Annotated in this window: 41 protein-coding genes and 1 riboswitch (1 of these 42 running past the window's edge); of the genes, 13 read left to right on the top strand and 28 right to left on the bottom strand. The window is 60.5% G+C overall.

Annotated features, from left to right (window positions below; all coding sequences use genetic code 11):
* The 6 genes from DFR34_RS09890 to DFR34_RS09865 all read left to right on the top strand — a co-directional run.
* A partial coding sequence (locus DFR34_RS09890; RefSeq protein ID WP_110390982.1) for a sigma-70 family RNA polymerase sigma factor occupies nucleotides 1-1477 on the top strand: 1477 nt, incomplete at its 5' end.
* Nucleotides 1478-1501: 24 nt separating this feature from the next.
* A complete protein-coding gene (locus DFR34_RS09885) occupies nucleotides 1502-3034 on the top strand; it encodes an ATP-binding protein (RefSeq protein WP_308418009.1) in 1533 nt (510 codons plus the stop codon).
* Entirely contained in the window at nucleotides 3031-5916 is a 2886-nt protein-coding gene (locus DFR34_RS09880; protein ID WP_110390981.1) for a Z1 domain-containing protein, read from the top strand. The genes DFR34_RS09885 and DFR34_RS09880 overlap by 4 nt, the downstream gene beginning before the upstream one ends.
* Entirely contained in the window at nucleotides 5900-6907 is a 1008-nt protein-coding gene (locus DFR34_RS09875) for a PD-(D/E)XK motif protein (protein WP_110390980.1), read from the top strand. The genes DFR34_RS09880 and DFR34_RS09875 overlap by 17 nt, the downstream gene beginning before the upstream one ends.
* Complete coding sequence (locus DFR34_RS09870; protein ID WP_110390979.1) at nucleotides 6904-8682, top strand: AIPR family protein; 1779 nt, start codon at nucleotides 6904-6906, stop codon at nucleotides 8680-8682. Before DFR34_RS09875 ends, DFR34_RS09870 begins: the two co-directional genes overlap by 4 nt.
* A gap of 4 nt (nucleotides 8683-8686) precedes the next feature.
* Nucleotides 8687-9148, top strand: a complete 462-nt coding sequence (locus DFR34_RS09865; protein WP_110390978.1) for a very short patch repair endonuclease — start codon at nucleotides 8687-8689, stop codon at nucleotides 9146-9148.
* Here DFR34_RS09865 and DFR34_RS09860 read toward each other — a convergent pair.
* The 3 genes from DFR34_RS09860 to DFR34_RS09850 all read right to left on the bottom strand — a co-directional run bounded on the left by DFR34_RS09860 (nucleotide 9111) and on the right by DFR34_RS09850 (nucleotide 12883).
* On the bottom strand, nucleotides 9111-10682 hold the full coding sequence (locus tag DFR34_RS09860) for a DNA cytosine methyltransferase (protein WP_110390977.1): 1572 nt from the start codon (nucleotides 10680-10682) through the stop codon (nucleotides 9111-9113). The genes DFR34_RS09865 and DFR34_RS09860 overlap by 38 nt on opposite strands.
* Nucleotides 10683-11229: 547 nt before the next feature.
* Complete coding sequence (locus DFR34_RS09855; RefSeq protein WP_110390976.1) at nucleotides 11230-12060, bottom strand: amino acid kinase family protein; 831 nt, start codon at nucleotides 12058-12060, stop codon at nucleotides 11230-11232.
* A 10-nt stretch (nucleotides 12061-12070) separates the two neighbouring features.
* Nucleotides 12071-12883, bottom strand: a complete 813-nt coding sequence (locus tag DFR34_RS09850; protein WP_110390975.1) for an amino acid kinase family protein — start codon at nucleotides 12881-12883, stop codon at nucleotides 12071-12073.
* 269 nt (nucleotides 12884-13152) lie between these two features.
* Between DFR34_RS09850 and DFR34_RS09845 the strand changes: the two genes are divergently transcribed.
* Entirely contained in the window at nucleotides 13153-14559 is a 1407-nt protein-coding gene (locus DFR34_RS09845; protein WP_110390974.1) for a cryptochrome/photolyase family protein, read from the top strand.
* Nucleotides 14560-14670: 111 nt separating this feature from the next.
* Here the strand turns inward: DFR34_RS09845 and DFR34_RS09840 are convergent, their stop codons facing one another.
* Nucleotides 14671-15810 (bottom strand): CaiB/BaiF CoA transferase family protein, encoded by a 1140-nt coding sequence (locus DFR34_RS09840; protein WP_110390973.1) that lies wholly within the window; start codon nucleotides 15808-15810, stop codon nucleotides 14671-14673.
* Between the two features lie 211 nt (nucleotides 15811-16021).
* Between DFR34_RS09840 and DFR34_RS09835 the strand changes: the two genes are divergently transcribed.
* The gene (locus DFR34_RS09835) at nucleotides 16022-17077 is read left to right on the top strand and encodes an AraC family transcriptional regulator (RefSeq protein WP_110390972.1); all 1056 of its coding nucleotides are present in this window, start codon (nucleotides 16022-16024) and stop codon (nucleotides 17075-17077) included.
* 171 nt (nucleotides 17078-17248) lie between these two features.
* Here DFR34_RS09835 and DFR34_RS09830 read toward each other — a convergent pair whose 3' ends face one another.
* Together DFR34_RS09830 and DFR34_RS09825 are read right to left on the bottom strand one after the other, a co-directional pair.
* Nucleotides 17249-17623, bottom strand: a complete 375-nt coding sequence (locus DFR34_RS09830) for a ComEA family DNA-binding protein (RefSeq protein ID WP_110390971.1) — start codon at nucleotides 17621-17623, stop codon at nucleotides 17249-17251.
* 128 nt (nucleotides 17624-17751) lie between these two features.
* Nucleotides 17752-18576: a cytochrome C assembly family protein gene (locus tag DFR34_RS09825; protein ID WP_110390970.1), complete on the bottom strand. Its 825-nt coding sequence runs from the start codon at nucleotides 18574-18576 to the stop codon at nucleotides 17752-17754.
* 157 nt (nucleotides 18577-18733) lie between these two features.
* On the opposite strand from DFR34_RS09825, the gene ffh reads away from it, so the two are divergent.
* From ffh to purB, 3 genes are all read left to right on the top strand, one after another.
* A complete protein-coding gene (ffh, locus tag DFR34_RS09820) occupies nucleotides 18734-20092 on the top strand; it encodes a signal recognition particle protein (protein WP_110390969.1) in 1359 nt (452 codons plus the stop codon).
* 156 nt (nucleotides 20093-20248) lie between these two features.
* Complete coding sequence (locus tag DFR34_RS09815) at nucleotides 20249-21145, top strand: ATP-grasp domain-containing protein (protein WP_110390968.1); 897 nt, start codon at nucleotides 20249-20251, stop codon at nucleotides 21143-21145.
* A 64-nt stretch (nucleotides 21146-21209) separates the two neighbouring features.
* Nucleotides 21210-22580 carry an adenylosuccinate lyase gene (gene purB, locus DFR34_RS09810; RefSeq protein ID WP_110390967.1) on the top strand — a complete coding sequence of 457 codons (1371 nt, stop codon included), beginning with the start codon at nucleotides 21210-21212 and terminating at the stop codon, nucleotides 22578-22580.
* A 70-nt stretch (nucleotides 22581-22650) separates the two neighbouring features.
* Here the strand turns inward: purB and DFR34_RS09805 are convergent, their stop codons facing one another.
* The 19 genes from DFR34_RS09805 to metK form a co-directional block, all read right to left on the bottom strand.
* On the bottom strand, nucleotides 22651-23748 hold the full coding sequence (locus DFR34_RS09805; protein WP_110390966.1) for an MraY family glycosyltransferase: 1098 nt from the start codon (nucleotides 23746-23748) through the stop codon (nucleotides 22651-22653).
* 117 nt (nucleotides 23749-23865) lie between these two features.
* Nucleotides 23866-24963 (bottom strand): glycosyltransferase family 4 protein, encoded by a 1098-nt coding sequence (locus DFR34_RS09800; RefSeq protein WP_211309357.1) that lies wholly within the window; start codon nucleotides 24961-24963, stop codon nucleotides 23866-23868.
* Nucleotides 24964-24974: 11 nt separating this feature from the next.
* Complete coding sequence (locus DFR34_RS09795) at nucleotides 24975-26102, bottom strand: hypothetical protein (protein WP_146215115.1); 1128 nt, start codon at nucleotides 26100-26102, stop codon at nucleotides 24975-24977.
* Entirely contained in the window at nucleotides 26089-28011 is a 1923-nt protein-coding gene (asnB, locus tag DFR34_RS09790) for an asparagine synthase (glutamine-hydrolyzing) (protein ID WP_110390963.1), read from the bottom strand. Before asnB ends, DFR34_RS09795 begins: the two co-directional genes overlap by 14 nt.
* Before the next feature lies 1 nt (nucleotide 28012).
* Nucleotides 28013-29134: a glycosyltransferase gene (locus DFR34_RS09785; RefSeq protein WP_110390962.1), complete on the bottom strand. Its 1122-nt coding sequence runs from the start codon at nucleotides 29132-29134 to the stop codon at nucleotides 28013-28015.
* 35 nt (nucleotides 29135-29169) lie between these two features.
* Nucleotides 29170-30120 (bottom strand): GNAT family N-acetyltransferase, encoded by a 951-nt coding sequence (locus tag DFR34_RS09780; RefSeq protein WP_158281789.1) that lies wholly within the window; start codon nucleotides 30118-30120, stop codon nucleotides 29170-29172.
* Nucleotides 30107-30946, bottom strand: coding sequence for a carbohydrate deacetylase (locus tag DFR34_RS09775; RefSeq protein ID WP_110390960.1), 840 nt, complete (start codon nucleotides 30944-30946; stop codon nucleotides 30107-30109). The genes DFR34_RS09780 and DFR34_RS09775 overlap by 14 nt, the downstream gene beginning before the upstream one ends.
* 6 nt (nucleotides 30947-30952) lie before the next feature.
* On the bottom strand, nucleotides 30953-32080 hold the full coding sequence (locus DFR34_RS09770; RefSeq protein ID WP_110390959.1) for a glycosyltransferase: 1128 nt from the start codon (nucleotides 32078-32080) through the stop codon (nucleotides 30953-30955).
* Nucleotides 32080-33360, bottom strand: a complete 1281-nt coding sequence (locus tag DFR34_RS09765) for a lipopolysaccharide biosynthesis protein (protein WP_146215114.1) — start codon at nucleotides 33358-33360, stop codon at nucleotides 32080-32082. Before DFR34_RS09765 ends, DFR34_RS09770 begins: the two co-directional genes overlap by 1 nt.
* The gene (locus DFR34_RS09760) at nucleotides 33357-34304 is read right to left on the bottom strand and encodes a glycosyltransferase family 2 protein (protein ID WP_110390957.1); all 948 of its coding nucleotides are present in this window, start codon (nucleotides 34302-34304) and stop codon (nucleotides 33357-33359) included. Before DFR34_RS09760 ends, DFR34_RS09765 begins: the two co-directional genes overlap by 4 nt.
* Nucleotides 34305-34307: 3 nt before the next feature.
* A complete protein-coding gene (locus DFR34_RS09755; protein WP_110390956.1) occupies nucleotides 34308-35420 on the bottom strand; it encodes a DegT/DnrJ/EryC1/StrS family aminotransferase in 1113 nt (370 codons plus the stop codon).
* On the bottom strand, nucleotides 35417-36301 hold the full coding sequence (gene rfbA / locus DFR34_RS09750) for a glucose-1-phosphate thymidylyltransferase RfbA (RefSeq protein ID WP_110390955.1): 885 nt from the start codon (nucleotides 36299-36301) through the stop codon (nucleotides 35417-35419). Before rfbA ends, DFR34_RS09755 begins: the two co-directional genes overlap by 4 nt.
* A gap of 16 nt (nucleotides 36302-36317) precedes the next feature.
* Entirely contained in the window at nucleotides 36318-37385 is a 1068-nt protein-coding gene (rfbB, locus tag DFR34_RS09745) for a dTDP-glucose 4,6-dehydratase (RefSeq protein WP_211309355.1), read from the bottom strand.
* Entirely contained in the window at nucleotides 37382-38689 is a 1308-nt protein-coding gene (locus DFR34_RS09740) for a GumC family protein (RefSeq protein ID WP_110390954.1), read from the bottom strand. The genes rfbB and DFR34_RS09740 overlap by 4 nt, the downstream gene beginning before the upstream one ends.
* 8 nt (nucleotides 38690-38697) lie before the next feature.
* Nucleotides 38698-40887, bottom strand: coding sequence for a polysaccharide biosynthesis/export family protein (locus DFR34_RS09735; RefSeq protein WP_110390953.1), 2190 nt, complete (start codon nucleotides 40885-40887; stop codon nucleotides 38698-38700).
* 137 nt (nucleotides 40888-41024) lie between these two features.
* Complete coding sequence (locus DFR34_RS09730) at nucleotides 41025-41558, bottom strand: TIGR00645 family protein (protein ID WP_110390952.1); 534 nt, start codon at nucleotides 41556-41558, stop codon at nucleotides 41025-41027.
* A gap of 60 nt (nucleotides 41559-41618) precedes the next feature.
* Nucleotides 41619-42461 (bottom strand): methylenetetrahydrofolate reductase [NAD(P)H], encoded by an 843-nt coding sequence (gene metF, locus DFR34_RS09725; RefSeq protein ID WP_110390989.1) that lies wholly within the window; start codon nucleotides 42459-42461, stop codon nucleotides 41619-41621.
* Nucleotides 42462-42678: 217 nt separating this feature from the next.
* Nucleotides 42679-43992: an adenosylhomocysteinase gene (gene ahcY / locus DFR34_RS09720; RefSeq protein WP_110390951.1), complete on the bottom strand. Its 1314-nt coding sequence runs from the start codon at nucleotides 43990-43992 to the stop codon at nucleotides 42679-42681.
* A gap of 66 nt (nucleotides 43993-44058) precedes the next feature.
* Nucleotides 44059-44130, bottom strand: a riboswitch (S-adenosyl-L-homocysteine riboswitch).
* Nucleotides 44131-44240: 110 nt separating this feature from the next.
* Entirely contained in the window at nucleotides 44241-45410 is a 1170-nt protein-coding gene (gene metK / locus DFR34_RS09715) for a methionine adenosyltransferase (RefSeq protein WP_110390950.1), read from the bottom strand.
* A 68-nt stretch (nucleotides 45411-45478) separates the two neighbouring features.
* Here metK and DFR34_RS09710 point away from each other — a divergent pair, with 68 nt between their 5' ends.
* Both DFR34_RS09710 and DFR34_RS09705 read left to right on the top strand, forming a co-directional pair.
* Nucleotides 45479-46381, top strand: coding sequence for a lysophospholipid acyltransferase family protein (locus DFR34_RS09710; RefSeq protein WP_110390949.1), 903 nt, complete (start codon nucleotides 45479-45481; stop codon nucleotides 46379-46381).
* The gene (locus DFR34_RS09705; protein WP_110390948.1) at nucleotides 46381-47241 is read left to right on the top strand and encodes a lipid A biosynthesis lauroyl acyltransferase; all 861 of its coding nucleotides are present in this window, start codon (nucleotides 46381-46383) and stop codon (nucleotides 47239-47241) included. Before DFR34_RS09710 ends, DFR34_RS09705 begins: the two co-directional genes overlap by 1 nt.
* Nucleotides 47242-47334: 93 nt before the next feature.
* Here DFR34_RS09705 and DFR34_RS09700 read toward each other — a convergent pair whose 3' ends face one another.
* The 3 genes from DFR34_RS09700 to DFR34_RS09690 all read right to left on the bottom strand — a co-directional run.
* On the bottom strand, nucleotides 47335-47628 hold the full coding sequence (locus DFR34_RS09700; protein WP_110390947.1) for a DUF2818 family protein: 294 nt from the start codon (nucleotides 47626-47628) through the stop codon (nucleotides 47335-47337).
* A gap of 146 nt (nucleotides 47629-47774) precedes the next feature.
* Complete coding sequence (gene nuoN / locus DFR34_RS09695; protein ID WP_110390946.1) at nucleotides 47775-49232, bottom strand: NADH-quinone oxidoreductase subunit NuoN; 1458 nt, start codon at nucleotides 49230-49232, stop codon at nucleotides 47775-47777.
* 14 nt (nucleotides 49233-49246) lie between these two features.
* On the bottom strand, nucleotides 49247-50305 hold the 3' portion of the coding sequence (locus DFR34_RS09690) for an NADH-quinone oxidoreductase subunit M (RefSeq protein ID WP_110390945.1). 438 nt of this gene lie beyond the right edge of the window; the window shows 1059 of its 1497 coding nt (coding positions 439-1497); its start codon lies beyond the right edge, outside the window; the stop codon is at nucleotides 49247-49249.

The following is a 50305-nucleotide window of genomic DNA, read 5'->3' as shown; positions in this document are numbered from 1 at the left end:
GATGAAGAAACGTTGCGACGCGAGGTTGAGGCCAATGTGCGTGAACGCAACGCCAAAGCCATCCCCATCAAGTGGAAGTTCTCCACTCAGGATGCCCGACGTAAGCTTGCTCGTCTTTATCCTCGCGTTTCAACGTGACTGGCTACTAGGGCGAGAGATGGAGGAGGGCGGTAAGGCGGCTCTTTCCGCCCTCGCCTTATGGCCCGATGGCCTGTCTGCCGTATTTGACGCCGCTGCTCGTGTCGCTGCAGGAAAAGCCGACGCCGAGTCCTTCAGCAATGGCCCCGAGCCTTCCACAGACGAGGAGCTCATCTCGCACTCGCTTGGAGCAGGCGACAACGAGGACGATGAATCCGAACTCAGTGAGGAAGCCACTTTTTTCGTGAATGCCGTCGCTGCCGTGGAGGCTGCCCGAGGTGATGCTCAACGCGTAACAGCGGCCTTGGAGGAGGCTCGACTGACACGCGGCTTCCTTATGGAGCTGGCCGGCAAGGCTGATGAAAACCATGTCGGAAGCCACTTTGCCGCGGCTCTTGGCCGCCAGGAGAAGGCACGCGAGCACATGATCCTTTGCAACCTCCGGCTCGCTCTATCTATTGCCAAGAGACATCTCTGGTCAGGTATTCCGTTCGACGATCTTGTTCAGGAAGCTAATATCGGTCTAATGAAAGCAGTGGAGCGCTACGATTGGCGTAGGGGTTTTCGGTTCTCCACCTACGCGACTTGGTGGATTCGTCAGCAAGTTTCAAGATCAATCGCCGACTCCGGCCGGGTCGTCAGGGCTCCAGTCCACATACAGGAGACTGCGCGAAAGGTCCTGCGCGAGCGGGAGTCTGTAGAAGCCAGTATTGGCCGTCCCGAAACGGAATTCGAAACTGCTAGACGCATTCGGATACCACTCGCCAAAACCCGAATGCTTCTCTCCATATTTGAGGACGTAGTTTCCTTGGACGAAGTAGATCCTGACTCCGGCCAGCCGAGAATGGACGGTCTCCTCGACGAAATGGCTTTGGATCCGGCCAACGTCGTCGAGAATGCGTCGCTGCGTAGGGCTCTTCTCGGAATGCTGGCTGACCTAGACGAGCGTAGTCGAGAGGTTATTCTTCTGCGCTTCGGTCTTATGGACAACGACGCGATGACTCTTGAGGAGATCGGTCAGCATTACGGCGTTACGCGCGAGCGCATCCGTCAAATTGAGTCGAAAACGATCCGAAGGCTCTCACATCGAAACAAGCGGGAAATTCTTTGGCACTTCATGGGTGACAGATACGCCCCAGCCCACGAACCTGTGCCTGATCTGGTGAAGATAAGGGCAACCTCCTGCATGGACGATGAAGTCTTTCTTGAAGAGGGAGAACGAGACCCTCCTGAGCCAACCATCGAGCGAGAAGGACAAGTTGAGAACCGTGGCGCTGTTCGCCTTTACCCCGAACATCAAGGCATTCGGGCGCAGGCTTCTCGCCTCGGGCCTCCATAAAATTCAGAGGGACGTACTCGCAAAATGACTCATATAACAAGGCTCGCCCCACCGAAAGCCAGTGCGATGATGGAGGCTCTCAGAGGCCTTGGATATTCGACCGCGACTGCTTTGGCCGATATTGTGGATAACTCCATATCCGCCGGAGCTTCCGAGGTTCGTCTGCACTTCGACTGGGACGGATACGACAGTCGAATTTCGATTCTGGACAATGGCCGTGGCATGAGCGACTCGGAACTCGAAGCGGCAATGACACTGGGGACGATCAATCCGCTCGACAAGCGGGCTCATACCGACTTGGGGCGCTTCGGGCTCGGTTTGAAAACGGCCTCCTTCTCGCAGTGTCGCAGCCTCACTGTCGCTTCGAAGCGCTTGGAAGGAGCACTCGTCTGCCTACGCTGGGATCTTGACGCCATAGCCTCGGACCCGGAGGGTGGATGGCGCATGTTTGAGGGAGCCGCCGAGGGTTCTGTACGCTTTCTTGAACCTCTTTCGGCTCTGCGCTCGGGGACGCTCGTTCTCTGGGAGAGGATGGATCGGGTAGTCACCGCCGGCTCCAATTTCGAGCACTTCGCCGAGCTCGCCATCGACGTCGAGTCGCGGCTCGCGATGATTTTTCACCGCCTCATTGAGGGGCACAGGCCCGACTTCCAGCTCTTCGTGAACGACAAGGCGGTTGTTCCGTGGGACCCCTTCATGACTGGGCATCCGGCCAAGCCTTGGGAATCCCCCGTCGCCCGTATTTCGACCCCTTCCGCTCCCGTCGAGGCACAGTGCCACGTGCTTCCTCACAAGGACAAGCTATCCGACGACGACTTCGCGAAGGCCGGAGGCCCTGAGGGATGGACATCCCAGCAGGGCTTCTACGTCTACCGAAACAAGCGCCTCCTGCTAGCCGGTGGGTGGCTCGGACTCGGTAGGGGTAGGACATGGAATCGGGAGGAGTCGCATCGTCTGGCCCGAATCAGGGTGGACATCCCGAATTCCGCCGATGCAGACTGGAAAATCGACGTGAGGAAGTCCACGGCGCGGCCTCCGGTCTACGTCCGCTCATGGCTGACCGGGTTGGCGGAGAACACGCGGGAGAAGGCGCGAAAGGTCTTCGCGTTCAGAGGGTCGCCTATGCCGGGTCCCGGCGGAGCGCAGATCGAGCAGGCCTGGCGGGTCGAGCATCTACGCGGCGGCGTCCGCTATCGCATCGACGAGGGACATCCCGCCGTCGCCGCCGTCATCGACGCCTGCGGCGACAGAAAGGACCTCGTGAAGGCGATGCTTCGAGTGGTGGAGGAGACCGTGCCGGTTCAGCGCATCTGGCTCGACACCGCCGAGAACAAGGACACCCCGAGAACGGGCTTCTCCGGCGATCCGGAGACGGCTCCCGACGGCGTCAGAACGGTTCTCCTGACCCTGTTCGGGGATATGATCGGCCGGCGCGGCATGACGCCGGAGGCCGCCGTTCGCGCGCTGTCCTCCTCCGAGCCGTTTCAGAACTACCCCAAACTCGTCGCCTCCCTCCCGGAGAACGTGACTAAGCCCGAAGAAGGGAACGCAGGATGACGGAAGAGCAGAGCAAACTGTTTCAGGGTCTCGTCAGCATCGTCCAGACGACGCTCGTGGCGGACATGGAGAAGGGCGCGGTAACCCCGCTCCTCATCGCGGAGAAGGTCGACTTCGTCGCCGACAACCTCTATCCGGGCAAGGACATCGACAGGAAGGAGGCGGTCGCTGAGCTCATCCGCCGGTTCAGCCTCTGGATTGGCGGGGCCACGACGCTGTCCGACAAGACTGGCCACAAGGATTGGCTCAACGCCTCCCGTCGCAAGGACTGGCGCTACTGGCAGCGCTACCGCGACTTCCTCGAAAGCAAGATGTCGGTCAAGGCGGTGGACGCGCTGGACGAGGCGACGAACAAGATTCTCGAACTGCTCGAAGACCCTCTGAGAGAGGGCGTCTGGGATCGTCGCGGACTCGTCGTCGGGCACGTCCAGTCCGGAAAGACGGGCAACTACACCGGTCTGATCTGCAAGGCAGCCGACGCGGGCTACAAAATCATCATCGTTCTCGCCGGTCTGCATAACAATTTGCGCTCGCAGACCCAGATTCGTCTCGAAGAGGGGTTTCTGGGCTACGAGACGTCGGCGAAGAACGACGTGGTCCGTTACATCGGGGTCGGCGAAAACGCCCGGGACGCCGAGATTCGCCCCAATTGCGCGACAAATCGATCGGATAACGGGGATTTCAATACCAAAGTCGCGAAGCATCTCGCCATTTCGCCCGAGCAGCGGCCGTGGCTCTTTGTCGTCAAGAAGAACAAGACGGTGCTCGAACGACTGCTTAAATGGATTCGCAACCACGTAGCGGACGCCAAGGACGCGGACGGCCGTCCTCTCGTCTCGGGTTTCCCGCTGCTCCTGATTGACGATGAGGCTGACCACGCCTCGGTTGATACAGGGGACCAGATCGTCAACAAGGACGGCACGGTGGACGACGAGTATCAGCCGAAGGCCATCAACAGCCGCATCCGGAAGATTCTCCACTCGTTCGCGCGGAAGGCCTACGTCGGCTACACCGCCACGCCGTTCGCGAACATCTTCATCGACCGGCGCAAGGCGACGAAAGAGGAGGGGCCGGACCTGTTTCCCCAGTCCTTCATCGTCAACATCTCCGCCCCGTCGAATTACGTAGGTCCCGCCCGCGTCTTCGGGCTGCGCTCGACCGAGGGCAGGGTCGGCGGACTGCCCCTGACCAGAGAGGTGGACGACCAGACCGACTCCTCGGGCGAGGACGGCTGGATGCCTCCCAAGCACGACAAGACCCACGTTCCACTGTATCAGGGGCGCGACGAGGTTCCTCCGTCGCTCAGGGAGGCGATTTCGGCCTTCGCGCTCTGCTGCGCGACGCGCGTCCTTCGGGGGCAGGGCCACAGGCACTCCTCGATGCTGATTCACGTGACGCGCTTCACCGCCGTTCAGGAGGAGGTTCGCCGACAGGTGGACGAGCTCGTAAAAGGCTTCCGGGCGCGTCTGCGCGGATTCGGCGCGGCAGAGAAGGACGCGCTGCTGGCCGAGTGGCGCGAGCTCTGGGAGGACGACTTCGTTCCCACGTCCGCTGCCGTCGCGACGGCCATGGATGAGACGGCCTGCGAATTCGAGCTTCCCGACTGGGAGGACGTCGAGGCGGTTCTTCCCGAGGTGCTCGACGACCTGGCGAACGGCGTGAGGGCCATCAACGGGTCGGCTGGCGACGTGCTTGACTACGCCGAGCGGGAGGAGACCGGCCTGAAAGTCATCGCCGTCGGCGGGGACAAGCTCGCCCGTGGTCTCACGCTGGAAGGCCTCTGCGTCAGCTACTTCGTCCGCTCCACCAAGATGTACGACACCCTGATGCAGATGGGGCGTTGGTTCGGCTATCGTCCGGGCTATCTCGACCTCTGCCGTCTCTACACGACCTCGGACCTCGTCGACTGGTTCGGCCACATCGCCGACGCGGCGGAGGAGCTTCGCCAAGAGTTCGACACCATGGCGAAAATCCACGCGACGCCCGAGACCTACGGCATGAAGGTGCAGTCTCACCCGGTCCTCATGGTCACGTCGCCCATCAAGATGCGCAGCGCGAAAACCCTGCAAGTTTCGTTCTGCGGCTCCGTTCTCGAAACCGTCGCCTTTCATCGTGATACGTCGATCATCGAACCCAACCTTGCAGCGACCGAGAGGCTGCTCGAGGCAGCAGGTGCGCCATCAGAGAGCGGTATCATCGTCCGTAAGCGTGGCTCGGGAACGCAAGAGTGGAAAGGATTCTTGTGGGAGGGCGTGCCCGCTGAGCATGTGGTGGACTTCTTCTCGACCTATCTGACGCATCCGGCGGCCCGCAAGGTGAACAGCGCGGTCTTGGCAGATTTCGTGAAGGCGATGGCCACCAAGGACGAACTTTCTTCTTGGACCGTCGCGGTGATCGGCGGCAAAGATGGCACGGAAGGAGCATCCTTCTCATTATGTGGCAAATACACCTTGGAGCACATGATTACCCGAAACCAGAATTCCAAAACCGAGCACTACTCCATCGGACGGCTTCTATCTCCACGAGATGAGACAATCGATATGGACGAAGACGCCTGGCTCGCCGCTATGAGACTCACCCTCAAGGATCGGACGACAGATCCTGGGCGTGGAACGGAGGAGACAGGAAGGGAAGCTCCCAAATATCCAGGAGGGGTCTGGATACGTCAGATACGAGGGTTGGGGGCCGAGGGAATCCAAGCTCATCCAGAGCGCGGTCTTCTTCTCCTGTATCCCATCGACCCGAAAGGTGCGGAACTGCCCGAAGGCGTCCCGCCCGTGGTCGGTTTCGGGGTCAGTTTCCCCGCCAGTCGCTCGACGACGACCGTAAAGTACGAGGTGGATCACCTTCTCTGGGAGACCGAGTATGCCCCGGCCGATTGACGAGTTCGGCGCCGCCTGGGAGGCCCTCTCCGGCAGCGGCGCGGAGGCCGGCTGGTGCGGAATTCCCGTGGCCCGCGCGGGAGTCTGCGAGCTCATGGCGGCCAGACGCTTCCCGGGGAACGAGGAGGCGCTGCTCGCCCGTTTCCCGACGGCTCGCCCGAGCTCGTCGGACCGTCTTCCCGAGGGCAAGGGATTCGAGGTCGTCCGGGCGGACCCGTTCGGCGACGGCACGACGTGGATAGCCCTGTCGCGCAAGGAGTCGGGCAGCCCCGAGCTCTTCGCGGAGATGGTCGGGGACGTCGCGGGAGCCATGGACGTCGCCGCTCCAGAGGGAGAGGTCTCCGTTCTCAGAACCATGCTGCGCAGAGTGCGCATGTGGCAGCAGTTCATGTCGCGGGGAAAGGGGCCTCTCAGTCCCGAGGCGGAGCTGGGACTGGCCGGGGAGCTCTTCTTCATGGCGCGGCTGATCGAAGCGGGGGTCTCGCGCGAGAGCGTCCTGAGCGGCTGGGTCGGCCCTGACGACGCCCCGCAGGACTTCCTACTCGGGGAAGGGGCGATCGAGGTGAAGGCGACGATGTCCTCGTCGGGCTTCCCGGTGAAAATCGGCTCGTTGGAGCAGTTGGACGACGCCGTCGCGTCCCCCTTGTTTCTCGCCGCCGTCAGATTCGCGGCGGGAGAGGGCGGCTCGACACTTCCCGAGATGGTCGCGGAGGTGGAGCGGCGCGTCTCGGAGGAGCCCGGCGCGATAGATTATCTGCGCGAGAGACTCATGGTCGCGGGCTACGCCGAGGCGCACGCCGGCCAGTATTCCCGGAGATTCGAGCCGAAGGAGAAACGCATGCTCTCCGTGTCCGAAGGCTTTCCGCGTCTGACGCCGGGAGTCGTCCCGGCCGGCGTCACTCGCGCCGTCTACGAAATCAATCTGGACCACGCCGGAGACTTCCTGCGCGACTTCGACGAGGTCCTCTCGCAACTAGGAGCAACAGAATGACCCTCGACGACTTTCTCGCTGAGACGCGGGCCGAGATAGCGACCCAGATGAGCGAAGGCTCTCCCTTCGCTGAACTGGTTTTTTGCGAGGTAGTCATGCAGCATCTCGTCGATGTTGGCATGACCTTCGAGCCTGTCATCTGCCACTATCAGGGCAAGGTCGGAAACGCCAACCTGCGGCTTAGCGGCTATGCCATCTCCGACGACACAGACCAACTCGATCTCTTTGTCAGCCTCTACGAGGGCTTCGAGACCCTGACCCCCGTTCAGGATCAGAACTCGAAAACGGCAGCCCAGCAGTGCGTGCGCTTCTTGGAGCTTTGTGCCACAGGGCGGCTCACGGATAAGTTGGACCCCTCCAGTGACGCCCATTCCCTCGCACTGACGATTCGGGAGATATACGATAGCCTTGAACAGGTTCGCGTGTTCGTCCTCACGGATGGCATCGCCAAGTCTAAGAGCTTCAGGCCACGGGATGTCGGGGGCAAGTCGGTTCGTCTCGAAGTCATGGATATCGAGCGGCTCTTCCGGCATCGCTCCGAGGGTAAGCCACGCGACGAACTCGTCGTTGATTTCAACGAGGTCTCCGGCTCTCCTCTGCCATGCGTCTTCGTGCCTGGCGAAACAGGAGACTACGACTACGCCCTGACAGCCATCCCAGGTGAGGCTCTGCGCTACGTCTACGAGAAGTTCGGCCCCAGGTTGCTTGAAGCCAACGTGCGTTCGTTCCTGAGTATCAAGGCCAAAGGCGTGAATGCTGGCATCCAGGGCACGCTGCGCTCCGCGCCAGAGCGGTTCATGGCTTTCAACAACGGCATCGTGTTGGTCGCCGACGAGATGAAGCTCGCACGGGCAAAAGATGGCGCTCCCGGCATCGTCTGGCTTCGCGGCATGCAGATCGTTAACGGGGGACAGACCACAGCCTCCATCTATTTCGCGAAGAGAAAATATCCTGAGACAGACCTGAGCAAGGTTCGCGTGCCGGCAAAAATCATCGTCATGAAGGAGGAAGACCCGGCGAAAGAGGAGGCTCTGGTCTCCGATATCTCGCGCTTCGCCAACTCCCAGAATGCCGTGCGACAGTCCGACCTATCGGCCAATAAACCCTTCCACGTGAATGTCGAGCGGCTCTCCCTGACTGTCTACTGTCCCGACGGGATAGGACGCTGGTTTTACGAACGGGCGACAGGGAGCTACAACACCCTATTGTCGCGCGAAGGTGCGACCCCCGCTCGTCTCAAGGCCCTGAAGGAATCCGTGCCGATCTCACGCAAGATAACCAAGACGGAATTGGCCAAATACCTGATGGCATGGGATATCAAACCCGATGTCGTCAGCCAAGGAACGCAGAAGTGTTTTGATCGCTTTATGACGGGGCTTGGCGAGGCTGAAGCAGCAGGGAAGCTGCTCGTGCCTGACCCTATTTTCTTCAAGGCCCTCGTCGCTAAGGCTTTAGTGTTCAAAGCCGTCCACAAGACGGCCCGTCCTCTGGTATCCGCATTTTTGGCGAACGTAGCAGCCTACACAGTCGCCGTCGTGGTCCAGTCATATCGGGAAACCTTCGATCTCGAGCGGGTCTGGCGTAATCAAGGTGTTTCGCCCCAACTTGTCAAACAAATTGAGATATGGGCGCGGGAAGTAAACGAGCGCCTGCACGAGACCGCTAACGGAAAGATGATTTCCGAGTGGGCCAAGCGACCCGAGTGCAGGGAGGCGATGTTCGCCCGTCCGTTCTCGCCCCCGTCAGTGGACGTTCCCGAGATTCGCGGGAGCTGAGTCGATGGCGGACATCGTCGACCCGGCGACGAGAAGCCGGATGATGTCCGGTATCGGAGGACGGAACACGAAGCCGGAAATTATCGTCCGAAAGGCCCTGTTCGCGGCGGGCTTCCGCTTCCGTCTGCACCGGAAGGATCTGCCGGGACGCCCCGACATCGTTCTTCCGGGACGGCGCATCGCGGTGTTTGTTCACGGCTGCTTCTGGCACGCCCACCGGGGCTGTCGCTACGCGAAGACTCCCGCCTCGCGGAGGGAGATCTGGGAAGCCAAACTCGCCGCCAACGTCGAGCGGGACCGGCGCGCGATAGACGCTCTGCTGTCAGCGGGCTGGCGGGTGCTCGTGGTGTGGGAGTGCGCTACACGTTCGGCTGAAATGCGTGTGGCGCTGCCGGAACTACTGCGCTGCTGGATCGACGGCTCGGAGGTCAGCGGTGAGTTCTGCTCCGATTCCACGCGTCCATGAACTTCAAGACCACGCCGGCGATCTTGCGGGCAAGAAGAGGTGGGACCGCGTTGCCGACCTGCGTGTATTGCTCGGTCCGGTTACCGGCGAAGAAGTAGTTGTCCTGGAAGGTCTGGAGACGTGCAGCCTCACGCACCGTGAGGCTTCTGCACTGCGACGGATCGGGATGGATGAAGTAGTGCCCGTCCTTGGCGATGTGAGCGACGACGGTGGACGACCAAGAACCCTCCAACTGAACCCGGAAGCGGTCGGCGAAAGGCACTTTCTCCGAAAAAACGTTGCCGTGAGCGGGCAGCAGAGGGGGGGGAAGGTCAGCTATCTTCGGCGAAAACCCTTTTACCCTTCCATAAGCAGCCACGAAGAGATAGCGATGAAGGTCCGAACGCATGTGCGATCGAGTCTCATGCTGAATCACTCCACCCAGACGCCTGTCGATATACCAGTCCGCCAGCCTGTCACGCATCATGTTAAGGGTCGTGTCAAAGGCTTGGAAGCCCCCCCCGACTGAGGCATGATGATGCGCCGTCTTAACGGCTCTGTTCATCTCCTCGAATACGGGTTCCAGGACCTTCTGCGGATACCTGCGAAGCTTGTCGACTGTCTGGCTCAGCGCCTCGAGCCATTGCTCGTGTCCGTCCTTTTCCTTAGAAAGCCTGCTTCTAAGCGCAGGCAGACCTGACAGAGCCTCTCCCACGGTCACCCTCATGTTCTCGTGTCCGAGGACAAAACTCTCGGGCGACGACGATAGCTCGGAGACAGAGCAGGCGACATCCGAACGAATGCCAAACAGGATGACTCGGTGTCGCCCCTGTGGGATGCCGAAGCGCTCTGCCTCGATGACGAAATCGTACGGTTCTATTTCCCCTGCAATGCCGGGTTTGACCAAAGAGCGAATCTGATATTCGAGATCCTCGCCAGGCTTGGAGAGGTCCTCCACGATTCTGTCGAAGATCGGCGAACCACTATGCCGGGAGGAAAGCATCCCCTTGACGTTCTCCATTATGAATACGGCCGGCTTGTGCCTGCGTATGATCCGAAGGTACTCGCGGTACAGAAAGTGCTTTTCGTCACTCTCGAATTTCGCCAGTGACTCATGTGTGCGCCGCGAACGGCCAGCGAGCGAGTAGGCCTGACACGGGGGGCCTCCTATCAAAACCCAGTTGTCAGCGCCGCCGAGCGCGGCCTGAATGCGACGATCGAGATCATTCGGGTCGTCCTTCCCGAGTTCGAAGTTACGCGCCTCCTCGAGAGCTTCTTGCCCGGCCTCGGCTGCGTCCGGATGGTTGAAGAGTTCATCGCGTGAGATCTCGCCGCGAATGTGCTCGTAGTAGCAATCGGGCGCCTTTCCTCGCGGAAATTTCCGGTAGAGCGAGCGTAGTGACAGCGTCTTGTAAGCGGCCAAGTCTTTCTCAGCCGAGACCTTCAGGGAGAAGTGAGGATTGCGCAGAGGGTCCAGAATCGATGAAAAACCTTCCCCGAGGCCACCGGGGCCAGCAAAGAGGTCGATTACGGGGATAGGGCTGCGTTTGGACATGCTTCGTTGTTCTTGTGTTTCCGTCATACAAAAGAAAAAGGCGCGACTCGCGCGCCGTGAAATGCTAATGCAATTGCTAGCCGGATAATAGCTCGTTTACAGATTCTACCTTGTCGAGGAAAGCTTAGATACTAGTAGCCAGTCACCATGATACGAACCGACTGACAGATGATTTGACCACTTTCGGCACGAGCTTTACCTCCGGTGTCGTTCCGGTGCAGGCAGGAACCCAGAGCGCACCACAGCGTGCGCCGTGGGCATGGTGCAGGTAAGAGCTCGTGAGCGCTCACCCCGCTGTACGCGGTAGACACGCCTGGATTCTCGCCTGCGCGGGAATGACCCGGTGTAGTGCGACGAGTAGTTCTTCGTGGAACATGAACTCTCGTGTTTCAACGTGACTGACTACTAGCGCCATCCACTGATAGTCCTCTAGCGAGAGAACTACTTTTCTCGTCTCGCAAGCCTATTGCATCAGACGGGAATTTGAACATGTTCTTGCTGCACTACACACAGCCACTTAGCTGGGTAATAAGCCTGCCGGGAAGGATCAGCCAGCGTGGGCGCCGGTGCGGATCAGCGTGCCGACATGCTCGCCGCGCAAAGCTGCGGTCAGGCGACCGGGCTTGAGGCCGTTGACCACTTGCACGCGCTCGATGTGGCGGGCGTTGGCCATCACGTCGAGCATGGCGCGATCAAATGGCAGCGTGCCCGGCTGGGCGGCCAGCTCGGCGGCGGACGCCTCGGCCAACAGCTGCGCCTGGGCGGCGTCGGGGCCGTTCGGGTCGCAGGAATACACGCCGTCCACGTCTTCGACAATGGTCAGCCCGGCAGCGCCCAGCGCGTCGGCCAGCAGGAAGGCGCCAGTGTCGGCGCGGTGCATGGGGATGCGCGACTCGGGGAATTCATGGTGGTGGTAAGGCGGAAAGGCGCTGCCGACCACGGCGCGCGCGGCTTGCAGGTGGATGGCCAACTGGCTGGCGATGGTCGGATGCTCGACGTAAGACACGCCTTCCGGGGCCAGCAGCGAGGCAAGGATATGGCCGTTCTGGCCGGCTTCACTGGCCGCCAGCGGCGCCAGCGAGCCCACCGGCAGGCCCAGATCCAGGCCGACGCTGAACACATGACGGGCGCGCAGACCAGCGCCGGTGAGAATCAGCAGGCGGTGTTCCGGCAAAAGCGCGCGCAGCTCGTCCACCAGCGGCAGGATGGCTTCGGCGCCACGGTCCATCAGGCGGCCGCCGATCTTGACCACTTGCAGCCAGGGCAGCAGGCGAATCGGGCGCACGCTGGCCACCGGGCGGGTCAGCGCGCCGTCCTGCAAGGTTTGGCGGGCCAGCGGCGAGGCGATGTGTTTGATGGTGTTGGAGGTGTCAGTCATGGTTTCTGCCTCAGCTCGCGGTGATGATGGTGCCGACATGCTCGCCGGCCAGGGCGCGGGTCAGGTTGCCGGGAACCAGGCCATTGATGACCTGCACCTGACGGATGTGGCGGGCGGATTTCAGCAAATCCAGCACCGGGAATTCCAGGATGGAGTCTTGTAGGCCCTGGGCTTTCATTTCGTCCACCGAGATTTTGGGAATAAACGTCGCGTGCGGGTCAGTTTTCGGGTTGCCGGTGTACAGGCCGTTTTCGTCTTTCACGTAGATCATCGCCTTGCAGCCAAACTGCTCGGCCAGCAAAAAGCAGCCGGCGTCGGTGCGGTAGGGCGGAATCACGCTCTCGGCGGCCGGGCGCATCCACAGCTTGTACGGCGGCATGCCGCTGAAAATCACCGCGTTCACCTCGGCAATCGACAAGGGCACAGTGGACAGCCCGGCGCCGCCCACCACCGGAATGCCATGTTTGGCCAGCAACTGGCCGAGCATGGCGGCGTTCTGGTCGGCCACCGAGGCGCCCAGCTGGGCGAGCACACCGGCCGGCAGATTGAGCCCAGCGGCGATCGAATACAAATGGCGGGCGCGGGTGCCGGCGCCGGTGCCGATCAGCAGCTTGTGGTCTTTGCGGGCGCTGACGATTTCGTCCACCAGCGGAAACAGGCCGGCGCGGCCACGGTCGATCACGCTCTGGCCGCCGATTTTCAGCACGGTGGCGTCGGGCAGAATGCGAAAGTCGGCCGAGGCTTCAGCGGCCTCCAGCAACTGCGCGTCAGTCAGCGAGCGCTGCATCAGGAGCTGCTCCAGCTGTGCAGTGGTGTGGTGCATGGGAAGTCCTTTTCATCAAGAGAGCGGCTGGCAAAACCGGCGCCAGACAGCACGGGCTTTGCCAGCCTCTCCGGGTTTACCCAAAGATCTGACAGGGTGAGCGCAGCATAGGCGTGAGCGTTGTATAGATTCAACCGCATAACTACCCGTAATTCATTAAGCAAAACGAATGCCACGCCCAGCGTGATACAGCGCGTCACTGAACGCACAGGGAACGCGCAGGCGCTGGTTTGTCCAGTACAATTCAGTTTATTTGCCGAGCCGCCGCCATGCCCCGTTTTGCCCGAGTGTTGTGCTGGTTTCGCCGCGACCTGCGCCTGAGCGACCATGCTGCGCTGTATCACGCGCTGAAATCTGCAGATGAAGTGATTCCGGTGTTTGTGTTCGACCGCGACATTCTCGACGTCCTGCCAGGCGACGACCGCCGGCTGCCGTTTATTCTGGCCTGCCTGCACGAGCTGCAGCAGGCCTTGCGCGCGCACGGCGGCGAGCTGGTGACGGCGCACGCCAGCGCCGTGGAGGCGCTGCCGGCGCTGGCGGCGCAGTGGGGCGCCGAGGCGGTGTTCACCAATCGCGATTACGAACCGGCCGCCATCGCCCGCGACGCCGCCGTGCGCCAACGGCTGGCGGCGCAGGGCGTGGCGTGGTTCGACTACAAAGACCAGGTGATTTTTGAGTGTGACGAAGTGCTCACCCAGGGCGGCAAACCGTTTTCGGTGTTCACCCCGTATAAAAACGCCTGGCTGAAAAAACTGACGCCGTTTTACCTGCAAAGCTATCCGGTGGAGCGTTATTTGCCGGCGCTGGCACGGCTGCCGGAACAGACTTTACCCACACTGGACGCACTCGGTTTTGCCGAGGCCGCCGCGCAGCCGCTGAAAATCACCCCCGGCATCAGCGGCGCGCAGGCGGCGCTGGCGGATTTTCAGCGCCGGCTGACCCACTACCAGCGGCTGCGGGATTTTCCCGCCAGCAAGGGGCCGTCGTATCTGTCGCCGCATCTGCGCTTTGGTACGCTGTCCATCCGCCTGCTGGCGCAATTGGCCTGGGCGCAAGGCGATGAAGGCGCGCAAACCTGGCTGAATGAGCTGATCTGGCGCGAGTTTTACCAGCAGATTCTCTGGCATCACCCACGGGTGGCCGAGCATGCGTTCAAGCCCGAATACGACGCGCTGGCGTTTGACAACGACCCAGAGCTGTTCGCCGCCTGGTGCGAAGGCCGCACCGGCTACCCGATTGTGGACGCCGCCATGCGCCAGCTGGCGCAAACCGGCTATATGCACAACCGGCTGCGCATGATTGTCGCCAGCTTTTTGGTGAAAGACCTACTGATTGATTGGCGCTGGGGCGAAGCGCATTTTGCCCGGCTGCTGCTGGATTTTGACTTGGCGGCCAATAACGGCGGCTGGCAGTGGGCGGCGTCCACCGGCTGCGACGCCCAGCCGTATTTCCGCATTTTCAACCCGGTCAGCCAGTCGGAGAAATTCGACGCCGAAGGCAAGTTTATCCGCCGCTACGTGCCAGAACTCACTGCGCTGGACAATAAAGCCATCCACGCGCCCTGGCTGGCCAAACGCCTGCCGGAAGACTTTCGCCTGGGGCGCGACTACCCCAAGCCGATTGTGGACCACGCCACCCAGCGCCAGCGCGCGCTGGCCTTGTTTGGCCGGGATTAGCGCTGCGAAAAAAACGCAGCGCAGCGGGCCTGGCCAGGCGCGCGGCCGCAGACAGTACAAGGAGTACGGCAAGGCCGCGCAACGACGCCAGGAGGGTTTTGTTCGCGGCGCTTAGCGCTGCGCCACGCCCCAGCGCGCCAACACCTCACCCACCTCATCGCCCATGCCGGGCGGGCGTGGGGTGGGCGGCGGGGTGTGGCTAAAGCGCGGCGCTGGCGCCGGCTGGGTGACGCCGCCCAGTTCAATAAAGGTCTGCCGCGATTGGTTATGCGCATGGCGCGGCGCTTCGTCCAGATCCAGCACTGGCGACACGCAGGCGTCGCTGCCTTCCAGCAGCGCACACCAGGCGTCGCGCGGTTTTTGCGCAAACACCTGCGCCAGTTTGGCGCGCAGCGCCGGCCAGTGGGCGCGATCCCATTGCGCCTGAAACACCGGGTCGTCGATGCCCAGCGCCTTGAGCAGCGCGGCGTAAAACTGCGGCTCAATTGCCCCCACCGCCAGCCATTTGCCGTCGGCGCAACAATACGTGCCGTAAAAATGCGCGCCGCCGTCCAGCAGATTGGCCTCGCGCTGGCCGCGCCATTCGCCCATGGCGTGCAGGGTGTAAATCATGCTCATCAACAAGGCCGAGCCATCGGTCATCGCCGCATCCACCACCTGACCGCGGCCGGTCTGGCAGGCGTGCAGCCGCGCGGCCAGCACGCCCAGCGCCAGGAGCATGGCGCCGCCGCCGCAATCGGCCACCAGGTTCAGCGGCGGCATCGGCTGGCCGACGCCGCCAATGCTGTGCAGCGCGCCAGACAGCGCCAGATAATTGATGTCGTGTCCCACCGCTGGTGCCAGCGCGCCGTGCTGACCCCAGCCGGTCATCCGCCCGTACACCAGCGCCGGCTGGCGCGCCAGACACACCTCGGGCCCCAGACCCAGGCGCTCCATGACACCGGGGCGAAAGCCCTCGATCAGCACATCGGCGCGGGCGATCACCGCCAGCGCGGCGTCGATGTCCTGTGGGTTTTTCAGATCCAGCGCCAGGGTGTGGCGCGAGCGGTTGAGAATATCGCGCTGCGGGTCAAACAGCTCGGCCACCGGCCGCCCGGCGGCGGTTTTGCGCTCGATGCGCACCACCTCGGCGCCCAGATCAGCCAGCAGCATGGCCGCCATCGGCGCCGGGCCCAGCGCGGCAAACTCGACCACGCGCACGCCGTGCAAAGGGCCGGCGCCGGCCAGGGGAGTAGAAGCAGACTGCGGCATGATGCACCTCCTGAAGCGGGAATAAGCGCAGCTCACCACACTCAGCGCAGCGTGCCTGGCGAGGCGCGCGCAGACAGAGCAAGCAGCACGGCAAGGCCGCGCAACCATGCCAGGCGCGTGTTGTGAGCAACGCTAAAGCTCGCCACTGTAGGCCCAGATACCCATGGCGGGCGATGCCGGAAACGCTCAATTTGCCTGTTAAAATCGGCCAATGCCAACCGACACGCCACCCAGCACCAGCGCCCTCATCCCGCCCGCCGAACGGGCCAGCATCGCCATGGTGTTTGTGCGCGAAGCGCTGGCCGCCTGGCGCGCGCGTGGGGTGGATTGCGCGCCCTTATTGCTGGCGGCCGGCATTGCCCCGGCCAGCCTGGCAGACGATGGCGCACGGGTCAGCCCGGCGCAGTTTGGCGCGCTGTGGCGGCAAATGGCCGCCAGCCTGGACGATGAGTTTTTTGGCCTGGCCGACCGGCCGATGAAGGCCGGCAGTTTTACCTTGTTGTGCCACAGCGTGCTGCACGCCGGCGTATTGCAGCGCGCCTTGCTGCGCATGCTGCGCTTTTTGCGGGTGACGCTGGATGGGCTGGAAGGCGAATTGCGCGTCAGCGGCGAACAAGCCTGCATTGTGCTGCGCGACCTGCCGGCGCCGGGCGAGGCCAGCGCGCCGCCACGGCGGGCGTTTGCCTATGGCGCGTACTGGCTGATGGTGTGCGGGGTGGCCAGTTGGCTAACCGGCCGCCGGCTGCCGCTGACGGCGGTGGATTTTCCGGGCCCGGAGCCGGCGTTCAGCCCGGCATGGCGCGCGGTGTTTTGCCCGCAGCTGAATTTTGAGCAGCCGGTGGCGGCGCTGTATTTTCCGGCGCAGGCGCTGCACTGGCCGCTGCTGCGCGACGAAGCCGCGCTGAAAAGCTTTTTGCGTCAGGCCCCGGCCAATTTTCTGGCGCTGCGCCCGGCGCGCGATGGCCTGGCCGCGCGCATCCACCGGCAATTGCGCGCCACCCCGCCCGCCGCCTGGCCGGACTTTGCCAGCCTGGCGCGCCAGCTGCACCTGTCACCGGCCACCCTGCGCCGTCGGCTGGCGCAAGAGGGGCAAAGCTACCGGCGCGTGCAAGAGGCGGCGCGCCAGACGCTGGCGATGACGCTGCTGGCCAATCGCACGCTCAGCCTGGCCGAGGTGGCCAGCGCGCTGGGCTTTGCCGAAACCAGCGCGTTTTGCCGGGCGTTCAAACGCTGGACAGGCCAGCGCCCCGGCGATTGCCGCCCTTAAGAGCGGCTCCCCCCCCTGGCGTTGTTGTGTGACCTTGCCGTGCTGCTTGCACTGTCTGTGCTCACACACCTAACCAGAGCCGCTTCGCTGGGTTTTGTCAGCGATGCTATCCACCCACCATGCAAAACGCCCGCAGCTGCGGGCGTTTTGCATGGGCCAGTCAAGCAACGATTACGGCTTTTTCGCCGGTTCGGCCGGCTTGGCGGCCGGCGCTGCCGGCGCAGCGGGTTTGGCGGCAGGCGCAGCAGGTGCGGCAGGCTTGGCGGCGGCCGGGGCAGCAGCAGGTTTGGCGGCGCCCACGGCCAGTTCTGCCTTCATATTGGAAACCGACTTGGCGCCAAAACCCGGCACCTTGGCCAGATCATCCACGGCCTTGAACGGACCATTCTTGGTGCGATAGTCGAGAATGGCCTTGGCCTTGGCCGGGCCGATGCCCTTGACGCTTTCCAGCTCTTGCTGGCTGGCGGTGTTCAAATCCACAGCGGCAAAGGCCGCGCCGCAGGCAAAGGTCAGCGCGCTGGCAAGCATGACAAGCAGTTTTTTCATCAGGGGGTTCTCCTCGATTCGGCAAGTAATCATTGTGATCGGGTATGGGCATGCCGCCCATCAAGACGCTAGCATGGCCAGCAGGGCGGATGCAATGGTGGTCTTTACGCAAAACCGGTGCGCCAAGATCACCCCATACGGTGCAGCAGCACTTCCAGCACGAATTTGCTGCCCACATAAGCCAGCAACAGCAGCACAAAACCAGCCAGCGTCCAGCGCACCGCCAGGCGGCCACGCCAGCCATGCCGCCAGCGCCCCCACATCAACGCGGCAAAAATCAGCCACGACATCAGCGCAAACACGGTTTTGTGCGACAGCGCCACCGGTCGGCCAAACAACTGCTCAGAAAACAACACCCCGGAAAACACCGTCAGCGTCAGCAGGGCAAAGCCTGCCCACAGCACCTGAAACAGCAGGCGCTCCAGCGCCAGCAAGGGCGGCATCTGGCGAATCACTGGCGAAAAGCGCTTGGCGTGCAGCGCCCGATCCAGCACCAGCATCATCACCGCCAAAATCGCGGCAATCAGCAACAGGCTGTAGGCCAGCAGCGACACGGCAATATGCAGCAGCAAGGCCGGCTGGTGAAAATCATAGGCCAGATAGGCCGGCGGCAACGCCAGCCCCAGCACCACGCCCAGCACCGCCATCGGCATCAGGCAGGTTTGCAGGCCATCGAGCTTGTAAAAAAAGCTGGCGGTCCAGTAAATCAGCACGGTGAGCCACATCACCGTGGACAGGCTCTGGCCCAGGCCAAACGCCAGGCCATGGGCGTTGGCGGGCAACAGCGCCAGAAAATGCAGCGCCAGCGCGGCGGCCACCAGCAGGTGTTCGATGTGGAGCGCGCGCCGCCAGGGAATGCTCCAGCCATGGGCGTGAGCCAGGAAATGCCAGGACAGGCCGGCGTAGGCGGCCAGCGCCAGCCAGGCGGTCAGGGAGGCGAACGGAAATGTCATGGGTCAAGGGTCTGTCAAGCGCAGCGGGCGCAAAGCCCCCGGCTGTTGTAAAATCACGGTTTGGTCAAAGCATACACCAAACCGTTTCGACATTGGCGCGCGTGGACTCGCTGCGCGGCGTCAATCCTGACTTTGCTAGGCGGAGCCTGACACACCCATGCTGGACAATCTCACCACACGCCTCTCCGGCGTGATCAAGAACTTGCGCGGCCACGCCCGGCTGACCGAGGACAATATCAAGGACGCCATGCGTGAAGTGCGCATGGCGCTGCTGGAAGCCGATGTGGCGCTGCCGGTGGTGAAGACGTTCATCAACGACGTGCGCGAACGCGCCATGGGCCACGAGGTGATGGGCAGCCTCACCCCGGGCCAGGCGGTGGTCGGCGTGGTCAACGACGAACTCACCCGCCTGATGGGCGAGAAAAACGACGCGCTGAACCTGGCCGCCGTGCCGCCGGCCATCGTGCTGATGGCCGGTTTGCAGGGGGCGGGTAAAACCACCACCTCGGGCAAGCTGGCCAAGCTGCTGAAAGAACAAAACAAGAAAAAAGTCCTGCTGGTGTCGGCCGACGTGTATCGCCCGGCCGCCATCGAGCAGCTCAAGCTGTTGGCGCAACAGCTGGACGTGGAGTGGTTTCCGTCCGACGCCAGCCAGAAGCCGGTGGACATCGCCCGCGCCGCGCTGGACCACGCCAAGCGGCATTTTCATGATGTGCTGATTGTCGATACTGCCGGCCGTCTGGCCATCGACACGGCGATGATGGAAGAAATCAAAGCCCTGCACGCGGCGCTGAATCCGGTGGAAACCCTGTTTGTGGTGGACGCCATGCAGGGCCAGGATGCGGTGAACACCGCCCAGGCTTTTAACGAGGCGCTGCCGCTGACCGGGGTGATCCTGACCAAGCTGGACGGCGATTCGCGCGGCGGCGCGGCGCTGTCGGTGCGCCATGTGACCGGCAAGCCGATCAAATTCATCGGCGTGGGCGAAAAACTCACCGGCCTGGAACCCTTCCACCCGGAACGGATGGCCAGCCGGATTCTGGGCATGGGCGATGTGCTGTCGCTGATCGAAGATGTGCAAAAAGGCATCGATCAGGACGAAGCGCAAAAAATGATGAAGAAGATGAAGTCCGGCAAGGGCTTCGATCTGGAAGACTTCAAGGCGCAAATCCAGCAGATGAAAAAAATGGGCGGCATGGCCAGCCTGATGGAAAAAATGCCCGGCCAGTTGGGCCAGATGGCCAAGGGCCTGGAAGGCATGCAGGCTGACAAGGCGGTGGGCCGCATTGAGGGCATCATCAATTCGATGACGCCAACCGAGCGGCGCAAGCCCGAGCTGATCAAGGCCAGCCGCAAACGCCGCATCGCCGCTGGCGCCGGGGTGACCGTGCAAGAGGTCAACCGCCTCCTGGCGCAGTTTGAACAAACGCAAAAGATGATGAAGCAGTTCTCCAAGGGTGGGCTGTCCAAGCTGATGCGCGGCATGAAGGGCATGATGGGCGGCGGCGGACTGTAAGAGCCGTTCACAAAACCCTCTTAGGCGTTGTCGCGGTCTTGTCGCACGCCTGACCAAACGCTGTACAGGGCTGACGCACCGCCAGCCCACTTACGCATGATGCGCCAGCCCCGCCGCATGGCCGGGCTGGCGACTGTTTTTTCAAGAGATTTTTGCATGTACGATATTGCCGTGCTGACTGACGGCCGCTATGTGGCGCCGGATGACAATGACTGGTACATCCGCCAGATTCATCAAGAAGACGGCCTGGTGGCCGACGCCTTGCGCCGCCAGGGCTTGAGCGTGGTGCGCCGCGACTGGGCCGACCCGGACGTGGACTGGAGCGACTGCCGCGCCCTGCTGTTTCGCACCACCTGGGATTATTTCGACCGTTTCGCCGAGTTTTCGCCGTGGCTGGAACAGGTGTCCGGCCAGTGCCGGCTGTTCAACGAAGCGGCGCTGATCCGCTGGAACATCGACAAACATTATCTGGGCGACCTGGCCGCCGCTGGCGTCAACATCACCCCGACCTGGTTTATCGAGCCGGGCGATGCGCGCACGCTGGCCGAGCATGTGGCCGCCTGCGGCTGGCCGGAGCTGATTCTCAAGCCGGCAGTGTCTGGCGCGGCGCGCCACACCTACCGCTTTGCCGCAGGCGACGCCGGGCAGCATCAGGCGGTGTTTGCCGACTTGATCGCCGTCGAGGCGATGCTGTTGCAGCCGTTTCAGCAACGCGTGCTGGAACAGGGCGAAATCTCGCTGATGGTGATGGACGGCCGCGTCAGTCACGCCATCCGCAAAACGCCCAAGGCCAATGATTTTCGCGTGCAGGACGACCACGGCGGAACCGTGCACGCCCATGAGGCCAGCGCCGAAGAAATCGCCTTTGCCGAGGCGGCGGTGGCTGCCGCGCCGTTTGACGTGATCTACGCCCGCGTGGACGTGATCCGCGACAACGCCGGCCAACTGGCCATCATGGAGCTGGAAATGGTCGAGCCGGAGTTGTTCTTCCGCTTTCACCCGGCCGCCGCCGATCAACTGGCCGCTGGCATTGCCCGCCGGCTGGCCACCTGAACCGTATTGACTCACCCCTGGCGACTGGCCGCGCGCCGTCGCCGATTTTGTTAGGAATGTGCTGATGACCTTGCATGTGCTCACCGCCCTGTCGCCGCTGGACGGCCGTTACGCCGGCCAAGCCGAAGCCCTGCGCCCGGTGTTTTCTGAATATGGCCTGATGAAGGCCCGCATCCAGGTGGAGCTGGAATGGCTGAAGATGCTGGCCGCCGAGCCGGGCATTGCCGAAGTGGCGCCGTTCTCGCCGGCCACCATTGAAGAAATCGACGCCGTGATTGCCGGCTTCAGCGTCGAGCACGCCGAAGCCATCAAGGCCATCGAGGCGCGCACCAACCATGATGTGAAGGCCATCGAATACTGGCTGAAAGAAACCCTGTCCGGCAACGCCGAAGTGATGGCGGCCAGCGAGTTCATCCACTTTGCCTGCACCTCGGAAGACATCAACAACCTGTCGCACGCGCTGATGCTCAAAGCCGCCCGCGAACAGGTGTTGCTGCCCAAGCTGGATGAAGTGGTCGCCAAGCTGACCGAGCTGGCCCATGTGCACGCCGACCTGCCGATGATGAGCCGCACCCACGGCCAGCCGGCCACGCCGACCACGCTGGGCAAGGAAATGGCCAATGTGGTGTACCGCCTGAAGCGCCAGCGCGAGCAAATCGCCGCACAGCCGCTGCTGGGCAAGATCAACGGCGCGGTGGGCAACTTCAACGCTCACCTGAGCGCCTACCCGAACGTGGGCTGGGAAGGCCTGGCCACCCGCTTTGTCGAAGGCCTGGGCCTGGCCTGGAACCCGTACACCATCCAGATCGAGCCGCACGATTACATGGCCGAGCTGTTCCAGGCGATGAGCCGGGTGAACACCATCCTGATCGACCTGGACCGCGACGTGTGGGGCTATATCTCGCTGGGTTACTTCAAGCAGAAGGTCAAGGAAGGCGAAGTGGGCAGCTCGACCATGCCGCACAAGGTCAACCCGATCGACTTTGAAAACTCGGAAGGCAATCTGGGCATCGCCAATGCGCTGCTGGGCCATCTGGCGGAAAAACTGCCGCTCAGCCGCTGGCAGCGTGACCTGACCGACTCCACCGTGCTGCGCAATATGGGCGTGGCGTTTGGCTACACCCAGCTGGGCTTCACCGCACTGCTGCGCGGCCTGAACAAGCTGGAAGCCAACCCGGCGGCGCTGGCCGCCGACCTGGACGCCACCTGGGAACTGCTGGCCGAGCCGATTCAGACGGTGATGCGCCGCTACGGCATCGAAAAGCCGTACGAACAGCTGAAAGACCTGACCCGCGGCAAGGGCGGCATCACCCAGGCCACCCTGGCGGCCTTTATCCAGAACCTGGCGATTCCGGAAGACGAAAAAACCCGTCTGCTGGCGCTGTCGCCGGCCACGTATCTGGGCAAGGCGGCGGAGCTGGCCAAGCGCATCTGAGCGCGAAACGCCCACGGCAGCATGCAAAACGCCTTCCCTCAGGAAGGCGTTTTTATTTGCCAGTCACAGCTTAACGTCGGCGCAGAATCAACCACTTGGGCGTGCGCCAGCGCAGCAGGCGCATATACAGCCAGACATAGACAATGGCAAAACCCAGGCAGCTGAGCATCAGCAAGGCCGGAAAGCGCCAGAACAGCAGCGCCGGAATGGCCGACACCAACCACAGCGCCCACAAATAAGGGGCGGTCAGCGCATTGCGCAGGGTTTTGTGCTGCGGGTCACGCGTGCCGACATGCCAGCGCACCGCGCGCTTGTACAGCATCTGGTGCAAATGGCACGCGTCAGGGTGACCGGGCGAACGCGCATGCAGACTCATGCGGCGGAAAATGGTGAACAGAGTTTCAAACACCGGATAAAACAACAACAGCATGGGAAACCAAGCCGACACATGCGGGTGACGGGCCACCAGCAACACCGAGAGTTCCGCCAATAAAAAGCCGACAAAATAGGCGCCGCCATCGCCGAGAAAAATCCGGCCAAACGGAAAATTCCACACTAAAAAGCCAAACAAGGCGCCGGCCAATGACAAGCAGGACACCACCATAAAGCTGTCATGCAGCACCCAGCCGACAAACGCCAGACATAAAGCAATGCCTGCCGCCACCATGGCAGCCAGGCCGTTATAGCCGTCGATCAGATTGATGGCATTGGCCACACCGCCGACCGCCACCGCCGTCACCACCAGGGACACAGGCCACCAGTCCGACAGCAGGCGGTCAATAAAAGGCAGATCCAGCCGGGTCAGCGCTGCGCCCAGAAACCAGTAGCCCGCGACGGCAGACAGCATGGTGAGCAACAGGCGCGGCAAGACGCCCACACGCTTGGTCATGTCCTCGGTGATGCCGCCGAAAAATGCCGGACTGGCCACCATCAGCAGCAGCCAGGTCTGATAAGGCGGGACGGCCAGCAGCAGCGACAACCACGAGGCAGACGCCAGCATACCGATCAGGATGCCTAAGCCGCCCACGCGCGGCACCGCCACGACGTGGAATTTCTGCACGCCGTCAAGATCGGAGTCGGCGGTCAGGTGATGATGCAGGTGTTCCGAGCGAATAATCAGCCACACCGCAAGCACAGAGGCAAAAAAGGCAGTCAGGAAAACAATCATGCTTTACGGATCATGGATGAGCGATTAGGGAGATGTGGATGGATAGCGCCACATTGCCCAAGCACACATCCACTCAGGCATAGCAATATTGATGCTTTCAGCATACAGCTTTCTGCGTTATCTTACCATATCCGATATTGCCCGCAGATAACAATCAATCACATAGCCTTCAGCAAAGCGTTCTTCTACACGGTGACGTCCGGCATCCCCCAGCGCGCGTCGCTGCGATGGAGACAAGGTGATGATCTTCTCCATGGCCCCCGCCAATGCGCTGGCGTCCTTGACCTGACACAGATAGCCATTGACGCCATCTTGCACCACCTCACGGCAGCCCGGCACATCCGTGGCCACAAGCGGCCGCCCCATGGCAGCGGCTTCCAGCAGGGTGCGTGGCATGCCCTCCCGGTAGGAAGGCAGCACAATGCAGTCTGCGCGCGCAATCATCGGGCGCACGTCGCTGGTGGCCCCCCAGTACTCCACGCTTCCCTCTGCCACCCATTCATCCATCTGCGCCTGATGAATCGCCGAGACATTTTCAACGCCCAGAAAACCCAGCAAGACAAAGCGGGCATGCGGATAATGCGGGCGCAATAACTGTGCAGCCTGAACATATTCAACCACGCCCTTATCACGCAGCATGCGTGCCACCAGCAGGAAGACTGGAGCATCCCCCCCCGTATCGGGCAGGGGGCATGGCGCAAAATGGGTAATGTCCACACCCGGTCCAGGCACTTGTACGGCCTGCTCAGGCCGCAGCAAGCCCGCCTTGACAAACAGCGCCAGATCATCAGGGTTTTCAAACATCACCGAAGGTGACGCAGGCAATGCCAGTTTGTACAGCTGCCGGACCAGGCGCTGCAACCAACCATCACGCAGGAATGCCGTTCCCAATCCGGTGATGGCATTCAGCACGGGAATGCCTAGCATGCGAGCAGCCAACGAGCCATAAATCACCGGCTTGATGGTGTAGTGCACGACGGCATCTGGTTGCAAGCGTTGGTACCAGCGACGCAGACGCAAAAGCAGCAAGCCATCATGCCAGGGATGGGTGCCTTTGCAGTCCATGAATACATCATGAACCTGACAACCCGCTTCGCGCATCAGACGGGTTTCCGGCCCATCCGGCACCAGTACATGCACTTCCCAGCCACGCTGGATCAAAGCCTTGAGAAAACCAAGGCGAAAATTGGCCAGATTCCAGGCCGAATTGGCCACTACGCATAATTTCATGATGTTTTCTTGGCAGTCTTGTCAAGCTTGGGTTTCTTAGCAGGGGCGATGGTCATCCTGTCGGCAAACAAGACAAACAACAGCAAGAACGGAAAGCGATAACGGGCGGCGGTGCCATAGTTGAAGATCACCGCCCCATAGATCATCATCGAAGAAAACAGGAACAACTTGAGATTGAGGAACTTATTTTCCATGCCGGGCTTGGGTTGGCGACGCCAGTATGCAAAAACAATCGCCCCAACGATGAGGTTTTCCACGCTCTGGATTAATTGGAAGGCGCCGCCAGCCTGCCAGGGCATGGGCATCAGCAGCACCCCGATGGCCGAACTGAGCAACTGAATTGCCAGATAAGGCGATGCCGACAACAGCTCGACCTGCCCCATACCGCCGTCTTCCAGGTAAAAATTGGCCCGATAGGTATTCAATTCACCCAGGTAGCCAGCACCCAGCAGCATGGCAAAAGTGAAGATGAAGCCCAGCACAACCGTCATGATCATTCGGCCGCGTGATTCACCAGCCAGGGCAGTCAGTGCAAACGGCACCAGAATCATGAAGAAATTCTGGGGCTTGATGAACATCAATGGATAGGTGCAGGCCAGCCCCAGAAGGAACTGGCGGCGCTCGAACAGAAAATACAAGGCCATCATCATCGACAGCAGAATGAAAATGTCACGCACGCCGATGGCGGAATACAGGATGAAACTGGGATACAACAGAAAAAACTTCCGGCTTTCTTCGGTCAGAAACCCGCCGCGATGCAGCAGCAAATACATCCAGATCACCAAGGTCATGTTCACCAAGGAGGTGGAACGCACGCTGACCATGAAGGGCATCGGAAAGGCAGCAAAAACTTTGGCGGCTGAACTTACCGTCACCGCATATCCAAAACGCATACACCATTCTGACGGTTCGCCACGGTACATGATGGCACAACGGATATAGCGCAGCTGATCAGGCATGTAAGACACCGGGAACAGCACGTCATTGGTGAAGAACACCATGCACACACGCAAAAGCAACACCCAGAAAGCGAGGCGATCCAGGCGGTTGGTGAGGCGCAAACCCAATACCATGCACAAAACACACAAGGCATTGGCGATGTCTTCGATATCAATGTGTGACACGCTGGCCCTCTTGCCAGGCTTGGAACATCAACACCGTCCAGACAGCATAATGCAGTGCATCCCGACCAGATAGAAAATCACGCCATAATTGGCGCACCCATTCCGGGCGTAGCACCGCTTCTTCTTGCAGGCGCTGCGCATCCAGCAGCGTTTCTGCCCAATCGCGCAAGGGGCCGCGCAGCCAGGCGGCCACCGGCACAGAAAAGCCTTTTTTGGGCCGTTCGATCAAGGCAGGCGGGACATGGCGATACAATACTTGTCGCAGCACCCATTTACCCTGCCCCTGGCGCACTTTATATTGTGGCGGCAATTGCCATGCCAGTTCGACCACGCGATGGTCCAGCAATGGAATGCGACCTTCCAGGCTGACCGCCATGCAGGCTCGATCTACTTTTACCAGGATATCGTCCGGCAGATAATTGAGTGTATCCCAGGCCATCATGCGCTCAGCCAGCGGCCGATCGGTCGGAATGGCCCTGGCGTCGCTCAGGCCATAGCGCGGCTCATGACCCGCCAGCACGGCGCGCTCAGGATGCAGGCAGTACGACATTTGCGCTTGATAAAACGCCAAATCATCATTGCCCAGCACACTGGGCAGCTTATCCAGCTTGTCGCGCCAGTGACTGGCAGCAGGCCAGTGCACTGCCAACGGGGCCAACATGGCGGCAGCTGCGCGCCCGGCGCCACCCAGCCAAGCAGGTGCCTGGCGCGCGCGCTCACGCAATGCATTGGCATGAGCATACCGGCTGTAGCCAGCAAACAACTCATCGCCGCCATCCCCCGACAAAGCCACGGTCACGGATTGGCGTGCCAATTGCGCCACCAGCAAGGTAGGAATTTGCGAGCTATCGGCAAATGGCTCGTCATACAGATGGCCCAGACGTGGGGCCAAGGCCAGCGCATCCCCACCCTGAACATACAGCTCGGTATGTGCTGTTCCCAGATGGGCCGCCACGGCCTTGGCATGTTCAGCCTCGTTAAAGCCTGGTTGATCAAAACCGATGGTGAATGTACGTACAGGCTGCGCAGATTGCGCCTGCATCAACGCCACGACGGTGGAAGAATCCACCCCACCAGACAAAAAAGCACCTAATGGCACATCCGCCAGCATCTGCGCACCAATCGAATCGCTCAGCCGGCGCTCCAGCAGGGTCACGGCTTCGTCATCCCCCACCTGCAAGGGCTGGGCACGCCCCTGCGCCATCGCCTCAGCCAAAGACCAGTAGGCACGCACTTGTGGAGGCTCGCCCGCCGCGCGCGCGCGCGCATCAAGCACGGCATAACAACCAGGTGGCAGTTTGCCAATGCCAGCCCAGATGGAGTACGGCGCCGGCACATAGCCATGGCGCAAAAATAGCGTCAGCGCATCGCGATCAAGCTGGGGCGACCAACCCGGCCAGGCCGCCAGTGCCTTGAGTTCAGAGGCAAACAGCATGGCGTCACCGTGCCAGCCATAAAACAGGGGTTTTTCTCCCAGACGGTCGCGTCCCAAGGTCAGGGTTTGAGTGTGAGCATCCCACAGGGCAAAGGCAAACATGCCCACCGCCGCGCGCAAGGTGGCTTCCACCCCCCAGTCGGCAAAGCAGGCCAGCAGTGTTTCTGTGTCAGAATGCCCACGAAACACCGGCACGGGATTCAAACGCGCGCGCAAGGCCTGATGATTATAGATTTCACCATTGAAGACCAGCACATAACGACCACATGCCGAATGCATTGGTTGATGGCCAGCCGCAGATAAATCGACAATTGACAAACGCACATGCGACAGCAAAACGCGCGCCTGGGGATCGCACCATACGCCATGGCTATCCGGACCACGATGGCGAATGCGCTGCGCCATGTCTTTGCCAACCTGTTGCCAATCCGCCTGCCTTGCGCCGCGCCAAAGAGCGCCTGCCAAACCACACATGTCAGCCCTTTCTGTGCGCCAGCAGCGCCTGCCACTCCCGCAGATAGCTCAGTGCCACCGATTCGAGAGAGAAATGATCAATGATGCGTTGCCGCGCACGCGCACCAAGTGCCTGACGCTGCTCTGCAGGCATGTCCAGCAGGCGTGCCAGCGCACCGGCCAGTGCCGCATCGTCACCGGGTGACACCACTTCGCCGCAGCCATCCAGAATCCAGGCTGAATCGCCTACATCCGTCACCACCATCGGCGTACCGCACGCCATGGCCTCGCCGACCACATTGGGGAAGGCTTCGGCATGCGAGACATTGGTGGCAATGTCCAAGGCGGAATTGATGCTGGCGATATCGCCACGCTCACCCAATAGGTGCACACGTGCACGAATGGATGGCGGAATCGCTTCCGCTGCCGCGGGATTGGCCAAGGACACACCGCGCCCCGCGCACACCACGTGTACATCGGGGTAGCGCTCAGCCAAACTCGCCACAGCGGCCAGCAGGCCACGATGATTTTTCAGCGGCTGCCAACTTGCCACCAAACCGATCAGGCGAGCATTGTCCGACAAGCCCAGTTCCTGACGCAGACGCGCACGCGCGGTAGGATCCGGGGTAAATTTTTGGCAATCAAACCCATTGGGAATCACCATGGCCTGAGCAGCCGCATAGCCAAACTCATTGTGCTGGCGGTGCGCCAGCCGCGAGACGTACAGCACGCGCTCAGCCCAGCGCGACAGCCAGGCATCCAGCCGGATGATCCAGCGCGTCAACCGCTTTTCTTCAGCAAACAGTGTCAGCGAACCTCGAATGGCGATGGCCAGCGGCGGACGATGGCCGGCCGGCATGAAGCGTCGGGCCAGATGCGCCAGCACATTGCTGTGATACATCCAGCCCTGGATCAGATCAGGTTGAAACGCCCGCACGATGTCACGTAATTTGGCCAGGGCATGCCGATTCAGGCGTGCGCGTGGCATATCCAGCGAGCGGACATCCAGCCCCATAGTAGGAAAATGATCGCCCTGAATGGCCATGATCGAAACCACGACAGTCTCTACGCCATGGGGCCGCAGGGCATTCAGCACACGAAACAAGGCCATTTCGGCGCCGCCAGTGCCCAGGGCCGTGGTCAATACAAGAACTTTCACAGTGTTACCCGTCTGACCCGTCAGATGAAATCAAGGTCGCCAAAGGTAAAGCCAAAGCGACGGCCGGCCAAATCTTCGGCCCACTGCGCATCCTGCCCCTTGACGATGAAATTGAAACGATTCTTGACGGTATACGTCATCCAGGTATCACGGAAACACACCAGTTGTGGATGTTCCAGCGTCAGCAGCGCATAGGCTCCCAGTGAAGCAGCGGCACGCTTGACCTGCCCCACCAGCGGGCGCATGTCCTCTCCAGGCAGGCAAAACATATCCATCAGACAGGCCAGCAGGATGCCACGCTTGACGGTGGTGGCCAGTACGGCGTAGCCCACCAAGGTATCACCACGGTACAGACCGACTTTGTATACCGGTTTTTCCAGTGGATTCTGTTCGTAGCGCCAGATCAGATACTCCGCATCTTTGACAAAGGTGTTTTCCACCTTTTGTCCTGCCGCAGCAGCCAGTACCGCGCGGTCAAAACGCTCATGCAGTTTGACGCGCGGACGCAACGCGCCCATCGGCAGGGGAATCAGCCAGATATCCGGGCTTTGTCCCACGACATAAGAAAACTTGGCCAGATAGATCGGTCGGGCCACCAGATTGGGAAACGCCAGAAAATTCACCACATTCTGCCCGGCATTCACTGCCTCGGCAGCACGATACAAACGGCCAAACAGCCCTTTGCCACGTACGCTTTCTGCGGTCAGCACTTTTTGCGGCATGGCCATCTGCACAACCTGGCCACGATGCCACAACGGAAAATTGCGCATGGTGGTCATGCCCACCAGTTGATTCTGGCCATTTTCGGCGATCACCACACTGGGACGACTGCCCGGCGCCTGGAAATACCACCAGTCCAGATAAGTTTCGGTGATGCCCGGTTCATCATTTTCGATACGAATCAATTCTTTGATGCGTGGCACATCGGTACGCTGGGCTTCGTAAACGCGAATATCGTCAGATTTTTGCATAGACGGTGATCTCTCCATTAAATTGTTTGACCACGTCCTGCCCTGTCAGCACCTGGTACTCAGAATGACATTTGCCAATGAATTCGGCGTGGTCCTCCCAGCAGCCGTCATATAATTGATGCAAATCCTTGCCCAATTGATAGGGATGAACGAATAACTCCACCACTCGCCCCTGGCTGGCAGCCACCAGGCGGGTGTAGTCGGCCAGTTCGAATTCGTGCTTGTCCAGATCGTGGATCGACACCAGCGCATCATTGGTTGGCACCCGCAGCAAAGTCTTGTACAGCGTGGTCATGCAGATCAGCACCGCCTGCTTGAAAAACCGCACAGGCCGTCGCCACAGTAGGGACAGCGGGGCATTGGCAAATGCCAGCCGCAAGGGCACGCCAATGCGGTTGATCTGCCCAAGAATGGCAAAAAATATCACAGGCATCATGTGGCAGTGCTGATGCGAGTCAATATGCGCCAAAGTCAGCCCATGTGCGGCAAAGAAGTCCACCTGCGCCTGAAACTCGCGGCGAATGTCTGCTTGCCGAACCTTGCCGCTGGCACAACGGGCAATCAGTGCCTGGCGGGAAAAAAATCGTCCGCTGGCATCGGTCAAGGATGACACCCCGGTCATGGCCTGACCTTCGGTCAGGCAAAAGTGCAAACCAACACTCAAACCAGGATGGGCCTTGGCCATGGCCACCGCTTCCAGCGTGCCAGGCATATTCACCATCAGCGTGGCAGAAGTCAGATTGCCACGCAGGTAGACGTCGATGATGGCCTGATTGACCGAATGCGACAAACCAAAGTCATCCGCATTGATAATAATTTTTTTCATGAAAACTCACTTGCTCAGCAAAGCGGACAGGTGTCCGAGTGTATTGCGGGCCAGCGCATCCACATCAAAGACCTCCAGAACCCGCTCACGTACGGCAGGAATCGGGGCGTGACGCTGAGCATGTACCCGAGCCATCGCAACAGTCAGCGCGGCAACATCACCAGGTGCAACCAGCTCACCCAAATCGCGCATCAGCCAGGCCGCATCGCCAACATCAGTAGAAATCACCCGACAGCCACAGGCCATGGCTTCTCCCAAGACATTGGGTGAACCCTCGGTCAGCGAGGCCGACACAAAGACATCCAGCGCACTGTATGCCCCAGGCATGTCGCGCCAGGCCCCCGGAAAGAATACCCGCCCGGCAATACCCAGCGTGTGGGCCAGCTGGCGCAGGGATGCCAGCTGCTCGGCGCTCCCACTGCCCACACACACCAGGCCAACATCGGCATGCGCGTGCAACAGCGGAGCAGCAGCCTGCAGGAAGGCTTGATGGTTTTTCAGCGGAACCAGGCGGCCCACCAGGCCAAACAAAAACATGTTTGCCGGGACACCCCATTGTTGGCGCACCAGCAGACCAGCCTGCGGATTTGGCGTAAAACGCTGACAATCCACGCCATTGGGCACACATACCGTACGCGTGGCCGGATATCCGCGCTGCAGCATGGTGGCCAGGCCGCGCTGTGAATTACAGATGATCAGATCAGCCCAATTGGCCAGGCGGTTTTCCAGCCAAGTCTCCAGCCGCCCCATCCAGCCATAGTGCGCGGGGTCTGAACCAGACGAGCGAATACCCCACACTACCTTGGGCCAACCGGCAAACGGCTTGGCCAGCAAGGCCAGCAAATTGGACATGGGCAGATAGCCATGCACGACATCAGGGCGGTACTGACGCAAGAAACACACCCAGCGCCAGAAAAATGGCAATAAATCCCAGCGCCCGCCCTTATTTAAACAAACCACAGGTACACCTGCAGCGTGCAAATCTTCTTCAAACGGGCCATCAGGGTAGTACACCGCCACACGAACCTGATGGCCCGCGGCATGCAGAGCCAGCAGTAGCAGGGTCAGTTGACGCTCGGCACCGCCCAGATGCAGGGAGCGAATCAGGAAAACCGCATTCAAGCTGCGTGACATCAAGAAACTCCGCCGGCTTCCGGGTTCAAGCGGCGGGGATCACGCTCACACACCCAGAACAGCACCAGATTGGTCACCAGCGCGAGCGACAGCGCTGACCATTGTGCATACACGGCACCCATCACACCCATTCTGGGCACCCACCACCACGCGGCCAACAAATTGACACCACCGGCACTCAAGGAACATAAGGAAGCCGTCAGGAATAGGCCACGGCCAATCCACTGTGGCGCCATCAGCGTCGAAAACGCAGACACAGCCAACCCAGGAACCAGCCACTGAAACAAGGGCACCGCGTCGGCAAAACCAGCCCCTGCTACCCAAGGCAGCCACCAGGGCACCAAGGCGCCAGCGACGCCACCAGCCAGCAAGGTCAGCAAGGACAAGGCCGGCACCAGACGCCGTTGCAAACGCCAGGCCCCCTGCACGCCAACCGCGCCAAGCCGCCCATACAGCATTTGTGTCGTGGCCTGTGCCAGCACCAGCAAGATGGTGACCAACTGCTGAGCCATCTGGAATTGTCCGGTGGCCGCCGTCCCCAATTTGGCATTGAGGATGATGACACTGGTCGAACCCATCAACATCGAGCCAATCGCATTCAGATGCAAACGGACACCACCAGAAAACAGCCCGGCCAGTTCCTGTTTCAGCGCGACAGGCCCATGGCTGGCATGCCAGTTACGCCATACCATCCATGCAGGCATGGCGGCCACCAACATCTGCCCCAAAACACTGGCCAACAGCGCCCCACTCACCCCCCAGCCCAGCGCCCCCACGGCAAGCAACACCAGCAAGATAGAAACGGTCCGCCCGAGCACCAAACCGATATTGGCCAGCATGATGCGTTCGCAGATGATCAGCAGGGCAGTCCCATAAATTTCCCAGATCATCCATGGCAAACCAATGAAAGCACACAGCAACAACCAGGGAGACAGCGTGCCGAACATGGTCGGTCGCAGCAAAAACAGACCAATCAGTGCCGCGTAGGCCAATATGGACACCCCGATGGCCGCAGTAGCCAGCGCCAGGGCGACCTGATTAAAGCGTTGGCCATGAGCCTGACCCGCCAGACGCTGCGATGCCACCTCCGCCAGACTGCAGTGACTGATGCTGACAAATGCCGTGACCCACGCCATGGCCGCGGCAAATTCACCACGCCCTTCGGGCCCCAGCCAACGCGCTGTCACAGTCAAGGTCAACACCCCGACTAACAGGCTATACAATTTGGCCCCGACCGTGCGACTCACCGTCCACAGCATGGCACGGACAGAATGACTCAAATCCGCCCCCGTTGCCGATCGCGCCGCGCCAGCCACCAGCCAAGCGGATAGGCCAATGCCGTCAACCCTCGCTGAACCATGCCATGCACCGCTCCGACGCACGTCAGCCAGCCCACTCCCTGATGCACGGACAGGCGGACGTACATCAGCAATGACATCAGCAATGAGCGTTTGTCAGGCCACATCCGCCAGAAAAATACATTCAGGCATTGCAATGCCGCATAACGCTGACCCTTGACATAACGGATGCGTTGCATCGACGACAAGGATTCATGACTACTCTGGTTGATGTAATAGATGCGCAAGGCGTCATTGATGTACAAGGTCTGGAATTGCATGGCAATGGCATACCAGACGTGGCGCTCAGGCACATAGCGATCAATGTCGTCACGAAAGCGGAATTCAGGTCGCTTCAGGATATCGGCGCGCACCATACCCCATTTTTCTCCCGCGCGCCGATAGCGGAAGAACGCAGTAAACATATCGGTCAGCCACGGCGATTGCGGATAGGGCTGACCAATCAATTGACCATGCTGATCCTTGCACAGGCAAGACACGCCGGACACCCCAGCGCGCAGCTCGGGCGGAATGCCAAGCCAGGCGGCATGCAAGCGCGCCAGCGCCTCGGGCACAAAAGCATCATCATGGCCAGCCAGGACGATGAACTCCCCCTGGGCGGCGGCAATGCCGGCATTCAGCCCGGCCAGCACCATACGATTTTCCGGATGCTCAATGATGCGGATGGGAAAATCCGCCTCAGCCTGGTAGGCGCGCAAACGCGCCAGCGTGTCGTCGGTCGAAGCGTCGTCAATCACCACCCATTCAAAGCTGCGCAAGGTTTGTGCACACAGACTGTCGTAAACGCGATGAATCAGGCCGGACGAGTTGTAGCACGGCGTCAACAGGGTAAAAATGGGCGATACTGCCGCCACGGGGTCAGACATGCCCTAGCCTTTCGCGAAGAAATCGCGGCAGGCTTGCACCACCACGGCAGCGTGCTCTAGCGTCAGCGTTGGCCCCATCGGCAGGCTCAATACCTGACGATGAATCGCCTCGGCCACCGGCAGGCTGCCTTCCGGCAGATTCAGCTCGGCATAGGCCCCCTGGCGATGCGGCGGCACGGGATAATGAATCAGCGTGCCGATACCCGCCGTGGCCAGCGCCTGTTGCAGGGCATCGCGGCGTTCGCTCTGCACCACGAACAAATGCCACACCGGCTCGGCGCCGGCGCGAACCTTGGGCAACACCAGCGGCAGCCCGGCCAGTTCGTGCTGATAAAAGTCCGCGATCTGACGGCGATGGGCGATATCCGCATCCAGATGCGGCAGCTTCACCGCCAGCAGGGCGGCCTGCATTTCGTCCAGCCGGCAGTTGTACCCTTGCTGTTCGTGCTGATATTTCACCCTGGAGCCATAATTGGCCAACATACGCACGCGCTCAGCCAGAGCGTCATCATTGGTGGTTACCGCACCGCCATCGCCCAGCGCACCCAGATTCTTGCCGGGGTAAAAGCTGAACCCAGCGGCATGGCCCAGACCGCCAGTGCGACGGCCAGCATCCAGTGCGCCATGCGCCTGGGCAGCGTCTTCGATCACTTTCAGGCCGTGGCGCTCGGCCAGCGCCATGATGGCGACCATATCCGCCGGCTGACCATACAGGTGCACGGCGATGATGGCCTTGGTGCGCGGGGTAATGGCCGCTTCAATGCGCGAGGGATCCAGGTTATAGCTGTCATCCGGCTCCACCGGCACCGGCGTGGCGCCAGCCTGGGTCACTGCCAGCCAGGTAGCGATATAGGTGTTGGACGGCACAATCACTTCGTCGCCAGCGCCGATGTCCATGGCGCGCAGAATCAGATGCAGGGCATCCAGGCCGTTGCTGACGCCAATGGCGTGCTTGACGCCGCAATATTCGGCAAACGCCTGCTCGAAGGCCTGCACCTCACGGCCCAACACATACCAGCCGGAGTCGATCACCCGCTCGCAGGCGCGCAGCAATTGCTCACGGTACTGGGCATTGCTGGCCTTGAGATCCAGAAAGGGAATGGCCGTGGTGCTCATGACAGACGTCCTTCCGACAGCAGTTGGCGCAGGTATTGACCGTAGCCGGTCTTGGCCAGCGGGGCGGCCAGTTTTTCCAGCTGGGCATGGTCGATCCAGCCCTGACGCCAGGCAATTTCTTCCGGACATGCCACTTTCAGGCCCTGGCGCTTTTCCAGCGTCTGAATAAACTGGCCCGCTTCCAGCATGGAATCATGCGTGCCGGTATCCAGCCAGGCATAGCCACGACGCATCAGTTGGACATCCAGCTGGCCTTGCGCCAGATACACGCGATTGACGTCAGTGATTTCCAGCTCGCCGCGCGGCGAAGGCTGAATCTGCTTGGCGATGTCCACCACCTGCTCGTCATAGAAATACAGGCCGGTGACGGCAAAGCGAGACTTGGGCTGAGCGGGTTTTTCTTCCAGGCTCAGCGCACGGCCTTCGGCGTCAAACTCCACCACACCATAGCGTTCGGGGTCGTTGACTTGATAGGCAAACACCGAAGCCCCACTGGGCTTGGCTGCCGCTCGGCCAAGCAACTCCACCAGGGCGTGACCGTAAAAAATATTGTCGCCCAGCACCAGCGAAGACGGCGCACCATTCAGGAAGGATTCACCAATGATAAACGCCTGCGCCAAGCCATCTGGACTGGGTTGCACCGCGTAAGACAGAGAAACCCCCCACTGGCTGCCATCGCCCAGCAATTGGGCAAAGCGCGGAGTATCCTGCGGGGTGGAAATGATCAGAATGTCCTGTATGCCCGCCAGCAACAGGGTGCTGAGTGGGTAATAGATCATCGGCTTGTCGTACACCGGCAGCAATTGCTTGGAAACTGCCAGTGTGGCCGGATACAGCCGGGTGCCACTGCCCCCGGCCAGAATGATGCCCTTGCGTGTCATCTGCGTATTCCTGTGATTATTTATAATGATTTTTCAGCCATGCATCGAATGCCCCACCGGTGACGGCGCGCACCCAGTCCTGGTTGTCCAGATACCAGCGCACGGTTTTGGCCACCCCGGTTTCGAAGGTTTCTGCCGGTTTCCAACCCAGTTCGCGATGCAGCTTGCTGGCGTCGATGGCATAGCGGCGGTCATGGCCGGGGCGGTCGGTCACAAAAGTAATCTGCTCGGCATAAGCGCGGCCATCCTCGCGCGGATGCAAGGCATCCAGCTGGGCGCAGATGGTGCGCACGACTTCCAGATTGGTTTTTTCGTTCCAGCCACCCACGTTGTAGGTTTCCCCCAACTGGCCGGCGGCCAGCACGCGACGAATGGCCGCGCAGTGGTCGGTGACAAACAGCCAGTCGCGGATATTGCTGCCATCGCCGTAAATCGGCAGCGGCTTGCCGGCCAGGGCGTTGAGGATCACTAGCGGAATCAGTTTTTCCGGGTAGTGAAACGGGCCATAATTGTTAGAGCAATTGGTGGTCAGCACGGGCAGGCCATAGGTGTGGAACCAGGCACGCACCAGATGATCTGAGGCCGCTTTAGAGGCGGAATACGGGCTATTGGGCTGAAACGGATGCGTTTCGGTAAACGGCGCGTCACCGGGCTCCAGCGAGCCGTACACTTCGTCGGTAGACACATGCAGGAAACGGAAATTGTCCCGTGCCTCACCTTGCAGCGCCGACCAATGGGCACGCGCGGCCTCCAGCAGGGTAAAGGTGCCGTTGACATTGGTGCGGATAAAATCACCCGGGCCGTGGATGGAACGATCCACATGGCTTTCAGCGGCAAAATTGACGATGGCTACCGGCTGATACTGGGCGATCAGGGCATTGACGCAGGCGCTATCGGCAATATCACCCTGCACAAAGACAAAGCCAGGTTCATTTTTGACGGCCTCCAGGCTTTCCAGGTGACCGGCATAGGTCAATGCATCCAGCACTACCACGCGAGCATCGGGCACATGGGCAAACCATTCGCGCACAAAGTTACTGCCAATGAAACCGGCCCCACCGGTGACCACAATCACGCCATTCATTCTTTATTCTTTCTTTTGAATTTCACATTGAACTTCAATTTGCGAGGGAATCTTACCGATGGCGGCGACCAGCGCAATGCTTCGCGAATCATGCGCACCCGGCTCATATTGACTTCATTCTTGAGCGCCACCAAGGTCAATTCATAAATCAGAATGGAGACCATCGCGATCAAGAAGCCGATCAGGCTCGCAATGGCGATCGTGCGCTTTTTCTTGGGATACGAAGGCGTGGAAGGCGGAATGGCTTTATCCAGCAACTCAACCGTTGTGGCATCTTTCACCTGGTCAATTCGGGTCAATTGCAGTTCCTTCAGGAACAGCTCGTACACCAACTCCAGATTCTTGACCTCACGAACATGCTTGACGTACTCCATGGAAATTTCAGGCAGCAAGCCTTCTGATGCCTGCAAGGCAACATCATCACTGGCTTTTACGGGGCGACGCCATTGCTCAAGCTGGTTTTTCAATGCGTCAATCTCGTGCTGCAGACGCAAGTAGTCGGCATTACGTTCGGTCGCAAACGCCTCCATGGATGCCAGTTCCGTTTCCTTGCTGGCAATGGCGGTGCGCAAACGGTTACTTTCCTGAATTGCCATCTGGATTTGCGGGTCCAGATTCAATACCCCGGTTTCCTGCTGAATCTTGCGCAACGACATTTCTGCCACGGTCAACTGCTGCAAGGAAACATTCATTTGCTGCTCGTAGAACACCCGCCGCTTGGATGCTTCATTGACCGCCAAACCTTGGGTGATGTATTGCAAGGCGTCAGCATACCCGTTGGCCAGCCTGGCCGCCCAGACGGGGTCACTGTCCTCAACTTCAATATTGATGATCCCGTTCGGGCTGGGCGCAATCTTAGACATGCTGGACAAGCGGCCATACACCGATTCGATCGACGAGACGCCCCAGCGTTTGCGCAGATCAAAATTGCTGTCCATGAATTCTGCCGCGGCCCGGCTTTGTAAAATCGCCAGATACATGTCCACCACGGGCTTTTGCCCTTCCAGCACCCCACCCACCCCGGCGCCTGCCAGGGAACCTGTCTGGCTGAGCATGGTAGCGGTGTTGGGTTTGGTTTTCGGTGGCAACAGCCGAGCCATGGCGGAATAGCGTGGCAACTGTGTAGAGACAAAGGCAAATGCAATCACCGCCGCAATCAATGGGCAAATCACCAGCCAACGCTTATAGCGCAACAGTGAAAGAATGACGTCCAGCGGGTGGAACTTGGGCTCCACCAACGCAGGCTCTTGCGGCATTTGGGCCACGCTTTCTTCATCCAGCGGCATGGACTCTTGAGAAGACATAGCCAGACTCACTTCGTCACGGCATGGATGGCAGCGACGCTGATCCCGAACTGGTAAAAAATCTGTGCCCAGTCGCGCAGGAATTTGCGCCACAGGGTGCGGTCGGTTTCATACGGCACGACAATGGTGTCACCAGGCATGATGCTGACCGACGATAATGGCCAGAATGACTGGTGACGGCTCCATACCGAACCATCTGCACGCTGGACGTAAATGGCGCTCGTATCAGCTTCTTTGGTCATGCCGCCCAGCTTATCCAGGTAGCCAGACAAACCCAGGCCAGGCTGATAAGACAAAGGCATTTCTTTTAGCACCGCGCCAACCACATTGATGGTCTTGGTCACAGGAGGAAAATACAGACGGTCGCCATCTTCCAGCGGAAAGTCAGGAAATGCTTCAATCGAGCCAATAGAAGGCTCCAGATGCAGCAAGACCCGGCCGGTGGCAGGCAATTTCCGCAGTGATTCCAACAGATTCTTGCGAATATCCGCCTCGTCCTTGCCCCCGGCTTCACCGGTATTGTTGCGAGAAGCCACCACGGTTTCAAAGCTCATCTGCACATCCAGACGAGCCAGCAACTCATCCAGCCGTTTTTGCTGGGAGCCCAATGCAGAAGCCCGAGTCAATTCGGCGCCAAACAGATATGCATTGGGCGTCACCCCGCCCAGACGCTTGACCAGTTGTCTGGCTGTCTCACCAGGTAACAAGCGATACAGGCCAGGCGCACGCACCTCGCCTTCCAGACGGACAAAACGGTCATTGCTGTCCACCGGCTGGCGCAAATCTTCACGGCCGAATACAGTCACCACATCACCCGGCTCCAAGACCAGATTGGCAGACGGATCACGTTGCAGCACGGCTTTCGCCAAGTTGAATGGGATCAACGTCACGGCCTGGGTAGTAGGATGCATACGTTCAATGACAGCGTAATTCCAATTAAGCTCACCGGTCACCCTGGGCTTGAACGCACTTTCACGGCCTACCGCTTCACGTACCGCCGCATTGCGCGCATTCCAGTAATCAGGGCTAAGCAAAGCGGCCCGTTCAGGAATCAAGTCACTGATGCGCATGCCCTTGCGCCAGGGAACATTCGCTGGAGTCGCCACATTACCACGCAGGGTCACGACATTTTCGATGCGCGGCGAAATCGCATATACCCTGACGATATCGCCGTCACGCACTTGACGAGCCAGCCCGTCAGTGTCCAGCGTAAACTCTTCCACCTTGCGCAAAGCGCGCTCGACAATGCGCTCCAGAGTCACTTTCTGCCCGGCTGCGGTGGTGGTCAATCCTCCAGCGGCCCCCAGCAGATGAGCCAAGGACTCACCTTTTTTCAATTCAAAAATAGCCTGGGTATTGATACTGCCGACCACGGCAGCCAACCCGCCCACGGGAGGGATCTGGATCACATCCCCCGGCAGCAGGCGCATGTCGCGACTCTTGTCGCCACGCAATAAAAAGTCATAAAGATCGAACTCGGCCACCACCTGATTGTTTCGGCGCAGGTAGATACGACGTAAGGAGCCCTTATTAGACGGCCCGCCAGTGGCAAACAGGGCACTGAGCACCGTACTCATTGAACTGACCAGATAAGTGCCAGGATAACGGGCATGGCCGACCACAAACACTTGTATCGAGCGCAATTCACCCAATGAAACGTTCAGTTCAAAGTTGCGAAATACGCGGGAAATAGCCGTTCGCAAATATGCATTGAGCTGACGGTACTCTGTGCCAGCAACATGCAATACCCCCACCTTGGGGACATTGATATTGCCGGCCCGGTCCACTTTGGCCCGATAGTCGATATCCACTTGGCCCCAGGCACGGATCAGCACCTCATCCCCCGGCCCGATCACATAGTCAGCGGACAGAGGGGCATCTTCCAACGGAGCGCCCATGGACGAAGAAGCCCGGGCAAAGAAGTCATGCCCGTATACCGGCAAGCCGAGACCACTGGCCTGAGAAACAAAGGACTGAAATTCCAGCGGAGGCTCCGGGGGTGGCGCATCTGGCTTGCCGGTCGTAGAACCAGAACCTGCAGGTGTACGCACTGCGGTTCCGGAGGTCGCATCAATTGGAGAGCTGCCGGTGATCGTGGAGCGTGGATCCTGAGAAGCGGCCGCAGCCCATCCTGTGACCGGCGCACATAGCGACAACAGTGAAGCAAGGACGAGCAGAAAAACACGCATACGCATCATGGGCACACATTCAGGAAGCCAATCTTAGCATGATCACTTTACAAAATGGGAAGCCGCGACCATGCCATTCATATATAAAAAAATTCAACAGCCAGACATCGGCATATCCCCCCTCTCAGCGGGGTGGATCGCGCGACTCAGTGGGATGCTTTTGCGTGCGCCACATGCAACAACTTGTCGGTATACGCAATCGCCGCTGCCGACACCAGGAAAGCCAGATGCAGGAACAGCTGCCACTTGATGGTGTGCTCCGGCAGTTGCCCGGCGTTGATGAAGGTTTGCAGCAGGTGGATCGACGAAATGCTGATGATGGCCATCGACAACTTCACCTTGAGCACCGAGGCGTTGACATGGTCCAGCCATTCCGGCTGATCCGGATGCTGTTCCACCCGCAAGCGCGAGACAAAGGTTTCGTAGCCGCCCACCGTCACCATCAGCAGCAGGTTGGCGATCATCACCACGTCGATCAGCCCCAGCACGGTGAGCATGATCTCGATTTCGGTCAGGCTGGTCAGATTGGCCAGCAGCTTGTACAGCTGGGACAGAAACTTCCAGGCGTACACCCCTTGCACGACAATCAGCCCGAGATAAATCGGCAGTTGCAGCCAGCGGCTCCAGAAAATCACCCCGGCCAGGCGGCCTTTCGGGGTGCGGGCGAAATCGGCGCTCATCGTATCCTCCATGATATGGGCAGCCAGCTGACCCAGCGATGGGCCAGCCGGTTCCCGAATTTACAGCCCCAGACGCTGGCAGATGGTGGACACCGCGCCAGCCTGGTTCAGCGTATAAAAATGCAGGCCCGGCGCGCCGCCGGCCAGCAGACGGTCGCACAAGGCGGTGATCACATCCAGGCCGAGCGAGCGGATCGACGCCACATCGTCGGCGTAGCTTTGCAGCTTCAGGCGCAGCCAGCGCGGGATTTCTGCGCCGCAGGCGTCGGAAAAGCGCGCCAGCTGGCTGAAATTATTGATCGGCATGATGCCGGGCACGATGGGGATGTCCACGCCCAGCGCGTTGACTTCATCGACAAAAGCAAAATACGCGTCAGCGTTGAAGAAATATTGGGTAATCGCCGAGTTGGCGCCGGCCTTGACCTTGACGGCAAAATTGCGCAGGTCGTCATGTGCGCTGCGCGCCTGCGGGTGGTATTCCGGGTAGGCGGCCACTTCAATGTGAAAATGGTCGCCGTGTTCGGCGCGAATGAACTCAACCAGTTCATTGGCAAAACGGAACTCGCCAAACTCGCCCATGCCGGACGGAATGTCGCCGCGCAGGGCGACAATATGGCGAATGCCATGGTTGCGGTATTCATTGAGAATGGCGCGGATATTGTCGCGGCTGGAGCCAATGCACGACAGATGCGGCGCGGCGGCGTAGCCTTCGTTGCGGATTTCCAGCACGGTGTCCAGCGTGCGGTCGCGGGTAGAGCCGCCCGCGCCAAAAGTCACCGAGAAGAACTCCGGCTTGAACTGCGCCAGTTGCTGGCGGGTGGTGCGCAGCTTGGCCATGCCTTCCGGGGTTTTAGCCGGGAAGAACTCAAAGCTGAAAGTGCGCGGATTCGATTGAGAGTGCATGACAGACATCCTGGGCAAGTGGCCAGCCCAAGGCTGGCAACAGAAAATTTTGCAACAAAAAGGCCGGAAGCCCGGCCTTTTTGGTGTACAACCACAGCAAATTGAGCGTCACCCACAAAACCCAGCAAAGCGATCCTGGCTAGGCGCACGACCGCAGACAGTACAGGTAGTACGGCAAGGTCGTGCAACAACGCCAGGAGGGTTTTGTTAGCCGCTCTTAGTAGCGGTAGTGCGTCGGCTTGTACGGGCCGGTCTTGTCCAGACCCAGATAGCTGGCTTGCTCATCGCTGAGCTCGGTCAGCTTGGCGCCGATTTTCTTCAGGTGCAGACGGGCAACCTTTTCGTCCAGGTGCTTGGGCAGCACATGCACGTCAATGGCATACTTACCCGGATTTTGCCACAGTTCGATCTGGGCAATCACCTGGTTGGTGAACGAGGCGCTCATCACGAACGACGGGTGACCGGTGGCGCAGCCCAGGTTCACCAGACGGCCTTCGGCCAGCAGGATGATGCGCTTGCCGTCCGGGAAGATGATGTGATCGACTTGCGGCTTGATGTTTTCCCAGGTGTACTGGCGCAGGCCAGCCACGTCGATTTCGCTGTCGAAGTGACCGATATTGCAGACAATCGACTGGTCTTTCATCGCCAGCATATGGGCGTGGGTGATCACATTGACGTTGCCGGTGGCGGTGACAAAAATATCGCCCAGCGCCGCTGCTTCGTCCATGGTCACCACGCGGTAGCCTTCCATGGCGGCTTGCAGTGCGCAGATCGGGTCGATTTCGGTCACCCACACGGTAGCGCCCAGGCCACGGAAGGATTGCGCCGAGCCCTTGCCCACGTCACCGTAACCACACACCACGGCGATTTTGCCGGCGATCATCACGTCGGTAGCGCGCTTGATGCCGTCCACCAGCGATTCGCGGCAGCCGTACAGATTGTCAAACTTGGACTTGGTCACCGAGTCATTGACGTTGAACGCCGGGACTTTCAGCTCGCCCTTCTTGACCATGTCGTACAGACGATGCACGCCGGTGGTGGTTTCTTCCGACAGACCGCGCACCTCGTCCAGCATTTCCGGGTACTTGCTGTGCATGATGGCGGTGACGTCACCGCCATCGTCCAGAATCATGTTCGGCGTCCAGCCGTCCGGGCCGCGCAGGGTTTGCTCGATGCACCACCAGAATTCTTCTTCGGTTTCACCCTTCCAGGCAAACACCGGAATGCCAGCAGCGGCGATGGCGGCGGCGGCTTGATCCTGGGTGGAGAAGATATTGCACGAGGACCAACGCACCGATGCGCCCAGATCCACCAAGGTTTCGATCAGCACGGCGGTCTGGATGGTCATGTGCAGGCAGCCGACGATGCGGGCGCCGGTCAGCGGCTTTTGGTCTTTGTATTCTTCGCGCAGCGCCATCAGGCCGGGCATTTCGGTTTCGGCGATGGCGATTTCCTTGCGGCCCCATTCGGCCAGGGAAATATCGGCGACTTTGTAGTCAGTGAAGGTCTTCAGATCGACCACGGCGTTCATAGCAATTCCTTACGCGGTGGCCGGGCGGGATGCTCACCTGTGCGTGCATACCGGGCCCGGCATGGGTTCAGGTGAGCGCAGTTCGAATCCGAGCCTGGGGGCGGCCTTGTGAGCCACGCCTTGCAGCGCTCCTCGGAAGATTGGGACAGGATTATACGGGATTTTGCTGGTGAACGCCGGATTTTGCCGGCGTTCACCCATTGCGCTCATACACTGACGAGCGGCAGGCTTATTACAACGATTGCAGATTACAGCCCGGCGTCCGCGCGCAGTGCAGCAGCCTTGTCAGTGGCTTCCCAGCTGAACTCCGGCTCTTCACGGCCAAAGTGGCCGTAAGCGGCGGTCTTGCTGTAGATCGGACGCAACAGGTCCAGCATCTGCACAATGCCCTTCGGACGCAGGTCGAAGTGTTTCTTCACCAGCTCGACAATCGCCTCGTTCGGCAGCTTGCCCGTACCAAAGGTGTCCACCGAAATTGAGGTCGGGTTGGCCACGCCAATCGCGTAGGACACTTGCACCTGGCACATGCGCGCCAGACCTGCGGCGACGATGTTCTTGGCCACATAGCGGCCGGCATAGGCGGCGGAACGGTCCACCTTGGACGGATCCTTGCCGGAGAAGGCACCGCCGCCGTGCGGGGCTGCGCCGCCGTAGGTGTCGACGATGATCTTGCGGCCGGTCAGACCGCAATCGCCCATCGGGCCGCCAATCACAAAGCGGCCGGTCGGGTTGATCAGGTACTTGGTGTCGGCGGTGAGCATGTGCGCCGGCAGCACCGGCTTGATGATGTCTTCGATCACCGCTTCGGTCAGCGTCTTGTGGTCGATTTCCGGGGTGTGCTGGGTAGACAGCACCACGGTGTCGATGGCCTTGGGCAGGCCGGTTTCGCTGTCGTACACGCAGGTGATCTGGCTCTTGGCGTCCGGGCGCAGCCAGGGCAGACGGCCGTCCTTGCGCAGTTCGCTCTGACGCTGCACCAGACGGTGGGCGTAGTAAATCGGGAACGGCATCAGCGTCGGCGTTTCGTCGCAGGCATAACCAAACATCAGACCCTGGTCGCCAGCGCCCTGGTCCAGATCCAGGCCTTCGCCTTCGTTCACGCCCTGGGCGATGTCCGGCGATTGCTTGTCGTAGGCCACCAGCACGGCGCAGCCCTTGGCGTCAAAGCCCAGATCCGAGCTGTCGTAGCCAATGCGGCGGATGGTTTCGCGGGCGATGCCCATGTAGTCGATATTGGCGTGGGTGGTGATTTCACCGGCCAGCACCACCAGACCGGTGTTGACCAGGGTTTCGGCCGCCACGCGGGCGTATTTGTCTTGAGCCAGGATGGCGTCCAGGATGGCGTCAGAGATTTGGTCGGCGACTTTGTCCGGATGGCCTTCGGAAACCGATTCCGAAGTGAAGAGGTACTCGCTCATTGCGTAATGTCCTGAAGGGTGATTCCGATTCGGGTAAAATCTTGCGTCCGATTTCCCGCTGGCTCGTCATGTCAAGATTGCTGATTGCTGTGTTTTCAATCCTGTCGCATCTGCCCTTGGCCGTATTGCAGGCCGTGGGCGTTGCGCTGGGCTGGCTAGTGTACCTCAGCTCGCCGCGCTACGCGGCGCGCATGCGGGAAAACCTGGCCCAAAGCGGCCTGGCGACCGATGCCGTCAGTCAGCGCCGCTTGCTGCGCCAGGCGGTCAGCGCCACCGGCATGGGCGCGCTGGAGTTGGTGATCGCCTGGGGACGCTCCCCGACTTCTATCGCCCGTTTGGTGAAAAACTGTAACAACTGGCACATTGTGGAAGAGGCGCTGGCACAAAACAAGGGCATTATTTTCATCACGCCGCATCTGGGCAATTACGATATTGCCGGGCGTTATCTGTCGCAACGGCTGATCAAGCGCCCGCAACCAATCCAGTTGATGGCGATGTATCGCCCGCCGAAAATGGCCTGGCTGGAACCCTTGATGAACGCCGGCCGCGTGCGTGAAGGCGGGCTGACCGCGCCGGCCACCGCCGCAGGCGTGCGCATGGTGATGAAAACCCTCAAGGCACGCCAGACCACCATCATCCTGCCCGATCAGGTCCCCGGCCAGGGAGACGGTGTGTGGGCGCCATTCTTTGGCCGCCCAGCCTACACCATGACCCTGGCGCCGCGCCTGGCGCAAATGGACGGCGTGGAGGTGATCCTGTTTTTTGGCCGCCGCCTGGGCTGGGGACGCGGCTTTGAGGTGGAAATCGCCCGCCTGTCTGAGCCGTTCACCGGCGACAAGACCACGGACGGCGCCAAACTGAATCAAGCCGTCGAGCAGCTGATTCGCCAGGCGCCAGCGCAGTATCTGTGGAGCTACAACCGTTACAAGACGCCCGCCGGCGTCGCCCCTGCCGAGACCCCGAATCCATGATGACCCGTTTTGCCCTTGCTGTTTTGTGGTTGTTGCACTGGCTGCCGGTGCCGGTGCTGGCCGTGCTGGCCCGCGTACTGGGCTGGCTGGGCTACCTGCTGGCGCGCGAGCGCCGCCGGGTTGGCCTGATCAATTTGCAACTGTGCTTTCCTGACATGAGCCCGTCGGCGCGCCGGCGCATTATCCTGCGTCACTGCCAGCACCTGATGCAGTCGCTGCTGGAATACGGCATTGCCTGGTGGGGCAGCCCGGCGCGGCTGCGCCGGCTGGTGACGCTGAAAAACCTGCACCATCTCACCGATCAGGCTGAGCACAACACCATCATCCTGTATCCACACTTCATCGCCTTTGAGCTGTGTGTGTTCCGGCTGAATCTGGAGCAGGCGCTGGTCAGCGTGTATTCCAACCAGAAAAATCCGGTGCTGAATAAGCAGTTGTATCAAGGGCGCAGCCGCTTTAATAACGCCAAGATCGTCTCGCGTCAGGAAGGGCTGCGTTCCATCATCAAGGCCATGCGCGACCATACGCCATTTTTATACCTGCCCGACCAGGACTTTGGCCCGCGCGACTCGGTGTTTGTGAAATTCTTTGCCGAAGACGCCGCCACCATCACCGGGCTGTCGCGCATCTCGGCGCTGGCCAAGGCCAAAGTGGTGCCGGCCATGGCACGACGGGTGGGCTTTCGCTATGAGCTGGAGTTTTACCCCGCCTGGGAAAACTTCCCGACAGACGATGTGGTGGCCGACACCCGACGCATGAATGCATTCATCGAGGAGCGTGTGCGGGAAGACCCTTCCCAGTATTACTGGCTGCACAAGCGCTTCAAGACCCGACCGCCAGGTGAGGCGCGCTTTTACTGAGCCGCCAGCCAGCCGCACCCGAAACCCAACAAAAAACCGCCAGTCACATCGCCTGGCGGTTTTTTGTTGGGGCTTACAGCACACAGCAAGCGCTCAAGCGCGGCGTTTCCAGAAAAAACGGGCAATAAACCCCGGAAACGCCAGCACCAGAAACAGCGAGAACGTGGTGACATAAAACTGCCACTTTTGCACATGCACCGGCGACACCTGGCTTTCCAGCAGATAGGCCAGCCCGCCCACGGCAAAGTACAACACGCCCAGCTCCAGCAAACACCAGCCGACATGCTTGCGCGGCACGGCCCAGACGCCCGCCACCTTGTTGAGGATGAACGGCAGATTTGCCGCCAGCGCCGCACACAGCAGCACAATCGCCATACGCGTTTCCATGAATCTCCCGCTTCTGGTCTACCGGCGCGCAGGCCGGCAAATCCACCGTCAAAGAATATAAAAACAGTCATGCCGTCCGGGCTCGCGCGCGGACGGCATGACCTGTGACGGCACTGGCGGGCAAAAGTGCCAGCCAGAAGCCGACTTTACAGCACTTGCAGCGATTGCTTCATGGCTTCCACGCAGACGGAGTACAAACCATCCGGCACGATGCCCAGCACCAGCAGAGCGATGGCGTTCACCGACAGCAGCACGCGCATGTCCATACCCACCTGGCTCACCGGCTCAGCGTCAGTCGCTTCGTCAAAGTACATGACCTTGACCACGCGCAGGTAGTAGAAAGCGCCAATCAGCGAGAAGACCACGCCCACCACGGCCAGCCAGATCAGGCCGATGTCCACCACCGACTTGAGCACCGCCAGCTTGGCGTTAAAGCCCACCATCGGCGGAATGCCCGCCATGGAGAACATCACCACCAGCATCAGGAAGGCGTACCAGCTGTTTTTGCGGTTCAGGCCCTTCAGGTCGTCCAGGGTTTCGCAATCCACACCGGCGCGCGACAGCAGCAACAGCACGCCAAAGCCGGCCAGCGACATCAGCACATACACCACGGCGTAGAACAGCGAGGCGGACAGGCCTGCCGGGGTGCCGGCCAGAATGCCCAGCACCAGAAAGCCCATGTGCGAGATGGTCGAATACGCCAGCATGCGCTTGAGGTTGGTCTGGGCAATCGCGGTGATGTTGCCGATGGCCATCGACAGCACGGCCAGAATCACCAGCATGCCTTGCCATTGCGACACCAACGGCTCCAGACCTTGCGACAGGATGCGCACGACGAACACAAAGGCCGCCAGCTTCGGCGCGCCGCCGATCAGCAGGGTGACGGCGGTCGGTGCGCCCTGATACACGTCAGGCACCCACATGTGGAACGGCACAGCGCCCAGCTTGAAGGCCAGACCAGCGACGATGAACACCAGGCCAAACATGGCCAGCGACATATTGGCCGAGCCGTTGGTCAGCGCAGCAGCGATTTTGCCGATGTCCAGCGAACCGGTAGCGCCGTACACCATCGACATGCCGTACAGCAGCATGCCCGAGGCCAGCGCGCCCAGCACGAAGTACTTCATCGCCGCTTCAGTCGCCTGCGTCGAGTCGCGGCGCAAGGCCACCAGCGCGTACAGCGCCAGCGACATCAGCTCCAGACCGATATACAGGGTCAGGAAATGGTGAGCGGACACCATCACCATCATGCCCAACAGCATGAACAGCGACAGGGTGAAGAACTCGCCACGGTAGAAGCCGCGGTCGGCGATGTACTGACGGCTGTACACCAGGGTGGCCCCCATGGCGACATACATGCCCACCTTGGCCAGGTCAGCCATCGGATCATCCACGAACATGCCGCTGAAGGTCAGCTCCGGAAACGGCTGGCTGGTGGTCAGGGTGATGACGGCACAGCCAATCAGCGACAGCAGGGACAGCAAATAGGTGATGCCGCGTTGTTTATCGGAAAGAAAGAGGTCCAGCACCAGGATGACCGACACCGCCGAGAGCAAGAAGATCTCGGGCAAGGCCGGCATCAGGTTCAAATCAGCCCAACTCATCGTGATTTATCCTCTTATTGCAGTTTGCTGTGCGCCACATGGGCGATCAGATCGTTGACCGAGAGGTGCATCTTGGACACGAACAGGTCAGGCAGCAGACCCATGCCCAGCACCGCGACAGCCAGAATGGCCAGCACGAGGAATTCACGCTTGTTGACGTCCTCCATCTCGGCGACGTGCGAATTGCCAACGTCGCCAAAAATCACCCGCTTGTACATCCACAGGGTGTAAGCCGCGCCAAAGATCAGCGTGGTGGCGGCGGCGGCAGCCACCCAGAAGTTGACCTGCACGGCGCCCATGATCACCATGAACTCGCCGACAAAGCCGCTGGTGGCCGGCAAACCGGAGTTGGCCATGGCGAACAGCATCATGAAGGCGGCAAAAATCGGCATCTTGTTGGCCACACCGCCATAGTCGGCGATGTTGCGGGTGTGCAGACGGTCATACATCACACCGATGCACATAAACATGGCGGCGGACACAAAACCGTGCGACACCATCTGCACCAGCGCGCCTTCCACGGCCCACTGATTGAGCTGGTTGCCGGTGAACAGGAACATGCCCAGGGTGACAAAACCCATGTGCGAGATCGACGAGTACGCCACCAGTTTCTTCATGTCGGTCTGCACCAGCGCCACCAGGCCAATGTACACCACGGCGACCAGCGACAGGCCCACCATCAGCGGAGCCAGCTCACGCGAGGCGTCCGGCAGAATCGGCAGGGCAAACCGCAGGAAGCCGTAAGCGCCGATCTTCAGGGTAATGGCGGCCAGCACCATGGAGCCGCCAGTCGGCGCTTCCACGTGGGCATCCGGCAGCCAGGTGTGCACCGGCCACATCGGCACCTTCACCGCAAACGACAGGAAGAAGGCGACGAACAGGGTGATCTGCACCGACAGCGGAATCGCCAGGGCGTGGAACTTCAGGATTTCAAAGCTCTGGCCGGCTTTTTGATACAGGTAGATAAAAGCCACCAGCATCAGCAGGGAACCCAGCAGGGTGTACAGGAAGAACTTGATCGACGCGTACACACGGCGCGGGCCACCCCAGACACCAATGATCAGGTACATCGG

This window comes from Rivihabitans pingtungensis (genome assembly GCF_003201855.1).
Lineage (GTDB): Bacteria > Pseudomonadota > Gammaproteobacteria > Burkholderiales > Aquaspirillaceae > Rivihabitans > Rivihabitans pingtungensis.
The sequence above is the reverse complement of the archived record's forward strand: the minus strand, read 5'-3'. Positions and strand labels throughout refer to the sequence as shown.

Coding starts and splice junctions, on each gene's coding strand:
- DFR34_RS09885 (WP_308418009.1), top strand. CDS start 1,502: ATGACTCATATAACAAGGCTCGCCCCACCGAAAGCCAGTGCGATGATG.
- DFR34_RS09880 (WP_110390981.1), top strand. CDS start 3,031: ATGACGGAAGAGCAGAGCAAACTGTTTCAGGGTCTCGTCAGCATCGTC.
- DFR34_RS09875 (WP_110390980.1), top strand. CDS start 5,900: ATGCCCCGGCCGATTGACGAGTTCGGCGCCGCCTGGGAGGCCCTCTCC.
- DFR34_RS09870 (WP_110390979.1), top strand. CDS start 6,904: ATGACCCTCGACGACTTTCTCGCTGAGACGCGGGCCGAGATAGCGACC.
- DFR34_RS09865 (WP_110390978.1), top strand. CDS start 8,687: ATGGCGGACATCGTCGACCCGGCGACGAGAAGCCGGATGATGTCCGGT.
- DFR34_RS09860 (WP_110390977.1), bottom strand. CDS start 10,682: ATGTCCAAACGCAGCCCTATCCCCGTAATCGACCTCTTTGCTGGCCCC.
- DFR34_RS09855 (WP_110390976.1), bottom strand. CDS start 12,060: ATGACTGACACCTCCAACACCATCAAACACATCGCCTCGCCGCTGGCC.
- DFR34_RS09850 (WP_110390975.1), bottom strand. CDS start 12,883: ATGCACCACACCACTGCACAGCTGGAGCAGCTCCTGATGCAGCGCTCG.
- DFR34_RS09845 (WP_110390974.1), top strand. CDS start 13,153: ATGCCCCGTTTTGCCCGAGTGTTGTGCTGGTTTCGCCGCGACCTGCGC.
- DFR34_RS09840 (WP_110390973.1), bottom strand. CDS start 15,810: ATGCCGCAGTCTGCTTCTACTCCCCTGGCCGGCGCCGGCCCTTTGCAC.
- DFR34_RS09835 (WP_110390972.1), top strand. CDS start 16,022: ATGCCAACCGACACGCCACCCAGCACCAGCGCCCTCATCCCGCCCGCC.
- DFR34_RS09830 (WP_110390971.1), bottom strand. CDS start 17,623: ATGAAAAAACTGCTTGTCATGCTTGCCAGCGCGCTGACCTTTGCCTGC.
- DFR34_RS09825 (WP_110390970.1), bottom strand. CDS start 18,576: ATGACATTTCCGTTCGCCTCCCTGACCGCCTGGCTGGCGCTGGCCGCC.
- ffh (WP_110390969.1), top strand. CDS start 18,734: ATGCTGGACAATCTCACCACACGCCTCTCCGGCGTGATCAAGAACTTG.
- DFR34_RS09815 (WP_110390968.1), top strand. CDS start 20,249: ATGTACGATATTGCCGTGCTGACTGACGGCCGCTATGTGGCGCCGGAT.
- purB (WP_110390967.1), top strand. CDS start 21,210: ATGACCTTGCATGTGCTCACCGCCCTGTCGCCGCTGGACGGCCGTTAC.
- DFR34_RS09805 (WP_110390966.1), bottom strand. CDS start 23,748: ATGATTGTTTTCCTGACTGCCTTTTTTGCCTCTGTGCTTGCGGTGTGG.
- asnB (WP_110390963.1), bottom strand. CDS start 28,011: ATGTGTGGTTTGGCAGGCGCTCTTTGGCGCGGCGCAAGGCAGGCGGAT.
- DFR34_RS09780 (WP_158281789.1), bottom strand. CDS start 30,120: ATGCAAAAATCTGACGATATTCGCGTTTACGAAGCCCAGCGTACCGAT.
- DFR34_RS09775 (WP_110390960.1), bottom strand. CDS start 30,946: ATGAAAAAAATTATTATCAATGCGGATGACTTTGGTTTGTCGCATTCG.
- DFR34_RS09770 (WP_110390959.1), bottom strand. CDS start 32,080: ATGTCACGCAGCTTGAATGCGGTTTTCCTGATTCGCTCCCTGCATCTG.
- DFR34_RS09760 (WP_110390957.1), bottom strand. CDS start 34,304: ATGTCTGACCCCGTGGCGGCAGTATCGCCCATTTTTACCCTGTTGACG.
- DFR34_RS09755 (WP_110390956.1), bottom strand. CDS start 35,420: ATGAGCACCACGGCCATTCCCTTTCTGGATCTCAAGGCCAGCAATGCC.
- rfbA (WP_110390955.1), bottom strand. CDS start 36,301: ATGACACGCAAGGGCATCATTCTGGCCGGGGGCAGTGGCACCCGGCTG.
- rfbB (WP_211309355.1), bottom strand. CDS start 37,385: ATGAATGGCGTGATTGTGGTCACCGGTGGGGCCGGTTTCATTGGCAGT.
- DFR34_RS09740 (WP_110390954.1), bottom strand. CDS start 38,689: ATGTCTTCTCAAGAGTCCATGCCGCTGGATGAAGAAAGCGTGGCCCAA.
- DFR34_RS09735 (WP_110390953.1), bottom strand. CDS start 40,887: ATGATGCGTATGCGTGTTTTTCTGCTCGTCCTTGCTTCACTGTTGTCG.
- DFR34_RS09730 (WP_110390952.1), bottom strand. CDS start 41,558: ATGAGCGCCGATTTCGCCCGCACCCCGAAAGGCCGCCTGGCCGGGGTG.
- metF (WP_110390989.1), bottom strand. CDS start 42,461: ATGCACTCTCAATCGAATCCGCGCACTTTCAGCTTTGAGTTCTTCCCG.
- ahcY (WP_110390951.1), bottom strand. CDS start 43,992: ATGAACGCCGTGGTCGATCTGAAGACCTTCACTGACTACAAAGTCGCC.
- metK (WP_110390950.1), bottom strand. CDS start 45,410: ATGAGCGAGTACCTCTTCACTTCGGAATCGGTTTCCGAAGGCCATCCG.
- DFR34_RS09710 (WP_110390949.1), top strand. CDS start 45,479: ATGTCAAGATTGCTGATTGCTGTGTTTTCAATCCTGTCGCATCTGCCC.
- DFR34_RS09705 (WP_110390948.1), top strand. CDS start 46,381: ATGACCCGTTTTGCCCTTGCTGTTTTGTGGTTGTTGCACTGGCTGCCG.
- DFR34_RS09700 (WP_110390947.1), bottom strand. CDS start 47,628: ATGGAAACGCGTATGGCGATTGTGCTGCTGTGTGCGGCGCTGGCGGCA.
- nuoN (WP_110390946.1), bottom strand. CDS start 49,232: ATGAGTTGGGCTGATTTGAACCTGATGCCGGCCTTGCCCGAGATCTTC.